We start from the raw sequence: 57671 nt of genomic DNA, 5'->3' as shown, positions 1-57671 counted from the left end.
GACATCGTAGAAACGAGCCGCGAGCCGCAGCAGCGTCGTCTTGCCCGCGCCACTGGGGCCGACGATCGCGGTGGTCGTGCCCGCGGGCACGCTGAACGTCAGGTCGGCGACCACCGGCTCGCCGGGGCGGTAACCGAAGCTCACGTTGTCGAACACCACCGCGGGCGCGCCCGGCGTAACCGCCGACTTCGCCTCCGGCAGAACGGGTTCGGTGAGCAGGCCGGTGATCCGGCCGACCGCGCCCGCGGCCGCGCGCAGTCCGTTGGCCAGCTGCGCGGCCTGGTTCAGCGGCTCGATGAACCGCGCGCTGACCGCGATCAGCGCGATCGCGGCGGCGGCCGAGACCGCGCCGTCGGTGAACCGGCTGATCACCACGTAGGCCAGCACCAGGAACACCGCCTGCACGAACAGCGCGAACACGATCAAGCCGGGCACCGCGGTGAACACCATCCGGGTGATCGCCGAACGCTGCTGGTGCAGTGCGGAATCGAGGGCACGGTTGCCCGCGCCGACGGCGCCGAACGCCCGCAGCACCGGCTGTGCCTGTGCGAATTCGACCACCCGCGCGTCCGCCTCGGCGGCTGCGGCGTGCACTCGCTCGTCGGATTTGGTGTAGGCCCGGTTCGCCAAGCTGTTCACCACGAACAGCACGGGCGCCGCCAGCAACATCGCCAGCGAAATGCGCCAGTCGATGAACAGCATGCCCACCGCGACACCGAGCGGAACGATGACACTGTTGAGCACCTTGGCGAGCAGATACGCGACAGCGCCCTGGATTTCCCGCACGTTTTCCACGGCGATCCTGGAAAGCTTTCCGGCATTGGCGGTTTCGAACCAGCCGAGCGGCAACGCGTTCAGCTGATCGCCGATGCGGGTCTGCACCTTCAGCTGCATACCGACCGCGATCCGCAGGCCCAGCACGGCCTGGAGATAACCGAATATCGCGACGCTGGCGACCGCCGCGATCATCAGCAACGCCCAGAACCAGGCCCGGCCGAGGTCGCGATCGAACAATGCCTCGAGCACCGGCACCAGCAGCAGATACGCGACCGCCTGGCTCAGCGCCTGCGCGGTGATCGCCGCGAACAATTTCGGTGTCAGCGGGGCGAACTCGTCGGGGACGAGCCCGAGCAACTTGCGGATCATCGCGCCGCCTCCTTCTCGATGAGGGTGACGGCGCCGAGCGCCGCCTCGTTGATTTCCCACAGGCGCTGGTAGGTGCCGCCGGCCTGATACAGGCTCTGATGGTCGCCCTGCTCGACGATGGATCCGTGCTCCAGCACCAGGATTCGGTCCACGCCGGTGATGGTGTGCAACCGGTGCGCGATGACCAGCACCGTCCGGCCCGCGACGAGCACGGCGAGCGCGTCCTGCACGGCGGCCTCGGATTCCGGGTCGGCGAAGGCGGTCGCCTCATCGAGCACCAGCACCGGACTGTCCGCGAGCAGCGCCCGGGCGATCGAGAGTCGTTGTGCCTCACCGCCGGACAGGCTGGCGTCGACGCCGATCTCGGAATCGTAGCCGCGCGGCAACGCCATGATCCGGTCATGGATCTGCGCCGCCCGCGCGGCGCGCTCCAGGGCCGCGTCGTCGGCGTCCTGATCGGCCAAGCGCAGGTTCTCCCGGATCGTGCCGCGAATCAGCCGCACGTCCTGGAAGACGAAGCCGACGGTGCGATACAGCTCTTCGGTCGAGTAATCGCGAATATCGCGACCCCCGATGGTGATTCGGCCCGAGTCGACGTCATAGAAGCGCGGCACCAGTTTGCCGAGCGTCGATTTGCCCGAGCCGCTCGGGCCGACCAGCGCGGTGATGGTGCCCGGCCGCAGTTCGAGATCGAGATCGCGCAGCACCTGGTGGTCGCTGCGGTAGCCGAAGCCGACCGCCTCGAACCGAACCACACCTTGCTCTTCATCGCCCACCGGTGTGGTGCCGGTCCCGGTCGTCAATTCGGGTGTCTGCTGTAGCTCGTGCAGGCGCAGCGCCGCCGCGCCCGCGGCGCGCAACGCCTGACCGCCGTAGCCGAGGCCGAGCAGGGAACTGCCGAGTCCCAGACCGACCAACAGGAACGGCAGCACGTCGAGCGGGGCGAACCAGTCGAGCCCGACACCCGCCAATCCGGCGACCACGATGAGCACCATCACGAACACCGGGGCGAGCGTGATATCGGACCCGGACTGCAACTGGATCATCGGCGTCTTCCACCGATCGAGGCTGCGGGCCTGACCGTCCGCCGCCGCCTGGAATTCGCTGTGCGCCTTGCCCGCCTGGCCGAACGCGCGCACCACCTGGATGCCGTCTACGAACTCGACGGTCGCCTCTTGGACGCGGCGCTCCCACCGGTTGTAGACGGCCAGCCGATCCCTGCTGTCCTGATCCATCATCTTGCTGAGCGAGATCGCGTACGCCACCAAGGGAATCAGCAGCACGAGGGTGAGCCGCCAGTCGACGGTCACCAGGTAGCCGAGGGTCACCAGCGGCACGATCAGCGCGCCGACGAACTCCAGCCGCGCGTGCGCGACCAGATAGTGCAGTGCTTCGACATCGTCCTGGAGATACTTCTTCACCTCGCTGGAGGTGCGTTCGCCGAACCAGCCGAGCGGCACCCTGGTCAGCTTGGCCGCGAGCGCCCGCCGGACGGTGAGCTGATAGCCGGCGTCCACCAGATGCGACCAGGTGAGCGCGACCGCCTGCAGCAGTCCGCGCGCCAGCAGCACGAGCATCGCCAGCCACACCAGGCGCCACACCCGATCGGTGTCGACCTCGGCGGCGAGCAGCTCGCGACAGGCTTCGACGATCAGCACGAACGGCACGACGGTGCACACCGAGGCCACCGCCATGATCAGGCTCGCCAGCGTGAGCGTGCGCCGGACCGGGGCAAGGATCTCCTTGCGCGCCTGCGCCTCCTGCTTCTTGCGTGCCTTCTGTACCGCTCGGGGCGGTCGGTTCCCCGTCTCCGCCGCAGGCAGCGGCGCGACCTCCACCGTCATATCTCTTCGCCTCTCGACCATCATCAGATGTCTCGCCCGGAATCGGACTCATCCAAACACAGAACGATGCGAGAAGATAGGCTAGCCTAAGTTCGCTGGTCCCTGACCATCCGGGAGGGTGCTCGACCACCGCGCCGACGATTCGTCTCCCGTCCCCGGAATCCCCCCGAGCGGACCGGCGTTGTGCCATCTATGACTACAACGGCCTCCGGCTCCACCCCGGTCCTCGACCCGGGCACCGACTTCGGCGCGCGGGTGGCCGAGCGCCTCGGCACCGAACACGTGCTCTGGCTGACCACCGTCGGCGCCACCGGCACCCCGCAACCCAATCCCGTCTGGTTCCAGTGGCGTGACGACGAATTCCTGCTGTTCAGCAAGCCCGGCCAGGCCAAGCTCCGCAATCTCGTCCGCAACCCGCGGGTCGCGCTGCACCTCAACAGCACCCCGCACGGCGGCGACGTCGTCGTGTTCACCGGCACGGCCAGGATCGACGAGAACGCGCCGACCGCAGCGGAAGTCGCCGCCTTCACCGCGAAATACCGCGACGGACTGGCCGGACTCTCGATGACCGCCGAACAGTTCTACGACGAATATTCGACCGTTGTGCGCATCCGGCCCGATCGGCTGCGCGGTTTCTGAGCCGCGCGCACGGTCCGCCACGGCCGGGAAAACCGGCGGCGACTAGGGTCGATGCCGATGAGAAGGCGGCAACAACCGCCGTTGCCCAAGCGGCACGGCCTCGACCCGGCCCGGCTCCGGCTGCCGGAGGACGGCGACTGGGCGACAATTCGCGACCACCTCGTGGAGCGACTACCGCGGGTGGATCCGGCCCGGATCGATGAGTTGCTCCGCGACGGCGGGATCGTCGACCTCGCCGGGCCGATCGCCCCGGACGCGCCCTATGTACCCGGCGGGGCGGTGTGGTTCCACCGTGACCTCCCGGCCGAGACGGACGTGCCGTTCGAGATCACCATCGTGCACCGCGACGACACGCTGCTGGTGGTGGACAAGCCGCACTTCCTCGCGACCATCCCGCGTGGTCAGCACATCCTGCAGACCGCGTTGGTGCGGCTGCGCCGGGACCTCGAGTTGCCCGAGCTGATTCCGGCGCATCGGCTGGATCGGGTCACCGCGGGATTGGTGCTGTTCATCATCGATCCGGCGCGACGCGGGGCATATCAGACGATGTTCCACAAGCGCACGGTCCGCAAAGAGTACGAAGCGATCGCGCCGTACGATCCCGCGCTCGCCTTGCCCCGGGTCGTCCGCAGCCGGATCGTGAAAGAGAAGCACGTCCTCGCCGCGCAGGAGGTCGCGGGCGAGCCGAACGCCGAAACCGCGATCGAGCTGCTCGAGCACCGCGACGGGCTCGGCCGTTACCGGCTCCGGCCGCTGACCGGGCGCACCCATCAACTCCGGCTGCATATGAACAGCCTCGGCATCCCGATCCTCGGCGACGATTTCTATCCGGTGCTCACCGACAAACCGGTCGACGACTTCACCCGCCCGCTGCAGTTGCTCGCCGCGACACTGGAATTCACTGATCCGATCAGCCGCGCGCCGCGCCGCTTCGAGACCACCCGCACGCTGCAGGCCTGGACCGATCCGGCCCGGACGTCCGGCGCGGTGGCTCGAGCCGCGCCGGGCGTGGCCCACTCAATTGAAACGAGTTCTAGTCAGAGTAGCTCGGGAATGGCGACCGCACACCGAGACCGGTGGATCGGCCGAATTCGGGTAGCCCGACCACAAATGACCGATCGATCAGCACCCCCGGCGACCATCCGTACACTAGGCGGGATGCTCGCACCGGAACTCGCGGACGAGGCCCCGCCCCGCCACAAACTGCACGCCTATCTCGATGTGGCGGTCGTGGTCCTCGCACTGGCGGGCACCAATCTCATCGCCCACTTCACCACCGCCTGGGCGAGCATAGTGACCGTGCCCGTCGCCGCCGTGGTCTTGCTGGCGTTGATGCGCAGACGGGGAATGCACTGGCACGAGCTGGGGCTTTCGCCGCGGCAATGGAAACGCGGGACGCTCTACGCACTCGGCGCCGTAGGTGTGGTGCTCGCCGCGGTCGCCATCGGCGCATTACTGCCCGTCACCCGGCCGTTCTTTCTGGCCGATCGCTACGCCACCATCTCCGGCGCGCTGATCGCCTCGATGATCGTCATTCCGCTCCAGACCGTGATCCCCGAGGAACTGGCGTTCCGCGGGGTACTGCACGGCACGCTCGACCGGGTCTACGGTGCGCGCGGCGTGTTCGCGGCCGGTTCACTGCTGTTCGGGCTGTGGCATATCGCCTCCTCGCTCGGACTCACCAGCAGCAATCGCGGCCTGGCCGGGTTCGTCGGCGGCGGCGTGGCCGGACAGATCGCCGGCATTCTGCTCGCCGTCCTCGCCACCGCGGCCGCGGGCGTCGTGTTCACCTGGCTGCGCCGTCGCAGCGGCAGCCTGCTCGCCCCGATCGCGCTGCACTGGTCGGTCAACGGCGCGGGCGCGCTCGCCGCCGCCATCGTGTGGCACACCACCCTCAGCTGAGCGTTTCCCCGCGCTGAATTCCGCCATCCCTCAGCGGAATTCCCCGCCTCGCGCGGCGTCCGGCTACCGGCGTGTTGCCCGAACCGGTGTGTCGGGAGTGAAAGGTGTGTTTACCGGGACGTTCCGCGGGAGCGCCTTTTCGGTGCGGACAATTTCGCACATGTTTTCGAGCGTCGGCGTTGACCGGGGCCGGTGGCCGGTTTAGTCTCACTCCGATCACACATACGTTCGAGCAAGTAGGTCTGCTGCACGATCTGCTCCGGGAAGGCTCGCGATGCGCGACGAACAATCGACCGGCAGTTCCGAAATCGCCGCGTTGGCGCAGCGGGTCGAAACCGCCCGCGGCAAATTGCCACTGCAACACGATGCCGCCCTGTTCGACGTGTTGTCCGAAGACGAAATCGTGGCGGAGCGCGAACTCGCGGAATGGGTTCGGGCGCAACGACGCAAACAGCGCAAACGCGCCGTCGAAGCGGAACTGGCGGCGGAGAAACGCGACCGGCGCACCGCGGCTCATATTCGCCGATCCGATGAAGACGACGCGCGGTGGCATCGGCGCGCACTGGCCGCGCGGCGGCGCGTATCCAGTCAAGACGCCCGGCTCGCGCAGTTGTACCGGCGGGCCGAATGGTCCTCGCGCGCACTGATCGCGGTGGTCGTGCTCGGCATGGTGTGGGCCGGGGTCAACGTGCAGCACAACCTGGTACCGAGCGGCGACATGTCCGACCCGCTGTACTGGCTGAGCTACGGCATCGAAGCGATGATCTCGATCCCGATCATCACCATCATGGTGGCTGCCACCACCGCCGCCCGCTGGGGCCGCGAACTCGCCCGCGGCAAAGTGGTGTTCTTCGAAACCGCGTTGCTCGGCACCACCATCGCGCTCAACGCGGGACCACATCTGGCCTCCGGCTCCTACGGGCAAGCCGCCGAATACGCGATCGCCCCCGTCATGGTCGGCGTCGTGATCTGGCTGCACGCCTGGGTTTCCGCCCGCTACGCACTACTCATCGACGGCGCGGCCGTGGTCGATCCCGAGCCCGGCATGGTGCGGCGGCAGGTCGAACGGGGATTCCCGCTGGACGCCCCCGACGACCTCGCCTGGCTGCCCACCCGGGAGGCACACAGTGGGCAGTTGAACAGCGGGCGCACCCCGGACGACCGGGCCACCTTCCCGTCCGCCGACGGCGATCAACTGCGCTATTCGCCCGCAGCCGCCGGCCAGGCTACCGACACCCGTGCGGCGGTATCCGGGCTGCGCAGTCCAGCGACCGAGCGCCATGCCGCTCCCGACCAGATGCGCGGTCGCGCCGCCGCGGCCACTGATTCCGTCGTCAACGGACGTGCGGCGCAGGGGCTCACAGGCGTCAATGGTCACGAGCTGGTGCACGCGGCCGGGTCGGCGACGCCGTTGACCAATGGACATTCGTTGCGCGCGACCAATGGTCACGTCCTGCCCGTGGTCGACGAGCAGGTGAGCCACGCGTACGGACCCGCTGGTCCGGTCACCAATGGCCGGGCAGTCCAGGGTCTTTCGTCCAGCGCGCCCACCAACGGCAATGCGGTGCAGGGACTTTCCTCCGCCGACGGGCACCTGGTGCCGCCGTCGACCGAGTCGGCCACCACGGTGGGCGACGGGCGAACGGTGCACGGGACCGACCAGCCGGTGGATCACCCGGCCACGGCCCCCGGTGAGGAGCGAGAGCATGCGAGCCTGGACGACGACGGGCAGCCGCGACGGTTCGCGTTCGAGGCGACCTCCGAGCACGAGCGGACAACGCGCGACACCTTGCCCGACGGTGCGAGTGGATCTCCCGCGATAGCTGCTCCCACTGCCCGAGTGACCAACGGACATGTGGTGCGCGGACTTTCGAGTGGCAACGGGCAGCCCCTGTCGACCTCCGCCGAGCGTGCCGGCTCAGCGACAAATGGGCACGCGTCGCCCGGAACCAACGGACACCGGTTGGATCACGTCTTCGGACCACACGGCGCGGCGGTCAATGGCTCTGCGGAGCAGGCGGTTCCCGATGATCGCCAGGCAGCGCCCGCGTTCCCGACGCAGGATCACGCGCGGACTACCTCCGCCGACCACCCTGATGCGATCCCCGCGGCTGAGCCGAATGCGTCTGGTGCGCCGGAGATAAACGGGTACGACGTGCCGCGTACGCCCGAGCCGAACCAGCACACCACTGATGGGCATGCCGTCGCGCCGATCGACGGGTACACCCGGCCCGCTGAAACACGGCCGGTACAGGCCACACGGCCGATCAACGGCGCCGGCGCACAGCCTGTCTCGGCTGAGCAGCACGGCACGGTGCAGCAGCCCCGGATCAACGGCCACGCTGTGACGAACGGTCACGCCGTCAACGGGCGGACCGGCACGGCCAACGGTCGGCCGCTGACCAACGGGGAAGAGGCGGCCCGCACCAATGGGCACAACGGGACGAACGGGCATGCCATTCCGCTGTTCCCGATGCACGAGGTCGCGCGCGAGCAGACCGGCCCCGGCACTGCGGTGCCGCCGATGAACGAGCCCAGCACCGAAGCGCCGCGCGGCGACGATCCCGAAGAGCCTCACCCTGGTGACCCCATCAGGAAGGCCGCCGCCACCATCGCCGACACGGTCGCCCAGGCGATCTCGGGTGAACCCGCCCCCAAGCCCGCCGGTCGACGGAAGTCCGCTGCGCCCAACGGCGCTCGGGCGGAGGCCGAGATCGAACAGCTGGTTTTCGAGGAACCCGCCGAACCGCCCCGGCCGCGCGCTCGCGTCGAGCCGAGCAGCATCGTCTCTCGCGACCCGATCGAGCCGGAACCCGAGATGTTCGACGACGAGGACGAAGACGAGTTCGACGAGGACAACGAGATCGCGGTGATAGCGCACGAAATCGTGCGGCGTCGTATGTCGAACCTGCCCGCCGCACAGCTCGCGGAGATCCTGCGCCTCGCCGACGAGGCATGGGCGACACCGGGTATCGCGAACGAGGTCGGCGTGTCCCGCGCAGCCGTCGATCGTGCCGTCGAGGCGGCCATGAAGGTCCGCAGGCCGTACGCGATCAGCGGTTAGCCGGCACTTCCCGCACCCCTTCCGTCCTCCCACACCCGAAACCGCATGCCAGAGCGGGTGCGCGGACACAGAAGGGGTGCGTTTGCGTTCGCACCGCGATACCTCCGTCACACCGTCTATACGGCACCGTATATCGCGCGCTAACCTCCATCTATACGCAACCGTATAGATGGGTCGAACGGATCGTCGCACGCGCCGACCAGGTCGATCCGACGCCGGAAACGGCGTTCGCAGTCGAAGGAGCCTGCCTTGCCGAATCAGTCCACCATCCACATCGGCAACCGAAAAGACGCGCCCGCAAGCGAGTTCGAGCCCGTCGTGCTCGAACTCCAGGACATTCCCGCTTCATTGCGCGCGCTCGGCACCCTCGCCGACGCCGATTACCTCGACGCCTTCACCCTGAGCACCAACGCAGGCCCGAAGTGGTCGCCGGACCAGTGGGCGCATGCGGCCTTCGAAGACGTCGCAGGCCTCGGCGGACAATTCATCTGGCGGGTGCTGCTCGGCATGCGGCTCGCGTGGCGGCGCTCGTCCGCGCATATCGCCGGATGGCGGATCGTGGGGCACGGGGACGACTGGATCCGGCTCGAAGCACACTCCTGGATGCTCGTCGGGCAGCTCGTGATCAGGCTCAAGGACCATCAGGTCACGCTGCTGACGATCATCCGATACGACCGCCCGCTCGCCGCGACCATCTGGCAGCGTTTGTCCGTCAAGCATCGCGGGCTGGCCCCCGGCCTGCTCCGCGGCACCCTCGCGAAACTGACCGCGGGCTCACACGACTGAACGACGAAGGCCGCCCTCCGGATCAACCAGAGGGCGGCCCTCGCCATTTCGACTACGGCCGTCGCTCACCGGCGTTCGGCCAGCCACCGCCCGCGGGAGCGGGATCGTGCCTCGGGTCCGGCCACTCACCACTCCCGGTGGCAGGGTCCGCACCGCCGGGCCGCTCGTCCCCGTGCCCCGGCCACCAGGCCCGATGCCCGAGCAGCGCCGTCAGCGCCGGCGTGAAGAACATCGCCATCACGAAGGCGGCGATGCCGATACCGACCGAGATGGCGAAGCCCATCTGCGAGAGCACATTGTTGCCCGCGAGCATCATCGAGGCGAACGTGCCCGCCAGGATCACGCCGGCCGCCGCGACCGTCGGGCCGGTGTGCCGCAGGCTCAGTGCCGCAGCCTGTTTCGGGTCATGGCCTTCGCGCGCTTCCTCCCGCAACCGGGCGACCATCAGGATGTTGTAGTCGGTCCCGAGCGCGACGACGAACAGATACATGATCAACGGCAGGGTGAAGATCAGTCCGGAATTCCCCTGGATGTGCTGGAACACCAGCACCGCCGCGCCGAGCGTCGCAGCGAAGCCGAGGAACACCGAGGCCATCAGATACCACGGTGCGACCAGGCTGCGCAGCAGCAGACCGAGCACGATCATGATCAGAATCGCCGCCACCGGGAACACGATCAGATAGTCCCGATTCATCGCGTCCTGGAAGTCGACGAAGACCGCGGTCAGCCCGCCGACGGCTGCCGTCGTGCCGGCCGGAGCCGCCGCGTGCGCCGCATCGCGCAGCGGACCCTCGACCGTTTCCAGCGCGGCATCCGATTCCGGTGCGGCAGTAAGGGTTACCTGGAACTCGGCGATCGCCTTGTCCTGGGACAACCGTGGCTCGCCCACCTGTCCGACGCCGGACACCTCGGTCAGCGCGGAGCGGAAGGTGGTGAGCTGCTCGACCGTCAACGCACCATCCGAACGGAGCAGGACATCGGAAGGTTGCGTGGCGCCGGCAGGCATGCCCTTGAGCAATTCCTTGTTGTAGACCACCGATTCGGAGGCGTCCGAGGTCGAGCCGGAGCTGAGGTCGAAGGTCGGGTTGAATCCGACAGCGAGAATGCCGAGCGCGACGAGCAGACCACCGGAGGCCAGCGCGAACGCGGCGGGACGCCGCCCGAGCGCCGCACCGATCGCGGCGAAGCGCGCCCCCTTCGGCTCGGCCTGCCAGGCCTTCGACGGCCAGAACACCTTGGTGCCCAACAGCGAAACGACCGCGGGAATCAGCGTCAGTCCGGCGAGCAGGGCCACCGCGACCGCGATCGCCAGCGCCGGGCCGAGCGCACGGAACATGCCCAGGGTGGACAGCGTCAGCGCCATGAAGGCGATGATCACGGCGCCCGCTGCGGACGTGATCGCCTCGCCCACCCGGGTCACCGCGCTCACCATCGCGGTCTTGGGATCCTCCCCCGCCCGCAGCCGTTCCCGGTAGCGGAACATCAGGAACAGGATGTAGTCGGTGCCGACGCCGTACAGCACGACGAGCAGGATGGCGGTGACCGAACTGTCCACCTGTAGATCGAAAGCCTTGGCCACCATGGCGATCAGGCCGTTCACCAGGCTGGAGACCGCGCCGATGGTGATGATCGGCAGCAGCGCGATGACCGGGCTGCGGAAGATGATCAGCAACAACACCAGGATCAATGCGATCGTGGCGATGCCGATGATCGCCATGCCCTTCTCGCTCGACTCCGTCTGATCGAGCATCTGCGCCGCTTGACCGGTGATGCCCGCCTTCAGGTCGCTACCGCGCACCTGGTCCTGCAACGCGGTGCGCAACGCCTTGACCGCGTCGCTCTGCGTGGTATCGCCCGCGCTGGTCACCTTGGTCATCTGCACCGCGATGATCTGGATGAGCTTGTTCTCCGAGGGCGGGACCACCTGTAACCCGGTGACATCCTTGATATTCGCCGCAGTGAGCTTTCCGCCGATCGCCGCGACCGAGGCCGCGTCGCCCTCGCTCAGCGGCGCCTCGTCGGCTCGCTCGAACACGATGATCGCCGCGGGGGCCGCGCTCTGCGGAAAGGCCTGCTGCTGCATTTCCATTGCTTGAATGGATTCGTAATGCGAAGGCAGGAACGCGGATTGGTCGGTGGTGGACTTCAGTTGCGGTGCCGCCGCGACCACGCCGACGATGATGAGCAGCCAGAGACCGATCACCTTCCACGGATGGTGAACAACCAGGCGCCCGAGTCGAGCAAACATGGGGGACAGTTCCTTTCGGTATCCGAGCCGTGGCTCAGATGTCGAGATCCTCGATAGGGGGATGTTCGTTCACCGCGTCGAGCGTGCGGAAGATCTTGGGCGGGACCAGATCTCGCAGCTCCTCGACGGTGTCCACGATGTCGAGCGCGTAATCGCTCCAGGCGCACCGTTCGAGATCCAAGCCGCGCCAATTGGTCTTCTTGAGTTCCTGCACCCAATCGCTCATCAGCGACAGGTCGGTCCAATCGGCCGCCTGCCGATGCACGACGTACTTGCCTTTCTGGGTCGCGTAGAGCCGAACGAGCTCCACACCGGTTTTGCTGAACTGCTTCGCCTCACCGAGCTTGCGCCCGTGAAAACGCTGCTTACGCGCCCCGCCTGGCCCGACTGACAGCACGACCTCAGGCAGTTCCGCCGACTCCTTCTGGAAGTCGACCACCTCCACCTGCTGCGATTCCTCAACCATGATCAACTCCATTCGTCGATGCGCATACGCGCATAGCTCCGTTCACGACGCACCAGCCACCCCGACCCCCACCTCGTCCAACCCGAGACGGTCAAGCACCCTCCCCCGCCGTCCGACTCACTATAAGTAGATGTATACGTATAACGCAAGACCCAAACCAAACCCACCAGCTCTGGACACCACAACCCCGTGATCACTACCGCCGTCCGGCTATCGTTAGTGGCATGACCGCCACGTATGCCTACGACGAACAGCCGAGCAGTGGACACCCGCTGCGCCCTGGCGCGTCGCCACAGGACATTCGCTCGGCGTTACTACCTACCGACCGCGCAGAGTTCGACATCGCGTACGAGCTAGCCCTGGTCGAAGCGCGGAAGAGTCTCGACCTGACCGAACTCTTCCGCACCCTCGAACTCTGGCGGCGCACCGCACTTCTGCAAAGCGACCGCGAAAGCTATCGCAACATCGTGCGTAAAGCGGCCGAGCTGCTGACGGGTGCCGCGATCCCCGAAGATGAACCGCTGGAAGTCACCCGCGCCAAAGCCGGCATGTAGGTGTACAGAGTTGAGAACGATCCTGACGTAGCTCAGCAAATCGCAGCCCTCCCGATACCCGCACTCGCATCGTTCGCTGAACTACGAGTCACTCTCGAAGTCAGCCCGTGGAGCGGCGATTCGGTCAACCGGGCGAATCCCGATGCGCCGGTGCGAACGCTGCCGTTCGGGATGCACCACGAAGGACTCGCGACCTACCTCGTCGTAGAACAACGCCGCGAGGTCCACCTGCTCATGGTCCAGTGGATCGGTGACCTCGACTGATTCCGCAGCAACCGTGTCGAGCAGACGGTTCAGGATGCGATTCCGCCGACCGGCGAGGGGTGGTCTTTGGGGGTGGGGTGGCGGCGGTTCATGAGGCGGACGAGGAGGGCTAGGCCGGCGCCGAGGGCAATGCCGAGGAGGGCTGCGGCGGCGAAGCCGGCGGAGAAGCCGCCGGCGTCGATGGCCACGCCGGCGAGTGAGCTGCCGATGCCGTTGCCGAGGGTGAGGGCGGCGCCGTGCCAGCCGATGGCTTCGCCGCGGCCTCCCTCGGGGACGATGCGGCTGACCTGATCGAGCGAGGCGGTGACGGTCGGTGCGCAGAACACGCCCGCGATGAGGCCGGTGATGGCGAGGGAGATCGGGCCGACGGCGAAAGCCATCGGCAGAGTGACCACACCCAGGCCGAAAAGGAGCAGATAGGTGGAGATCGCGCGGTGCAATGCGCCGTAGACCAGCCCGCCGATGATCGACCCGAAACCCCAGATGGCCAGGACGATGCCGAGCCACTGTTGCGCGTCGAACTCGCGCATCGCGGAGACGAAGGTCAGCTCGGTCGCGGCGAGTACCGAAATGGCAACGCTCGCACCGACACACAGCGCGACGAACTCGACGCGGAACCAGCTACGACGCGGTATCGCGGGCGCATCGGCGGCGGGGTCGGCCGAGCGCAGCGGCGGATTCATGATCCACAGCAGCACGCCCGCGAGCACGAGACCCATTTGCGCACAGAACAATACGACCGTCGTCGACCAGATGCTCGCGGCGGCGACGCCGATGATCGGACCGACCATGAAGGCGGCCTCCACCGATACCGCTTCCAGCGCGAGCGCGGGCTGCCGGTTCTGCTCGGTGGTCGCGGCGATCACCGCCTGCCGGACCACGGAAAAGATCGGGACACTGAACAATCCGGCGATCGCGGCCAGAATCAGCAGCGGCACGTAGTCGACGAACGGCGCGATCGACCAGCACACCGCCTCGATCACGATGGACGGCAGGATCGTGCGCCGCAACCCGAACCGGTCCAGCAGGCGGCCGCGCCACGGCCCGCTGAGCGCGATGCACACGGTGACGACCGTGCTCAGCGCACCGGCTTGCGCATACGATCCGCCCAGCGTCTGCACCACATGCAACGCGAGCAGCACGGCTCCCGCGAAGAACGGGATTCGCACCAGCGATCCGAGCAGGAGAACATTGCGCACCGCCGCGCTCGCCAAAACCACCCGATACGCCCGCACCGACCGAGCTTGGCACGCGCCGGGCACCCTCCGCTACCGATTTATCCCATGAATTTCTGCCACCCGCGCGAACGCGCTGCGGGCACCCCGGCAGCACGCCGACGACGCTGCGGCCGAACACCGAAATCGCGGACAGTGGCCATGCGGGCAGGCGCCAGATCGCCCGGCGGAGCCCGGTTCTCACGCATCGAGGTCGCGGCGCTCGCCCGCTGTGCCGAATCTTCGCCCCTCCGGACGACCGCGGCCGCCTGGTGCGGCCGATCGACGCCGCGCTCGTGCGCGTGCCCGGCCGCGGCGCCCTCGGCGCATGACTCCCGGACGCGTCAGGAAGCCAGACCCGCGCGGTCGAGCAGGTAGGTGGTCAGCGGCTCGTAGTACTCGGGGAAGACACCGTCGTCCAACGGGACGGTGACAGCGATCTTGCCTTCGGCGTGCCCGGCGAAGAGCGCGGGGTCGTTCGAGTCGGCGAAGCCGACGGTGTCGATACCGGCTTCGCCTGCCGCGCCGGCCCAGCCGTGGTCGGCCACGACGAGGTCGGGCCAGCCCGCTCCGTCGGCGAGTTCGTGCAGCATCGCCTGCATCGGCTGCGGGTCGTGCGTGTGTTTCAGGTAGCCGTTGGTGCCGAGCGCGGCCACCCGCGATGTGTAGACGATTTCGCGACGGGCCGCGCCGTTGGGCGTGGCGATTCGATACGACCATCCGGCGGCGGGCGTCAGGACCGTACATCCGTTGCCGCGCAACGCATCCTCGATCGCGCGATAGACACCCATGAGCGGCCCGGGATGTCCGGTCGCGAGCAGCACCGTTTCCTGGCGGTCGGCGGCGCGGCCGATGCGGGCCCCCATTGCGTCGAGCGCGTCGAGGGTGAGTTCCGGGTCAATGGTGTCCTGCCCGTGCCGATGCCGCGGATCCGGGTTGACGCCGCACAGTTGCGCCATCATCGCCAGCGTTTCGGTGAATGTCCAATCCTTCAGCGCCAGCCCGAATTGGTAGGCCGGGTCTTTGTCGACCATCCTGCGGTAGTGCGCCAGGTTTCCTTCGCGGGGTGTCGCGACCTCCCCGGCGATCTTCGCTTTCAACAGGTGCTTACGCAGCAACATCCGGTCGTTGGACTGTCCTGCTTCCCGCGTGGATTCCACTGGTCACACCTCCGCATCGACCGACTGCGCGAGCGGCGGTGCGCTGAGCCCCGACCTGCCGCAACACAATCCGACAGTACAAGGCACGACGGACATCCCGCAGAACGTCGGCATATCACAGGCCGAGTACGGCATGTAGATTTCGAATTCGGCGACAACTCGAGTCGGTGCGAACTCCGCGGCGAACAAACCTATTTCGGCAGATCGACAAACGGATTGCGCACTTCCAAACCCGCGAACTTCCGCCCGTGCTGGAGATCTTCCGACAGCAGGTACTTCGCGCCGGACTGCACGGCCGCCTCGACGATCAACGCGTCCCACCAGGACACGGTGTGCGTCTCCTGAAGGAATGAAGCGCTCACGACGACCAGCGGGTCCATGTCGATGGCGCACCATCCGCTGTACAAGGCGACTATGCCACGGGCCTTCGCCTGACTCATCCGCGGCGTCAGCTTACGAGTGGCAATGTTGTAGAACTCCTGAAGTACCTGAGTACTGAGGGCGCCGGTTTTGCGACTCCACAGGCTCTCCAAGATGGTCTGCGCAATCTGATGATTTCGACCGGCATCTGTATCGTGCGCATAGACGAGGACATTGGTATCAATGAAGGTGCGCCCCAAGTCCGTCACGAGTACCTGCGCTCCCCCCGGTCATACAGCTCGTCGCGGCTCCAGGTGATAGTCCCACCATGCCCTGTCGCCTCCGCCATCGCTTGCAATGCAAGCTTTTTCGCATACTCGTAGCGATCGACATCTTGGGCGAGCTCGCGCACCTGCTGCGCAAGCAGCGCGCTGATGGAAGTACCCCGATGGGCAGCGATCAGCTTTGCCTGCGCGATCACCTCTTCATCCAGCTGGATGGTCAGGTTCCTTTTGGACATGCCACAGGATATCACGTGGAGCACGTGAGAATCACGTGGATTGCGGATCATGCACCGAACGACCGCAACGACAAAGGCCCGCCTCCCGAAACGGGAAGCGGGCCTTCGACATTCGGATCGAAGCGGCCTACTTGGCCTTCTCCAGCACCTCGACCAGACGCCAGCGCTTGGTGGCCGACAGCGGTCGGGTCTCCATCAGCTGGACGCGGTCGCCGATGCCGGCGATCTCGTTCTCGTCATGCGCCTTCACCTTGGAGGTGGTGCGAATGATCTTGCCGTAGAGCGGGTGCCGGTTACGGTCTTCCAGCTCGACGACAATCGTCTTGTTCATCTTGTCCGAGACAACGTAGCCGGTACGAACCTTGCGGCTGTTGCGCTCTTCCACTTTCTGCTCGCTCATGCCGCGTCTCCCTTGTCAGCGGGTCCGGTGGCCAGACCGAGCTCGCGCTCGCGCATGACCGTGTAGATGCGCGCGATCTCGTGACGGACCACGCGCAGCCGACGGTTGTTGTCCAGCTGACCCGTCGCCATCTGGAAGCGCAGGTTGAACAGCTCTTCCTTGGAGTCGCGCAGCTTCTGCACCAACTCTTCTTCGGTGAGCTCGCGGAGCTCTGCGGCCGGTGTTTCAGTAGCCATCAGAACTGCTCCTCCCTGGTCACGATCCTGCACTTCATCGGGAGCTTGTGCATCGCGCGGCGCAGGGCCTCGCGAGCGATCTCCTCGTTGGGGTAAGACATTTCGAACATCACGCGACCGGGCTTGACGTTCGCGATCCACCACTCCGGCGAACCCTTACCGGAACCCATGCGGGTCTCGGCAGGCTTCTTGGTGAGCGGGCGATCCGGGTAGATGTTGATCCAGATCTTGCCGCCACGCTTGATGTGGCGGGTCATCGCGATACGCGCCGACTCGATCTGCCGGTTGGTCACGTACGCCGGCTCCAGCGCCTGGATGCCGAACTCGCCGAACGCCACCGAGGTGCCGCCCTTGGCCATACCGGAACGACTCGGGTGATGCTGCTTGCGGTGCTTGACCTTGCGAGGCATCAGCATTGCGTCAGCCCTCCTGTGTCTCTGCCGGTGCGTCGGCCACCACGGTGGCGGCGCGTCCGGCCTCGGTGCTGGTCGCCGTGGTACCGGCGGAACCGGAGCGACGCGGGCGAGACGGACGCTCACGGCGCGGACGATCGCGATCGCCACCGGCCGGCGCGCTCGCGGCAGCCAGCTCACGCTTGCCACCGACGATGTCGCCCTTGTAGATCCAGACCTTCACGCCGATGCGACCGAAGGTGGTCTTGGCCTCGTAGAGGCCGTAGTCGATGTCGGCGCGCAGCGTGTGCAGCGGCACCCGACCCTCGCGGTAGAACTCCGAGCGCGACATTTCGGCGCCACCGAGGCGGCCCGAGCACTGCACGCGGATGCCCTTGACGTTCGGCGAACGCATGGCCGACTGGATGGCCTTACGCATCGCGCGACGGAACGCCACACGGTTCGACAGTTGCTCGGCCACGGCCTGAGCAACCAGCTGCGCATCCGACTCGGGGTTCTTGACCTCGAGGATGTTCAGCTGCACCTGCTTCTTGGTGAGCTTCTCCAGCTCGGCGCGGATGCGATCGGCCTCGGCGCCACGGCGGCCGATGACGATGCCCGGACGAGCGGTGTGGATATCAACACGGACGCGATCCCGAGTCCGCTCGATCTCCACCTTGGAGATGCCCGCCCGCTCCATGCCGGTGGCGAGGAGCTTGCGGATGGCGACATCTTCCTTCACGTAGTCCGCGTACTGCTTGTCCGCGTACCAACGCGACTTCCAGTCGGTGGTGATACCGAGGCGGAAGCCATGGGGGTTGATTTTCTGTCCCATTTACTTTGCCCCTCCCTTCCGGCGGTTACGAGTTGCTGCTCCACCGGCGGCGGGGATGCTCTCGACCTCGATGGTGATGTGGCTGGTGCGCTTGCGAATACGGAACGCACGGCCCTGGGCACGCGGCTGGAACCGCTTCATGGTCGCGCCTTCGTCGACGTAGGCAGTCGAGATCACCAGGGTCGACGGGTTCAGGCCGAGGTTGTTCTCGGCGTTGGCCGCGGCACTGGCGACGACCTTGGCGACCGGCTCGCTCGCGGCCTGCGGCGCGAACTTCAGGATCGCCAGGGCGTCCTCGACGCGCTTGCCGCGGACCAGGTCCACGACACGGCGTGCCTTCATCGGGGTTACGCGAACATGCTTCGCCGTCGCGCGGGCGGTCGGGTTCTGAGTCTCAGTCGTCATCGCCGCTTGCTCTTCCGGTCTTCCTTGACGTGGCTCTTGAACGTCCTGGTCGGCGCGAACTCACCGAGCTTGTGCCCGACCATGTTGTCCGAGATGAACACCGGCACGTGCTTGCGACCGTCGTGGACGGCGAAGGTGTGACCGATGAAATCGGGGATGATGGTCGAACGACGCGACCAGGTCTTGATGACCTGCTTCGTGCCCTTTTCGTTCTGCACGTCCACCTTCGCGAGGAGGTGGTCGTCGACGAACGGGCCCTTCTTGAGGCTGCGTGGCATTTCTTACCTCCTCCTTCAGCGCTTGTTCTTGCCGGACTTGCGGCGGCGGACGATGAGCTTGTCGCTCGGGCGGTTGGGCTTGCGGGTGCGGCCTTCCGGCTGACCCCACGGCGAGACCGGGTGGCGGCCACCGGAGGTCTTGCCTTCACCACCACCGTGCGGGTGGTCGACCGGGTTCATGACGACACCACGGACCGTGGGGCGACGACCCTTCCAGCGCATACGGCCGGCCTTGCCCCAGTTGATGTTCGACTGCTCGGCGTTGCCGACCTCGCCGACGGTGGCGCGGCAGCGCACGTCGACGCGGCGGATTTCACCGGAGGGCATACGCAGCGTGGCGTAGGTGCCTTCCTTACCGAGCAGCTGGATGCTGGATCCGGCCGAACGGGCCATCTTCGCGCCACCGCCCGGACGCAGTTCCACGTTGTGGATCGTGGTACCGGTCGGGATGTTGCGCAGCGGCAGGTTGTTGCCCGGCTTGATGTCGGCCGTGGGGCCGGACTCGATCGGGGTGCCCTGCACCACGCCCTTGGGCGCGATGATGTAGCGCTTCTCGCCGTCCACGTAGTGGAGCAGCGCGATGTTCGCGGTGCGGTTGGGGTCGTACTCGATGTGCGCGACCTTGGCCGGGATGCCGTCCTTGTCCAGCCGACGGAAGTCGATCAAACGGTAGGCGCGCTTGTGGCCGCCACCGCGGTGCCGAGTGGTGATGCGACCGTGCGCATTACGACCACCCTTGCTGTGCAGCGGACGGATGAGCGACTTCTCGGGGGTCGACCGAGTGATCTCAGCGAAGTCCGAAACGGACGACCCGCGGCGACCCGGGGTTGTCGGCTTGTACTTACGAATTGCCATGAGTTCTTCTCTGCTTTCTGGATTCCCGTCCGCTTACGCGACCGGGCCTCCGAAGATCTCGATGGGCTTGCTGTCGGCCGAGATGGTCACGAGCGCGCGCTTGGTGTCCTTGCGCTTGCCGTAACCGAAGCGGGTCCGCTTGCGCTTGCCCTGACGGTTGGCGGTGTTGACGCTGGTGACCTTGACACCGAAGACCTTCTCGACGGCGATCTTGATCTGCGTCTTGTTGGAGTCCGGGTGCACCAGGAAGGTGTAGGTGCCTTCCTCGATCAGTCCGTAGGACTTCTCGGAGATGACCGGCGCCAGCAGGATGTCGCGGGGGTCGGCGATCGTGGTCACTTGCTCTCCTCCTGTGCTGCCTCGGCCGGGCCGTGCACAAAGGTGTTCAAGGCCTCGACGCTGAACACCACTTCGTCGCTGTAGAGCACGTCGTAGGTGTTGAGCTGGTCCGGTGCGATGGGCTGCACGTGCTCCAGGTTCGCCACGCTCTTCCACGCGGCCAGGTCCTCGCGGCCGACAACGACCAGGAACTTCTTGCGGTCCGACAGCTCGGCCAGGAAGGTCTTGGCGGTCTTGGTCGACGGGGTCTGCCCGGCGACCAGTTCGGTGACCACGTGGATACGTTCGTTGCGCGCCCGATCGGAGAGGGCACCACGCAGGGCGGCGGCCTTCATCTTCTTCGGGGTGCGCTGGCTGTAGTCGCGCGGCTGCGGGCCGTGCACGGTGCCACCGCCGGTGAACTGCGGTGCGCGGGTCGAACCCTGACGGGCGCGGCCGGTGCCCTTCTGGCGGTACGGCTTCTTGCCACCACCGGACACCTCGCCACGCGTCTTGGTCGAGTGCGTGCCCTGCCGGGCCGCGGCCAGCTGCGCGGTGACGACCTGATGCATCAGGGCGACGTTGGCGGTCACGTCGAAGATCTCCGCGGGGAGTTCGACGGTGCCATTGGTCTTGCCGCCCGGCTCTTTCACCGGCAGCGTGAGGTTGGCCTTCTTCTCGAGGCTGGTCATGCGTGCGCACCACCCTTCACGGCGCTCTTGACGACGACGACGTTGCCGCGACGACCAGGGACGGCGCCCTTGATCAGCAGCAGGCCGTTCTCGACATCCACCTTGTGAACCGAGAGGTTCTGGGTGGTGACACGGTCGTTACCCATCCGACCCGACATGCGCATGCCCTTGAACACGCGGCCGGGGGTGGCGCAACCACCGATGGAACCCGGGCGACGGTGCACGGCCTGTGCACCGTGCGAGGCGCCCTGGCCGGCGAAGCCGTGCCGCTTCATGGTGCCGGCGAAGCCCTTGCCCTTGCTGGTACCGGTGACGTCGACGTAGGTGCCCTCTTCGAACACGTCGGCGTTGATCTCCTGGCCGACCTCGAAGGTGGACGCGTCGGCGACGCGGATCTCGGCGACGTGGCGGCGCGGGGTGACACCGGCCTTGGCGAACTGGCCGGAGACCGGCTTGTTCACCTTGCGCGGGTCGATGGCGCCGAAAGCGACCTGGACGGCGCTGTAGCCGTCGCGCTCCACGGTGCGGATCTGGGTAATAACGTTCGGTCCGGCCTTGATCACGGTCACGGGAACGACGCGGTTCTTCTCGTCGAACACCTGGGTCATGCCGAGCTTGGTGCCCAGGATGCCCGCCGCAGGCCTGTTCTTGTTGTCAGTCATATCTCGAGTCCCCGTCACTGAATGTTGACGTCGACGCTGGCCGGCAGGTCGATGCGCATCAGCGCGTCGACCGTCTTCGGCGTCGGGTCGAGGATGTCGATCAGCCGCTTGTGCGTACGCATCTCGAAGTGCTCGCGCGAGTCCTTGTACTTGTGCGGCGAACGGATGACGCAGTACACGTTCTTCTCGGTCGGCAACGGCACCGGGCCGACGACGCGGGCCCCGGTACGGGTCACCGTCTCCACGATCTTGCGTGCTGACGCGTCGATCGCCTCGTGGTCGTAGGCCTTGAGCCTGATGCGGATCTTCTGTCCCGCCACGCTAAGTGTCCTTTTCTCCGCTTTTACCTTCGTGATCCGGAAGCTGGCTTCCGTACCACCCTCTATTTGCACAGCCCGAACACACGAAGACGTCTCACGTGAGACCGCGATCAAGCACGCATGCTCGATCCTCGCCGCTGTTCATCTGTCATGGTTCTCCGGTCCACGCGGTCGGGCGTGTCGCCCCTCCGCTCATTCCTCGGTCCCGGATCGAACTTCATCTCAGGCCTGGAACAACGTCCCGGACGTACCCACGCCGGTTTCCCAGCGAGGTACACGATTTAGTGCTCACTCGCCTCGCCCGGCCAATCCCGTTTCGCTCGGAAACAGGCACGGCCCGGTGCAAGGCAACCCGAACAGTATGCCCGACGCGCTCAGCGACATCAAATCCGGCCCCCCGCGCAAGCACTTGGACCAGACTACCCCCGGTCAACGGCGTAAAACGCGAAACGGCGGTGCGCAACGCACCGCCGCATCGAGCGCCGGCCGGAGTCCGGCCGGCGAAGACGTCTCCTTAGAGGAACTGCACCACGAGGAAGTTCCGATTGACCTGACTCGGGTAGATGTTGCCCTCATAGAACCGCACCGGATCGACGATGCCGATGCTCACCGTGCCGCCGCGCGCGGCCGCCTCGGCGACGACGTCGGAGAAGTTCGCGTCGATGTCCTCACCGGTGTGCGCACCGGACAGCTGCGACGCCGGGTCCGCGTCGATCAGCCCGCGATCCATCCAGAGGCCGTCGAGCATGCCGGGAATGGGGCTGTTCCGCAGTGCGGCGGTCTCCGCGCCGTTGAGGTCCAGGGCCCCGTAGATACCTGCGCCGGGATCGAACTCCGGCACGATCGCCGCCGCCTCACCCGCGGTGGTCGCACCCAGCACGGCGAGTCCGAGCGCGGTGGCGACACCGGCGACGACAGTACGAATACGCATATTCAAAAACTCCAGTTCACCTGCACACCAACAGAAATGGTGTTGGCCCCCAGTTGCGTGACAGCTCTGCGCAACGCAACAACTTAGCAAGTTGGGCGCTTGTCCGAAAAGTTCGGTATCGCGATTTTGCGCGTGAGTTGCGGCACACTGGACGAGCCGAACTTACTCCGCAGTAAGATGTCCGCATGACGAAAGAGACCGCGACCTACCGCGGCTGGAAGAAGCTGCCGGACAATCGGCTCGGGCACACGCTGTTCTCGCTGGGCATGGTGGCGCGGGTGCCGTACTTCGGCACGGTGCTGCCGAACGTGGTGCGGCTCGAGCCCGGACTGTGCGAGGTGACCTCGCCCAAATGGTTCGGCATCCACAACCATCTCGGCACCTTCCACGCCATCGCGGCGTGCAACCTGGCCGAGGTCGCGATGGGCATGCTGAGCGAGGCGACCGTGCCCGCGACGCATCGCTGGATCCCGAAGGCGATGAACGTGCAGTACCTGGCCAAGGCGGAGACCGGGCTGCGGGCCGTGGCGAAGCTGCCGGAGATCCCCGACTTCGCGACGATCACCGAGGGGCAGAACCTGACCGTCCCGGTGTCGGTCTACGACAAGCACGGCCTCGAAGTCGTGCACGCGGACATCACCACCTGGGTCACCCCGAAGTAGCCGCCGAGTCGCTGCCCGCACCGGCGGCCACCTCCGGCCGCGAACGCCGCCTCAGCAGGGCAGCGCCCGGCCGTCGTCGGCCAGCGCGCCGAGTACCGCGACCGAGGCGCGCGAGTCCGCCAGCATCCCACCGTGATCGGCCTGGTCGGTCGGGCAACCGTCTTGCAGCCAGATATTGCGGTCGGCACCGGCCGGCGCGGCCAGCAGCGCGGTCTCCTGCGGAGTGATCACGGAGTCGGCGCGGGAGGCGATGGCCGTGTACCGCACACCGGGCACGGTCTCGCCCCCCGCGTTCAACCGGTTCAACAGAGGTGACCCGACCACCTGCTGTGTTCCCGGAGCTCCGAAGACCTGGGCCGCGATCTGCGCGTTGCCCAGGCCGATCGAGGCCAGATCGGGGTAGTTCTTCCGGAGCCCGTCCCAGGTCGAGCCCCGATACGGCGTGCCGAGGGTCACCACCTGCTCGACCGCCTCCGGACCGTGCGTGCGCAGATACTGCCGGATCACGGTGCCACCGGTGGAGTGCCCGACCAGCGCGACCTGACGGGCGCCGGTATCGGCGCGCACGGCCTGCACGACATCGCCGAGCTCGTTCGCCATCCGGTCGATATCGGCGACGCCGTAGACGGTGCGGCCGAGGGCCGCGGCCCCGACCGGCCCGATACCCGTTGTGCTGGAACCGGCTTGGCCGCTCACCACATCCCGCAACGCGGGCGCGGCACCGATGTTCGCCGCGTACACGCAATACCCTTCCGACCGCAGCAGCGGCGCGAGCAGCGCGTAACTGCGCACCGCGTCGGTGCCGGAACCGTGCACCAGCACCACCGGCTGCGGCCGGGCCTGCGATGGCCGGCAGGCCGCCTCGTTGGCCCCGCCGACCGCGGGAAACAGCGGTGCGGCCGACGCGGCCGGGGCGGCGAGCAACGTCGTGCAGGCAGCCGTGAACATCAGGCCGGCGATCCGCACGGCCTGTCTGCGAAACCACATGTCAAATTCCCAACGGAGCGGCCAGAGTCGGCCAGGAGTTCTTGAACGCTTCTTCCCAATAGCCCCAGGAATGGGTGCCGTCCGGGTGGATGTCATAGGTCGCCGGAATGCCCAAGGAATTCAGGCGGGTCTGCATATTGCGCGAGCAATAGTTGGTCGCCGCCTCGATGGCGCCGCCCTTGATGAGTTGCGCCGCGAAACCGTCGACACCGGGCAACGAATACTTGCCGTTCAGCTCGTCGTATTTGCCGGGAATGCCGCCGCCGCTGGAAATGTAGATGGATTTCCCGCGCAACCCTTCGGCCTGGACGTACGGATCATTCGCCGCCCACCGCGGATCTCCGGGCGGCCCATACATATTCGCCATGGTCGCCCACCCCCACGTCTCGACCGTGAGATGGACGAACTGCTGACCGACCGGATCGCTGATCTGCGCGCAACCGCTGTAGGCGGCGACACTGGCGTACAGGTCCCCGGTGGTCGCGGCGAGCGCGAGCGTGGTGGTGCCCGCCATGGAGAATCCGGCCAGCGCGTTGCGGCCACTGCTCGCGAAGTACCGGTCCGCGATCAGCGGAAGTTCCCGGGTCAGGAACGTCTTCCACTTCTGTTTGCCGAGCCGCTTGTCGTCGGTCACCCAGTCCGCGTAGTAGCTGAACTGTCCGCCGATCGGCGAGACCACGTTGACGTTCTTGGGCGAAAGGAACTCCATCACATCGGTTTCCGTCGCCCAGGTGACGCCGTCGTCACCGCCGCCTGCACCCTGCAGCAGATAGAGAACGGGACGCGGCACGCTGGTGTCGAACGCGCGCTGCATATCGACCTGGATATCGCGATCCATTGCCGCGGAATGAATTGTCAAAGTTGCCTTGCGCGCATCGTGCTGCTGCACCGCGACAATCGAGGATTCCGTGGGCTCGGCCTGTGCCCGGCCCGGAATTACCGCTGTGGCGACCGCTCCGACCGTGACCGCGAGCACACCAAGCCAGCGGACGTAGCTGCCTCTCATGATTCCCCTTCTCCAGAGCACGACACCGCCCGTGCTCCCGAGTCAGGCTAGCTTGCGGCACAACCACTTTCACGCCTCGAGTTGCTGGGACACCAATTCTGGGGGCAGGTCCGGAATGCAATTTCGAACCGCTTTATTTCACGTCGGCGACTTACCGCGAGACCCGAATTCCGGGGCCCCGCCGGGCGGGGGCAGTTGCGTCGGTGTGGCCGCAACGGATTGAATGCCTGTATGGGTGTCAGCGCGGTCGGAGATGTCGACGTTTGCGTGGTCGGGCTCGGCCCGACCGGCCGGGCACTGGCGCACCGGGCGATGCGCGCCGGGCTGCGCGTGACCGCCGTGGATCCGCGCCCGGATCGGCTCTGGCCGCCCACCTTTTCCTGCTGGGTCGACGAACTACCGCAGTGGCTGCCGGCGAGCGCCGTCGCCAGCCGGATTCCCACGCCGACCGTCTGGACGACGACCGAACTCCGGATCGACCGCCCCTACTGCGTGCTGTCCAAGACCGGATTGCGCGACGCGCTCCCCCTCGACGACGCCACCGTGCTCGCGGACCGCGCCACCAGCGTCGACGCCCACCGCGTCGAGCTGGCCGGGGGCACGACGATCACCGCCGCAACGGTTTTCGACACCCGCGGCCTGCCCACGCTCGGGCAACGCCGGGCTGCCAGCGCCCACGGCATCTTCGTCGCCGCGGAAACGGCCGCGCCGATGGTCGCCGACCAGGAGGGACTCCTGCTGGACTGGCGGCCGGAGAACGGCGCGGGACCCGACGAGCCGCCGTCGTTCCTCTACGCGGTGCCGCTCGGCGACGGCACGGTGATCTTCGAGGAGACCAGCCTGGGCCTGCGCGGCGGCATGCCGCAGCACGAACTACGCAGGCGCACGCTCAATCGCCTTGCCGCGCACGGCATCCGGCTCACCGGCGACGAGCCGCACGAGGCCGCGCACTATCCGCTCGATCAGCCGCCGCCGAAGCGGGGCACGGCCGTGGCGGTGCCGTTCGGCTCGCGCGGCGGCATGATGCACCCGTGCACCGGCTACAGCGTCGCCGACTCGCTGGCCCTGGTCGACACCGCGGTCGCCGCCGTGCAGGCCGGACGTGACCCGGTGGCCGAATTGTGGCCGCGCCGAGCGCGATTGGTGTACTGGATGCGGATGCGCGGCCTGTACGGCCTGGGCCGGTTGACCACCGAACAGTCCATCGCGATGTTCGACGCGTTCTTCAGCGCCTCCCCGCGCGGACAGCGCGCGCTGCTGTCCGCGCACGACGACTACACCGCGCTCGGCGCGGTGCTGTTCAACACCGTCGCGCACACCTGGCCGTTCCGCTGGCGTTACGACCTGGTGGGCTGGACCCACCGCAACCGCTGGCTCGGCTACGACTTCGATCAGGCGCCGGTCTCGGCGGCCCGGCGGTAGCCGCGGATCGCGGGGTAGGTGAACACCACGATCACGCCCAGGGTCCACAGCAGCGTCTTCAGCAGCGGCTCGGCGACCGGTCCGCCATAGGACAGCCCGCGCATCGCGTCGATCGCACAGCTCATCGGCTGGTTCTGCACCGTGGCCTGCAACCACTTCGGATAGGCGAAGGCCGGCGCGAAACCGGTGTTGAAGAACATCAGCAGGGTGTTGATGATGCCGATGACGTTCACCAGCATCACCCCCTCGGTGATGGTCGCCAACGCGGTGACGAGCACCGCGAACGCGACGCCGAACAGCACCGGAATGCCGATCAGCGCGAGACCCGCGAGCGGCCCGTTGAGGAAGCGGAACCCGAGCAGCAGGCCGACCACGATCACGAACAACGTGGTGACGAGCACGCGCACCGCTTCGGCCAGCAGTCGCCCGGTCAGCCCGGCGGCCCGGTGGATCGGCATGGTCCAGAACCGGCCCAGCAGGCCGGTCATCTTCTCGCTCTTGAAACCCAGCGCACTCACGACCGCGCCGGACATGGCGGCGACCAGCGTCAGCAACGACACCTGGGCGTAGATGCTCGGCTGACCGGTGTAGCCGGTGATCGAGCGGCCGAGCACGATCTGGAACATCCACAGCGTCAGCGCCGGATACACCAGGGTCTGGATCGTGGTCGCGGGGTCGCGCGCCCACACCAGCAGCAGACGTTTGCACTGGATCAGGCTGTGCGTGGCCCAATTGGCCAGCGCACTCTCGGGTTTCGCCGTCACCTCGGGCAACGGCGTGTTCCACGCGAGATGCTCGGTGTCGGCCGGCGCCATGGTCGCCTCCGCTGAACTGGTCATGATCGCCTCACACTCGCCCAGATCGCCAAGGGGGTGAACACCAGCGCGAGCCCGCTCACCCACACCAACGGCACCCACAACACCTGCCAGGTCACCCCGTCGGCCGCCATGTCGCGCAGGGCGAAGGAGAACTGGGAGACCGGCTGATTACGCACGAACCCGCGAATCCATTCGGGGAACTGCCCTTCCGGGACGAACCCGCAGGACAGCATGCCGAAGATCAACGTGGGCAGGGTCAAGGCCTGGCTCAGCGATTCCGGGCTCTTGGTCAGACTGCCGAGCGCGTCCGCGCCGAGCGCCAGCGTGGTACCGACCGCCAGCGAGAACGCACAGAACAACACGGCCTGGCCGAAGCCCGCGACGAACCGGAAACCGATCAGGTAGCCGAACAGGATTGCCGCCGCGAGCGAGGTGACCGAGCGCACCAGCCCGGCCGCGATCCGCGCGGACAGCGGGACCAGCATGCCGATCGGCATGGTCTGCATCCGGGTGCTCAAGCCGGTGAGCGCCTCGAAGGCGGACAGCTGGGCGTTCGACATCATGGTGAACGCCATCGTCTGCAACACGATGATCGGCATGACGTACTGCGCGTAGTCGATGCCGTGGAACTTCATCACGAAGCGCAGCGGCAGATAGAAGCCGAGGGTGAATACCAGCGGCGTCACCACCGCGACGATCAGTTCGCCTTTGGTGGCCATGGTCCGGACGATGCGGCCGGTCAGCGCGCGCCATTGGGCGAACGAGGACAGCTTGGCCTCGGGTAGGTCCGCGAACAGCATGGCCGCGTCGGCGCCGGGCGCCGTAGCGGTGGCAGTGCTCACGACTTGCCGCCCGTGTGCCCGGTGATGGACAGGAAGACATCGTCGAGCGAGGGCCGGCGCAGCGCGATATCGGCCAGCGGGATGCCCGCGCTGTCCAGCCGGCGCAGCGCCTCGGTGAGGGTGGCCGCGCCGTCGCGCGCCGGGATGGAGAGCCGATCGCTGCCGTTGAGGTCGGCGAGCACCGCGGCGGGCACCAGATCGCCGAGCGCGTCCGCGGTCAGTTGCAGTTTGGTCGGATCCAGCGGAACCACCTCGCAGTAGCTGCCGCCGGTCTTCTCCTTGAGCTCGTCGGCGGTGCCCTCGGCGATCACCGTGCCCTTGTCGATGACGATGATGTTGTCGCTGAGCACATCCGCTTCCTCGAGGTACTGCGTGGTGAGCAACACCGTGATGCCCTGGGCCTTGAGCGCGTTGACCAGATCCCACACGCCTTGGCGGCTGCGCGGATCGAGACCGGTGGTCGGCTCGTCGAGGAACACCACCTCGGGTCGCACCACCAGACCGCAGGCGATATCCACCCGGCGGCGCATACCGCCGGAGTAGTGGCGCACCGCCCGCCGACCCGCGCCGACCAGATCGAATTCCTCGAGCAAGGTGTCCGCCCGCTTGCGCGCGACGGACTTGCTCAGTCCCATCAGCCTGCCGAACAGTTCCAGGTTCTCCCGGCCGGACAGGTTCTCGTCGAGGGCGGCGTACTGGCCGGTCATCATGATCGAGCGCCGCACCCCGGCCGGGTCCTTCAGCACGTCGTGCCCGGCGACCACCGCGGTGCCGGAGTCCGGGCGCAGCAGGGTGGACAGGATCTTCACCATCGTCGTCTTGCCCGCACCGTTCGGGCCGAGGATGCCGAGCACCGAGGCCCGCTCGGCGACGAAGCTGACGCCCTGCAGTGCATGCACGTCGCCGAACGACTTCCGGACATCCGCCACACGGACCGCTGGCTCATTCGCACGCAGATCTGCTTGGTTCAAGCTCGGCATCAACTCTCCACTATCGGCAATTGCGGCGATTCTCGGTCGCCGGAGCGCGCGCGTATACGTCCCGAATGGTGATCCGTAGCGCTGGGCGTGATGTTACCGGTCTGTGGGGTTCCGGCCGGGCCACCCGCGCAGTACCCAACTGGACCCCGAGCTAATTGTGTCCTTACTCACATTTACCGATCTCGATCCGGCATCGGGCGAATCGGCGCTGGTGGACGTGGTCAAGGGCAGCGCGGTGGCGACGGAGGAGCCTTTACGGTCCGTCGCGGCGACCATAGTCTGCTATTCGGGGGAACACTCACTCGTCCGCGGCGGCCGCCGGTAACCGGTCCGTTCGCCGATTTCGATACTGCGAGAGGTGATCATGGCCGAGTCCGCGCAGCCCCGGGTGGCAGCGCAGCCGGGAGGATCGGGCCGACCGAACGTGCTGACGTCCTACGACCCGCGCACCGGCGAAATCGTCGGGAACTACGCCATCATGGGCGCGGGTGAAATCAACCGAACGGTACGAGGCGCGCGCTCGGCCGAAAAATGGTGGGCCGAACTGGGATTCAGCGGACGCAAGCGCTGGCTGCTGGATTGGAAACACGATATCGCGCGCCGCGCAGGCGAATTGGTCGAGATCCTGTCCGAGGAAACCGGAAAACCGGAGGCGGACGCGGCGATCGAGGTGATGCTGGCGGTCGAGAACCTGGACTGGGCGGCGCGCAACGCCGGCCGCGCGCTCGGCAGGCACAAGCTCGGGTCCAGCTGGCTGAGCCGCAACCAGCGCGCCTCGGTGGGCTATCTGCCGCTCGGCGTGATCGGCGTGCTCGGACCCTGGCACAACCCGGTGTTCACACCCATGGGTTCGATCGCCTACGCGATGGCCGCGGGCAATACGGTGGTGTTCAAGCCGCATGAGCTGACCACCGGGGTCGGCGTCTGGCTGGCCGACAGCTGGTCCAGGCTGGCGCCGAATCAGCCGGTGCTGCAAGTGGTTACCGGCGAAACCGGGACCGGTAACGCGCTGTGCCGGGCCAAGGTGGACAAGATCGCCTATGCCGGTTCGGAATCCGGCGCGCGCGAGGTGATCGCGCTGTGCACCCAGACGATGACACCGGTGGTGGTCGAGCGCAGCGGCAAGGGCAGCATGGTCGTGCACGTCGACGCGAAGCTCGACGATGCCGCGGAGGCAGCGGTTTTCGGCGCGATGGCCAACGCGGGACAGAACGCCACCGGCATCCAGCGCGCCTACGTGGCCGAGTCGGTGTACGAACCGTTCCTGGAACTCGTTGCCGCCCAGGCGCGCAAGCTCCGCCCCGGGGCGGACAAGCGTGCGTCCTACGGCCCGATGATCCTGGAGTCACAGGTCGAGGTGGTGCGCAAGCAGATTCGCGACGCGCTCGCCCGCGGCGGCCGCGCCGTGGTCGGCGGCCTCGATTCGATTCGCGAGCCCTACATCGAGCCGGTGGTACTCGCCGAGGTCCCGGAGGACAGCACGGCGATCACCGGTGAGGGCATCGGCCCCGTGCTGATCGTGAACAAGGTGACCAGCATGGACGACGCCGCCCAGCGCATCAACGCGGTCGGCACCGATGTCGCGGTCTCGGTGTTCACCAGGGACGTGCACGAGATCGAGCAATTCGCCGAACAGCTCCGGGTGGGCGTGGTCACCATCAATTCCTCGTCGGCCTACGCCGGCATTCCCGCGCTCCCGTTCGGCGGCGTCGGCGAATACGGGCAGGGCCACAGCCACGGCGATCAGGGCCTCCGCGAGTTCAGCCACACCCTGGCCATCGCCCGCAAGCGCTACAAGGCGCCGGTCGACCTGTCCACCTTCGACCGTCATCCGCGCCATCTGCGGTTGGCCAGAGCCATCTTCCGGCTGCGGCACGGCAGACGCAGCTAGGCCGCAGGCCCTAGCAGCACCGCTTCCATGAGCGCGGTGACGCGGGCGAGCTGCGTTGGGCGCGAATCGAATCGGATCAACCGGCCGACATCGATCACCTGGCCGATCGCGGCGTGCACCCGGAACCGCGCCTCGGTCGGGTCACCGTCGAGCAGATTGGCCCACTCCAGCACGTTCTGGCGTTGGATGGCCCGGAGTTTGTGCTGTTCGGCCGGGGGCAGGTTGCTGAACTCGGCGTAGTAGACCGGCATGATCTCCGGCATCTGGAACGTGAGCTTGGCCTGCCGTTCGGCGATCCGGCGGACGGCGTCGGCCCGGCTGGTCGCCTCGGCGAGCGCCTCGGTGATCGCGAGTGCCACTCGGTCGCCGGTCCGATAGAAGGCGGCGGCAAGCAAGTCGGACTTGCTGGCGAAGTAGCGGTACACGCTCGACGCGTTGATGCCGACGGCCGCGCCGATCTCCTCGATGCTCGCCTCGTGGTAGCCCTGGCGACCGAAGATCCGAATCGCCTCGGTGAGCAGCTGTTCGCGTTTCGACGAGACCGGCAGGCCACGGGTGACCGGGCCCGGCTCCGGCTCCGGCGGCGCGGGCGGCAGGTCGGCGCGCAGGATCGCCCACGCCATATCGCGCAGCAGCGGCAGCAGCCTGGCGCCGGACAGCGCGCTGCGATGCGCGGAAATACTGGCGATCGCGCTGAGCACCGCGGCGGCCAGCATCGCGACGTCGGCGGGCGGACTTTCCGGACGCAGTTGCTCGATAGGTGCGGCGAGGGTGGCGTTCAGGTCGTCGTAGATCTCGCGGATCCGGATCCGGTCCTCGCGTTCCAGGTAGCGCCGCTCCCAGCGGTACAGCCCGGCCTCGCGGCGGATCTCGATGGTGTGCTCGCTGATCGCCCTGATCAGCGCGTCCAGCCGGGCGGCGGGTTCGAGTTGCGGATCGTCGGCGGCCCGGGCGACGGTGAGCAGGTGCCGCGCGCCTTCTTCCGCGGCCGCGACGAGCAGCGCGTATTTGTTCGTGAAGTGCCGATACAGCGCGGGACCGGAGATGCCGACCTCGGCGGCGATCTCGTCCACGCCGACCGGGTAGTACCCGCGGTCGCTGAACGCGCGCGCGGCGGCCCGGATGATCTGTACCTTGCGATCCTTGGGCCTGCGGCGCACGGGTCCGGCATCAGGGCGCGCGGAAGCGAGGCCGACCTCGCTACGTTCCGCGACCATGCACCTCTCCGTTCTGCTCGGCGGCGCTGGTTGACAGCGCCCGACGATGGAACCTAAGTTAACCACAATTCGCAAAGTTAACCAGTATTCATGGCACGATAGCCGCAGAGTTGCAGCGTAGGAGCGAACATGAGCAATACAGATTCCGCGGATGTGACCGCATCTTCCGGGCCTGCCGCGGGTTTCTCGGCGGTGCGGGACGGCAAGGTCCTCCGGGTGACCCTCACCAAGCCGAAGCGCAAGAACGCGGTGGATTACGACACCATGGTCGCGCTCGGCGACACCATCGCCGCCGCGGCCACCGACCGCTCCGTGCGGGTGATCGTGCTGACCGGCGAGGGCAGCGATTTCTGCACCGGCGCCGACCTGTCCACCTCGGTAGCCGAGGCGCAGCGCGGCATCACCCCCGAGATGACGATGGACGCGGCCAACCGGCTGGTGAAGTCGATCGTCGACGCGCCGATTCCGGTGGTGGTCCGGGTGAAGGGCGCGGCCGCGGGGGTCGGCGTCGGCATCGCGCTGGCCGCTGATCTGATCTACGCCAGCGAGGAGGCCTACCTCCTGCTGGCGTTCATCAACATCGGGCTGATGCCCGACGGCGGCGCGGCCGCGATGATCGCGGCCGCCGCGGGCCGCACCCTGGCCGCGGAGATGGCACTGCTCGGCGAGCGGCTGCCCGCGCCCGCGGCCAAAGCGGCGGGGCTGTTCACCGCGGTGGTCCCCGAGGCCGAACTCGACGCGAAGGTGGAGGCCGCGGTCGCCAAGCTCGCCGCGGGCCCACGCCGCGCCCTCGAGCTCACCAAGCAGGCGTTGAACCAGGCGACGCTTACTTCCCTCGACGCCGCCTTGGCCGCCGAAAAGTCCGGGCAGAGCGAACTTTTGACATCCCCGGACTTCGCCGAGGGCGCCACCGCCATGCTGACCAAGCGCAAGGCCGTCTTCGCGGACTGATCGGGCGCGCATCGCCGTCGGCGCACCGGGTCTGGGCTGCAGACGCGACGCGGCCGATGAGCTATGTTGATCGGCTATGGGCTACCTGGTTACCGGGGCAACTGGGTTCATCGGTCGTTTTCTCATCCCCGAGCTGCTGAAACACGAGGGCGACATCCATGTGCTGGTGCGGCCGGGCGTCGAGTCCGCCGACCGGTTCAGCTGCTGCGCCCGGGAATGGGACGGCGGCGATCGGGTGCAGGCGGTGCGCGGCGACCTCGGCGCCCCGGGGCTGGGCATCGACCCGGCCTGGCTGGCCGCCCACCGCGGCACGATCGATCATGTCTTCCATCTGGCGTCCAGTTACGACACGGCCGAGCGCGGCGACGGCACAAAGCATCTGGTCGACGTCGCGGAAAGCTTGAAAGCCGGTCTGCTGCATCACGTCTCGACGGTGGATATCGCCGGTACCGCGACCGGCCGGTTCACCGAGGACATGTTCGACGAAGGCCAGCAGCTCACCACGCCGGCCCAGCGCGCCAAATTCGAAGCCGAGCGGATCGTGCGCACGTCGGCACTGCCCTGGCGGATCTATCGTCCATCGATCGTCATCGGCCACTCCCGCACCGGCGAGATCGATCGGATCGACGGCCCGTACTACTTCTTCCGGCTGCTCCGGATGGGCGCGCAGCTGCCGCGCATCCTGCCGGTGCTGGTGCCCAAACTCGGCGAAACCAACATGGTCCCGGTCGATTTCGTGGCCCGCGCGCTGGATCACCTCGCGCACCGGGCGGGCCCGAACGAGCAGACCTATCACCTGATCGACCCCCGCAGGCAGGGCGTGGCCGAGGCGCTCAACCTGTTCGCCGACGAAGCGGGTGCGCCGCACCTGGTCGAGGTGATGCCGAAACGGGCACTGGACATGGCCTTACAGGTACCCGGCGCGAGCTGGCTGCTCCCCCGCGTCGGGGTGCCCCGAGAGGTGTTGGAGCACAGCGAGTTCAGCTGCTGGTTCGATTGCCGCAACACCACCGCGGCCTTGGCGGGCACCGATATCAAGGTCCCGCCGCTGGCCGGCTACGCCCCGCTCATCTGGCGGTACTGGATCGAGAACTGGGTGGTCTGAACGGCTTTCACGCGCCGGTGATGGTCAGGTAGATCAGCGCCACGTTGAGCGCGGAGATGATCCCGGCGATCAGCCAGGCCAGCGCGGTGGTGACGCGGTGGTTGGTGTCCGCGCCCATCAGGGTGCGATCGCTGGTCAGACGCACCAGCGGGATCAGCGCGAACGGGATGCCGAACGAGAGCACCACCTGCGAAATGATCAGCGCGCGTGTGGGATCGATGCCGATGGCCAGAATGACCAGTGCCGGGACCAGTGTGACCAGCCGCCGCATCATCAGCGGGATATGCCTGCGCAGCAGGCCCTGCATGATCATCGCGCCCGCGTAGGCGCCCACCGACGTGGAGGCCAGCCCGGAGGCGAGCAGGCCGATGGCGAGGAGCAGAGCGGCGACCGGGCCGAGCACATCGCCGACCGCGGTGTGCGCGTCCTGCAGGGTCTCGACCTCGCGACCACGCAGCGTGTTCGCGGCCATCAGCAGCATCGCCAGGTTCACCGTGCCCGCGAGCAGCATGGCCAGCAGCACGTCGACCTTGGTGACGCGCAGCAGCCTGGCCCGCATCGGTCCCGGCTCCGGGTGCCCGTGCCGATCTCGGGCCAGGCCGGAGTGCAGGTACACCGCGTGCGGCATGACCGTCGCGCCGATCATCGCCGCCGCGAGCAGCACGCTCTCGGTGCCCTGGAATCGGGGCACCAGTCCGCCGATGGTGCCGCCGGCCGAAGGCGGTGAGATGAACACGCTGGCCAGGAAGCCGATCGCGATGATGGCGAGCAACCCGGTGATCACCCGCTCGAACGGCCGCTGGCCGCGCTTGTCCTGCACGAGCAGCAGACCCATCGAGACCACGCCGGTGATCACGCCGCCGACCAGCAGCGGCAGATCGAACAGCAGGTTCAGCGCGATCGCGCCGCCGACCACCTCGGCCAGGTCGGTCGCCATCGCGACGGTCTCGGCCTGCCCCCAGTAGGCCAGGCGGGTCCATTTGCTCGACCGGTCGCGCACCGCTTCCGGCAGCGACAGTCCGGTCACCAAACCCAGCTTGGCCGAGAGGAATTGGACCAGGCCCGCCATCACGTTGGCCATCACGATGACCCACACGAGCAGATACCCGAACTGCGCGCCCGCGCTGATGTTCGACGCGACATTGCCGGGGTCGACGTAGGCGATCGCGGCCACGAACGCCGGGCCCAGCAGCAGACTGGCCGCCCGGGCGCGCTGGGTGGCGGATTTAGCGGACTCAGCCAAGGTTGTACTCACAGAACAGAATTTTACGGGTTCCCGAACTTTTCCGTTAGTGGTACCCGTAAAAGCCAACCGCCCGGTTACGCCGAGAGGCGTAACCGGGCGGCCGGTCGGTATTCGGTGCTACCTCAGATGCCGAGGCCCCGGGCGAGGACGGGCCAGGACAGCTGGAACTCGTCGCGCCAGTAGCCCCACGAGTGGGTGCCGCTGTTGCGGAAGTTGTAGGTCGCCGGGATGCCCAGCGACTCCAGCTTGTTCTTGAGGTTGTTGGTGCAGAAGTTGGTGCCCGCCTCGATCACGCCGCCGATGATGATCTGGTTGGCCAGACCGTAGGCGCCGGGAAGCGCGTACTTGCCGTCCAGCGTGTCGTACTGGCCGGGCAGGCCGTTGCCGGTCGAGATGTAGAGGTCCAGCCCGCGCAGGCCCTCGGCGTGCACGTAGGGATCGTTGGCCACCCATTCGGCCGAACCCTGTGGGCCCCACATGTTCTCGGTGTCGCCACCGCCCCAGGTCTCGACCGTGAGCTTCACGAACTCCGAGCCGACCGGGTCACTGGTCTGCGCGCAACCGCTGTACGCCGCGGCCGCCTTGTACAGGCCGGGCTTGGCGATGGGCAGCGAGAGCACGGTGGTGCCCGAGGTGGACAGACCCGCGATCGCGTTCACGCCGTTGGTGCCGAGGGCGCCGTCGACCAGCGGCGGCAGCTCCTCGGTGAAGAAGGTCTTCCACTTGTTGCGGCCGAGCGTCGGGTCGTCCTTGATCCAGTCGGTGTAGTAGCTCCACTTGCCACCGATCGGCTGGATGACGTTGACGTTCTTGTCCGACAAGAACTTCAGCGCGTCGGTCTTCGCCTGCCAGGAGGCGTCGTCCTGGCCACCGCCCGCGCCGTTGAGCAGGTACAGCGTCGGGCGCGGCACCGAGGCGTCGGCCGGACGCTGCACGTCGATGATGACCTTCTGGTCCATCGCCGCGGAGTACACGTACAGCCGGATGTTCCGGTCGTCCTTGTACTCGGCCTTGGTGATCTTCGAACCGTCGGGGGCGGTCGGGTTGGCCAGCAGACTCTTCCCGTCGATGATCGGGTCAGCAGCCGACGCGGTGGTCACGCCCAGACCGGTCATCACGCCCGCAAGGACCGCCGTTGCGGCGATCGCCGCCGCGGCACGTAGGCCGCCGCGCCGAGTCTGTCGACGTATCAATTTCGCACCTTCGCTTCGTCTCGAAATGTCATCTGCCTGCCCCACGCGCCGGCGATAGCGCCCTGGGCACACCTGCGCCAGACCATACGGCCTATGTAGTCGTGCCGACAGGGGTCACCGTTACCGCAGCGTTGCCCATCATGCCTGAGCAGTCTCGATTTCGTCACGTCAGACCCGATGTGCGCGCCGTGTTCCCGGTGCGCGGCTCGAGCAGGCGCGACAGGGCCGGGCCGATGTCCGCCAAGGCCTCCGGCGAGGTCATCTGATCATGCGGGACCCCGATCGGGTGATCTTCGACACGACCCTCGACCAGCGGATACCAATTCTGGGCCGCGGTCTCGTGACCGGCCGCACTGAAGTAGTCGAGCCTGCCGTGGAACACCGCGGGCCGGTGCTCGGCGATGAGCTCGGCCGAACGCACGGCGCTGCGGTAGATCCGGCGCACCCGCTCCGGCGTGAGCACGGCCATGTCCGGCGGAATGGTCGCGTGCAGTGCGGCGAGCGCTTCCTCACTGAGGTCGTGGATGTCGCCGTCCTCGGGCAGCAACGCGTGCGCGCCGATGCCGAGCTCGGCCAGCGCCTCCCGGATCGCCGCGCGGAAGTCCGTCACGTCGATGTCGGGGTGGCTGTCGAGCATGGCGAGCAGCGTGACCTGCTCGCCCGCGGCCTGCAGCTCCGTCGCGATGGCGTGCGCGAGCACGCCGCCGAGCGACCAGCCGAGCAGCCGGTACGGCCCCTCCGGCTGGACCGCGCGGATCTCCCGGACATACCGGGTGGCCATCTCGGCCAGCGAGGTCGGCAGGTAGCCGTCCTCGGACAGCGCCGGCGATTGCAGGCCGAAGATCGGTGTGCTGGCGGGCACGTAGCGCGCGAGACCCGCGTAGCACCAGGACAATCCGTACATCGGGTGGATGCAGAACAGCGGCTCGGCGGCCGCGGTGTCGTGCGGCACCCTGGTGCGGATCGACAGCAGCACGCCGAGCGCGGCGTTCGATTCCAGGTCGTAGTCGTGGTCGCCGGCAAGCGCGGCCAGGATGCGGGTGGCCAGCGCCGCCGGGGTCGAGTCGGTGAAGAACCACTGCACCCGGACCTCGGCCCCCGTGAGCGTGCGCAATCTGCTGACCGCACGGGTCGCCACCAGCGAATTGCCGCCGATGTCGAAGAAGTCGTCGTCCAAGCCGACCTGCTCGGCGCCGACCACCTCGGCGAAGACCTCGGTGATGGTCCGCTCCAGCGGGGTCGTCGGCGGACGGTATGGGCGCGCGGCGAATTCGGGTACGGGCAGGGCCTTGCGGTCCAGTTTGCCGCTCGGGTTGAGCGGCAGCGCGTCCAGTACGACGAATGTCGACGGCACCATGTAGGACGGCAGCGCACCGCGCGCGTGGCTCAGCACCGCGGCGTTGTCGACGATCTCCCCCGGCGCGGCGACCAGGTAGCCGACGAGCCGGTCCCCGGTGCTGCCGTGGACCAGCGCGACCGCGGCGTGCCGCACCGACGGATGCCCGAGCAGCACCGTCTCGATCTCGCCGAGCTCGACCCGCTGCCCGCGCAGTTTCACCTGGAAATCGCTGCGGCCCAAGTATTCCAGCGCAGCACCGTGCCAGCGCACGATGTCACCGGTGCGATACAACCGGGTACCGCCCGCGTGCGCGACGAACCGTTCCGCGGTGAGGGCCGGGGCGCCGAGGTAGCCACGGGCCAGCTGCACGCCCGAGATGTACAGCTCGCCCGCGGCGCCGAGCGGCACCGGGCACAGCTGCCGATCGAGCACGTGCACCCGGGTGTTCGCGACCGGCGTGCCGATCGGCACGGCGACGACGGCGGTGTCCTGCACCGGATAGTCGGTGACCACGGTGGCTTCCGCGGGCCCGTACCAATTGATCAGCTGGGCGGTGGGGATGGTGGCGGCGAAGCTCGCCGCGGTCTCGCCGGTGAGCGCCTCGCCCGCGGCGAACACCCGCCGCAAAGTCGGAAGCTGCTCGGCGAGTGCGGGATCCAGGAAGGCATCCAGCATGGACGGCACGAAATGCACCGTGCTGACGCCGTATTCGGCGATCACCCGGGCCAGATAGGCCGGATCGCGATGCCCGTCGGGCTCGGCGACGACGATCGCGGCGCCGGTCTGCAAGGGCCAGAACAACTCCCACGTGGAGATGTCGAAGGTGATCGGCGTCTTGTGCAGCACCACGTCCGAAGCGTCATGCGGGTAGATCCACTGCGCCCACCGGAATTGGTTCACCATCTGACGGTGCGTGATCATCACGCCCTTCGGACGGCCGGTGGAGCCCGAGGTGTAGATGACGTAGGCGACGTTGTCCGGCGTGATCTCCGGATCCGCGAGCGACACCGCGTCCAGCGGTAGGTACAGGGTGTCGACCGCGACGACCGGCACCGCGGCATCGGTGTCGAACGCGTCGCCGGTGGTGGTCAGCACGCACGCGGGCGCCGCGGCGGCGAGCACGAACTCGTTGCGCTCGGTCGGATGGTCCGGGTCGATCGGCAGGTATCCGGCGCCCGAACGCAGCACGCCGTAGATGGTGACGACCAGATCGATGCTTCGCCGCATGGCCACGGCCACCAGCGATTCCGCGCCGACGCCCCAGCGGGTCAATTCGGCGGCGAGCGCGCGGGAGCGCAGGTCGAGATCGGCATAGCTGAGCGTGACCTCGCCGAAGCGCACCGCGGGCGCGTCCGGCGTCCGCGCCACCTGCGCGTCGAACAGCGACAGCAGGGTGGCCTCGTCCAGCAGGTCCGGCACGTCGGTGCCGTTGCGGGCGGCCAGTTCGGCGCGTTCCCCGTCGAGCAGCACGTCGATGTCGGCGACGCGGGCCTGCGGGTTGGTCACGAAGCGGCGGATCAGGGCCGAAAGTCTTTCCGCCAGCGCCTGTGCCGTCGCCTCGTCGAACAGGTCGCGCAGGTACTTCACCGACACTCGCAGCTGGCTGTCGAGCACCACCATGACGGTCAGCGGGTAATGCGTACCGTTGACCGCGCCGACGCCGGTGATGTGCATACCGTCGATCGCGCTGGCCTTCTCCAGTCCTTCCCGATCGACCGGGAAGGACTCGAACACCACCAGGGAGTCGAAAAGCCCTTCCACACCGACGGTTTCCTGGATGTCGCTCAGGCCGAGGTAGTGGTGATCGAGCAATCCGGCCTGTTCGGCTTGCAGCTGGCGCAGCAGTCCGCCGAGTGTGTCGGTCGCGCCGAGGCGGACCCGCACCGGAATCGCGTTGAGGAACAGGCCGACCATGCTCTCCACGCCGTCGAGCTGGGGCGGCCGGCCGGACACGGTGGCCCCGAAGACCACGTCGTCGCGGTCGACACTGCGTCCGATCAGCAGACCCCAGGCCGCCTGTACCACGGTGTTCACCGTGACGCCGAGCCCGGAGGCGAGCCGGGTGAGCGCGGTGGTGTCCGCCGGGGCCAGCTCGAAGCCGACCTCGCCGACGCCCGCCGAGATCTCGCGACCGGGATCGACCGGCGCCAGCGGCGTCGGCTCGGTGACACCGGCCAGCGCCGCGCGCCAGGCGTCGCGGGCCGCGTCGGCGGGCTGCGCATCCAGCCAGGCCAGATAGTTTCGATACGACGGCACCCTGGGCAGGTGCCGGGCGTTGCCGCCGAGCGCGTACAGCGTCAGCAGGTCCTTCATCAGCAGCGGCATCGACCAGCCGTCGATCAGGATGTGATGGCTGGTGACCAGCAGGTGGTAGCTGTCGGCCGCCGAGCGGATCAGCGCGAAGCGCAGCAGCGGTGCGGTCCGCATATCGAAGTGGTCCGCGAGGTCGGCGGCCTTGATCCGGTCCAGCTCGGCCGCCGCGGCACTCGGCTCCACCTGCGCGAGATCGATGAGCCGCCACGGCACGTCGAGCGAATCCTGCACGATCTGCAGGGGATTGCCCTCCGCGTCCTCGGCGAAGGCGACGCGCAGGTTGTCGTGCCGGTCCAGCACCGCCTGCGCGCAGCGATGCATCCGGGTGGCGTCCACCGCGCCACCCAGGTCGAGCACGAACTGGGTGGTGTAGGCGTCGATCGAGGATTCGGCCAGCAGCGCGTGGAACAGCATGCCCGACTGCAGCGGCGTCACCGGCCATACGTCGGTGAGGTTCGGGTAGGCGGCGGCGAGCCGGTCGATGCCGCTCTGGTTCAGCCGGACCAGACCGAAGTCCGACGGCGTGAAACCGCCCGAGTCGGGGCGCAAGCCGTGTTCGGCCAGCCCGCCGAGCGCCCGGATCCAATGCTCGGCAAAGGTTTTCACCTCATCGGCGGTGAACGCCGCGGTGGCGTAGTCGAATCGGGCGAGCAGTCCGTCGTCGGTGGCGTCGACGGTCAGGTCGAGCAGTAGATCGTCGGCGGCGATATCGGTGTGCACCCGGGCCGGGCGCAGATCCCGGTAGCGCAACGCGAACCGGCCGCGCCCGAGCACGCCGAGCTCGTCCGCGGTGTCCGCGTTGAGGTAGCGCAGCAGGCCGTAGCCGACGCCCTGCGAGGGCACCGCACGGCGCGATTCCTTGATCTGGGCCAGGGCCGCGCCCGCGGCGGGTCCGCCGACCAGGGCCTCGGCGGTGTCGATCCTGGTGAGCCGCAACGGAAGCGGGTACTCGGTGGTGAAGCCGCCGACCATGCTCTCGTCGGCGTGGGTCGCGGACCGCTGATCGGCGGACAGCCGGATCAACGAACCGACGGCGCGCGTGACGGACTCTTGCGCCGAGGTCTGCAACGCCAGCGCGACCGCGGTGAGCAGCACGTCGTCCACGATGGTGTGATAGGCCGCCGCGACGGCGGCCACCGCGGCGGCGCCTTCGGCGGTGATGGCCAGCGAGACCCGGCTGCGGGTCCGCAGATCGAGCTGATCGGTGTCGGCGTCGGCGGGTACGGCCCCCAGCGCCCGCTCCCACCAGCCCAGCTCGCCGACGGTGCGCAGATCGTGCGCGCGCGTCGACAAGGCCCGGATCAGTACGCCGAGACCGGATTCCGGCGCGGCGGGGGCGGCATGCCTGCCCCGGCTCCACGCGGCGGTCAACTGGTCGACGATGGTGCGCCACGAGATATCGTCCACGACAAGGCCGTTGGCGACCACGATCAGGGTCGACCGGCCTTCCGGCCCGCCGGTCAGCACGAAATGGATATTGCGTCCCTGTTCGGGATCCAGTGCCGCGGCGGCGGCCTGCACCACATCGTCGATCGGCAGCGACGTTTCGCCGTGCTGCGGATCCAGCCTGCGGAACGCCTCGCCGGTGCGCTCGTCGACCGGCGGGATGCGCAGCACCGGCGCCTCGCCCGCGCGATCGAGCCGCACCCACAGCATCGGATGCTGGTCGAGCACCTTGCCCACCGCGGCGTGCACGGCCTCGACGGCGCAGCTGTCCGGCACGTCCAGCGCGATGGCACGCACCTCGACGCCGACGTCGAGCAGCCGGGCCGCGTGCGGTGTCAAGGGCAGGTCACCGGATTCGTCGCCCGGACCGTCCTCGACCACGGCGACCCGAGCCAGCGCCGCGACCGTGCGCGACTCGAAAACCGCACGGGGCGTGAAGGTCACGCCCCGTGCGCGGCAGCGCGATACGACCTGGATGGAGACGATGCTGTCGCCGCCGAGCGCGAAGAAGTCGTCGTCCAGCCCGACCCGGTCGAGGCCGAGCACCTCGCCGATCACCTCGGCGATGGCCAGTTCCGCCTGGGTCTGCGGCGCTCGATAGGCCGCGCTCGCCAGCGCGGGTTCCGGCAGCGCGCGCCGATCCAGCTTGCCGACCGGCGTCAACGGGATCTCGTCGAGTTCGACGATGGCGGTCGGCACCATGTATTCGGGCAGGATCGCGCCCAATTCCTCGGTGAGCCCGGCGATGTCGAGGGTGGCGCCCGGCGCGGGCAGCACGTAGGACACGAGCATCGTGGCGCCGGACCCGGATTCGCGGCCGACGGTGACCGCGAATTCGACGCCCGGTTGCCCGGCCAGCGCGGCGTCGATCTCGCCGAGCTCGATCCGGAAGCCGCGTATCTTCACCTGGAAGTCGTTGCGGCCCACGTACTCCACCTGCGGCACAGCGCTGCCGCGCCGCCAGCGCACCACGTCGCCGGTGCGGTAGAGCCGCTCGCCGGGCGCACCGTACGGGTCGGCCACGAAGCGTGCCGCCGTGAGTCCGGGCCGCGCGTGGTAGCCGCGGGTCAGCTGGATACCGCCCAGATACAGTTCGCCCGCAACGCCTTCGGGCACCGGGCGCAGCCTGCTGTCGAGCACCAGCGAGCGCATGCCGCGGATCGGGCCACCGATGGTGACCGGTTCGCCCGGACGCAGCGGATCGCTGATGTTGGTCATGATCGTGGTCTCGGTCGGCCCGTAGCCGTTGTGGAAATTCCGCTGCTCGTCGTCCGCCCACTTGGTCACCAGATCGGCGGGCACCGCTTCACCGCCCGCGACGATCGCCCGCATGCCGGACAGGGCGTCCGGGTCCAGCGAGGCGAGCACCGACGGGGTGAGGAAGGCGTGCGTGACCTGCTCCTGCTGGATCAGGCTCGCCAGTTCGGCACCGCCGAAGGTGAGCGGCGGCGCGACCACCAGCGCGCCCGCCGAACCCAGGGCGAGCAGCAGCTCGAGCATCGAGGCGTCGAACGACGGCGAGGCGAAAGCCAGTGCGCGCGTGGACTGGTCGAGCTGGTAGCGCTCCACCTGCTCAGCACTGAAGTTGGCCAGGCCCGCGTGCGTCACCACCACACCCTTGGGCAGGCCGGTGGAGCCGGAGGTGTAGATCACGTACGCGGCGTTGCTGCTGCGGATCGGGCCGTGCCGCTCGCTGAAACTGATCGGCCGGTCCGAGCGGGACGCGACGTCGTAGGTGAAGTCCCGGTCGTCGAGTACCAGCCACGGCCGCCCGCCCGCCATCGCGGGCAGCGTGCCGAGCTCCGCGGTCAGCGTCACGCCGAGATACGCCTGGGAGTCGGTGACCATGTGCGCGATGCGCTCGGCCGGATAGGTCGGATCGATCGGCACCAGCGCGGCGCCGGTCTTGGCCACCGCCCACAGCGCGAGCACCGATTCGACCGAACGCCGGATCGCCACCGCGACCAGCACGTCCGGCCCGGCACCGCGATCGATCAGCGAGCGCGCCAATTGCGAAGAGGCGGCGTCGAGTTCGACGTAGCTGAAGGCACGCCCGTGCACCACGATGGCGGGGCCGGTGGGGTTGCGGGTCACCGCCGAGGCCATCAGCTCGGCCAGGGTGCGCGGCGGCACAGCCTCGGCGCCCACCCGGGAGATCAGGTCGGCGCGCTCCGAATCGTCCAGGATCTCCAGATCACCGACCGCGATCCCGGGGTCCTGCGCGACCGCGGCAAGAATGCGGCGGAACCGGCGCCCGAAGTCGGCGACCGTCGCCTCGTCGAACAGGTCACGGGCGTAAGTGAATTCGGCGGCCAGCCCGGCCTCCGCGCCGGCCTCGGTGCGCTGCTCGCGCAGGGTGAGCAGCAGATCGAATTTGGCGGTGTCGGCGGCCGGATCGAGCGCGGCGAAACTCAGCCCGGGCAGCTCGAAGCTGGTGGCGGCGAGGTTCTCGAAGGACAGCGCGACCTGGAACAGCGGATGCCGCCCGGCGGAACGCTCCGGATCGAGCACCTCGACCAGCCGCTCGAACGGGGTGTCCGCGTTCGCGAAGGCCCGCAGATCGGTTTCCCGGTTCGCGGCCAGCAGTTCGGTGAAGCCGAGTTGCGGCGCGACCCGGGTGCGCAGCACCAGGGTGTTGACGAACATGCCGATCAGGTCGTCGAGTTCGGCCTCGCCACGACCCGCGATCGGGGTGCCGACCACGACGTCCTCGGTCCCGGACAGGCGCGCCAGGAACACCGCGAGCGCGGTGTGCACAACCATGAACAGGGTGGCGTTGTGCCGCTTGGCCACCTCGACCAACGCGGCGTGCACGTCGGCGTCGACGACGAAGTGGGTCTTGCCGCCCGCGAAACTCTGTGCGGGCGGGCGCGGCCGATCGGTCGGCAGGTTCAGCTCGTCCGGCAGGTCGGCGAGTTCGGTTGTCCAGTAGGCGAGTTGGGTGCCCGCCACGGAATCGGGATCGTCGTCGGCGCCGAGCGCGGTGCGCTGCCAGAGTGCGTAGTCGGCGTACTGGATCGGCAGCGGCGACCAGGCTGGCGCTTCGCCCCCGCTGCGGGCGGCGTAGGCCAGCATCAGATCTCGCGTCAACGGACCCATCGACCAGCCGTCGGCACTGATGTGATGGGCGACGAACACCAGGACGTACTCGCTGCCCGCGAGCTGGAAGAGTCTGGCGCGGAACGGCACCTCCATGGTGACGTCGAAACCGGCGGCGACGATGCGCTGTACCTCGTGTGCGACCCGCTCCTCGCCGATCTGGGCGGGCGCCAGGTCGACCAGCACCTCGTGCGGCGCGAGGATGCGCTGCTGCGGGCCGTCCAGCGCCTCCGGATAGACGGTGCGCATGATCTCGTGCCGGGCGACCAGGTCGGTGACGGCCTGCTGCAACGCGTCGACATCCAGGTCGCCGGACAGCCGGATGGCCACCGGGATGTTGTAAACAGCTGCGGCGGTGTCGAATTGGTTGAGGAACCACATCCGCTGCTGCGCGAAGGACAGCGGAACATGGTCGGGCCGTGGCTGCGCGACGAGCGGCGTACGGGTGCGCTCGCCCGCCAGATGCTCCACCTTGATCGCGAGTCCCGCGACGGTGGCGGCCTCGAACAGCGCGCGCACCGGCACTCTGGAATCCAGCGCGGCACCGATGCGGGCCGCGACCTGAGTCGCCAGCAGCGAATTACCGCCGAGGGCGAAGAAATCATCGTCCGCGCCGACCCGTTCGACACCGAGCACCTCGGCGAACACCGCAGCCACGATCTCCTCGATCGGCGTCGACGGCGCACGGAAGGCTTGTGCCTCGAACTCCGGCTCCGGCAACGCCTTGCGATCCAGCTTGCCGTTCACATTCAACGGCAACCGATCCAGCACCACGAACGCCGACGGCACCATGTACGACGGCAAACCCGCACCCAGCGCCGACTTCACCTGCGCCACATCGAGACCCGCGGGCGCGGCACCGGCCGCCTCGGCGGCCTGCGCGGCGAACGCCGCGGCCTGGACGGCGAAGGAGGTGGCGGCCGCCGGCGCGGCGGACGGCTGGGCGGCGACCAGGTAGGCCACCAGCCGGTCACCGGTTTTGGCGTCGGATTTGGCGACCACCGCGGCCTGGGCGATCTCGGGCAGCGCCAGCAGCGCGGCCTCGATCTCACCGAGTTCGATCCGGAAACCACGGACCTTCACCTGGAAGTCGGTGCGCCCCTGGTATTCCAGCTCGCCCGCGGCCTGCCACACCACCAAATCGCCGGTGCGATACATCCGCGCACCGGGCTCGAACGGGTTGGCCACGAACCGATCCGCGGTCAGATCCGCCCGGCCGAAATAGCCACGCGCCAACTGCGCGCCGGCCAAGTACAGCTCACCGGAGACGCCGACCGGTACCGGCCGGAGCCTGCTGTCCAGCACATAGGCCCGGCTGTTCCATTCCGGTGTGCCGATGGGCACGACGGCTTGGTCGTCCTCGGTGACCCGGTGCCGGGTGATCGACACCGCGGCCTCGGTCGGTCCGTACAGGTTGTACAGCGCCACCGCCGGCTGCGCGGTCAGGAAACGTTGCGCCAGCGCGGCGGGCAGGGCCTCACCGATGGCGAGCACCCGGGTCAGCGGCGAAGGCTGGGCCGAGGCCGCCGTGCTGGTGTGCACCAGGAGCGCGTCCAGCATGGACGGGACGACATGCAGCGTCGTCACCGCCTCCCGGATGATCAAGTCGTTGAGATAGGCCGGGTCGCGGTGTCCATCGGGCGCGGCGATCACCAGCTTGCCCGCGCAGACCACCGCCGACCAGAACTCCCACACCGAGAGGTCGAACGTCGCGGCCGTCTTGAGCAGCACGGCGTCGTGCCCGGACAGGCCGAATTCGGCGATCTTCCACTGCAATTGGTTGGCGATCGCGGCGTGCGACACGGCGACGCCCTTCGGCCTGCCGGTCGAACCCGAGGTGAAGATCACGTACGCGGTGTGCTCGGGCCGCAGCGGCGCGACCCGCTCGGTATCCGCGAGCGGTCCGCTGGCGAACGAGCTCAGCACCAGTTCGTCGAGGCGCACGACCGGTGCCGCGGCGGTGTCGAAATCGGCGTCGGCATTGGTCAGCACGCAGACCGGAGCGGCCGTCGCCAGAATGTAGTCCGTGCGCTCGGCGGCCTGGTCCGGGTCGACGGGTACATACGCGCCACCGGCTTTGGCGACCGCGTACATCGCGACGACCAGGTCCACCGATCGCCGGAAGGCCAGCGCTACCCGGGACTCCGGGCCGACGCCTCGCGAGATCAGGTATCGGGCAAGCCGATTCACGCGGGTGTCGAGTTCGACATAGGTCAGCTCGTGGCGCGAGCCGTCGGGCAGGTCGGCGACCACGGCGACCGCCTCCGGCGCGGCCGCCAGCACCGACCGTCGCAGGAACGACGGCAGCGTGGCCGCCGGATCGATCCGGTGCGCGGTGTCGTTCCAGGCCGACAGCACCGAATGCTGTTCCCCGGGAACGAGAATGTCGATATCACCGACCGGCGTGCCCGCGTCGGCCACCACCGCGGCGAGAACCTGCGCCAACCGTGCCGCGAAGCCCTGCACCGTGGCGGCGTCGAAAAGGTCGGTGGCATAGGTGAAGAAGCCGCCGATGCCGGTGGGCGCACCGGATTCGTCGTAGCTGTCGCCCACGATCAGGTGCAGGTCGAACTGCGACACGTCGAGGTCGGCATCGACCCCGGCCACCGTCAGGCCCGGCAATTCGAGTGCGGTGTGCGCGATGTTCTGGAACGACAAGCCCACCTGGAACAGCGGATGATGCGCCGTCGATCGCGGCGGATTCAGCACCTCGACCAAACGCTCGAACGGAATATCCGCGTGCGCGAACGCCTGCAGATCGGTGTCGCGCTGCCGCGCGAGCAGATCCGTGAACGATTCCGCGCCGTCCACGCTGCTGCGGAACACGACGGTATTGACGAACATGCCGATCAGATCGTCGAGTTCGCGCTCACCGCGACCCGCCACCGGCGTGCCGATCGCGATGTCTCCCGTACCGGACAACCTGGCGAGCAGCATCGCGAGCGCCGTGTGCACCACCATGAACAACGTCGCACCATGCGCCCGGCCCAGCTCCACCAAACCGGCGTGAGTAGCCGCATCGATCCGCACATCGACACGCGCGCCCGCCATGGACGCGATCGCCGGACGCGATCGGTCCGTGGGCAGCTCGAGCAGATCCGGCAACCCGGACAGCTGCGTTCGCCAGAACGCGATCTGTTGCGCCGCAATAGATTCCGCATCGGACTCGGCGCCGAGCACCGCACGCTGCCACAGCGCGTAGTCCGCGTACTGCACCGGCAACGGAGCCCAACCGGGAACCTCACCCACGGTCCGCGCGGCATAGGCGACCATCACGTCACGCACCAGCGGACCCATGGAGGACGCGTCCGCGGCGATGTGGTGCACCACCACCGCGAGCACATGATCGGATTCGTCTGCGCTGTCGGTGATCTCGAGCAACCGAACCCGCAGCGGCACTTCACCGGTGACGTCGAACGGGGTGGACGCCAGGGCGTACACCTCGGCGGGTACCGCCGCCGCGGGCACCGGACGCGCGGCGACATCGAGGGCCACCCGGCTCGCGGGCAGCACCACCTGCACCGGACCGGCCGGGGTCTCCGGGTACACGGTGCGCAGCACCTCGTGCCTGCCCACCACATCCTCGAGCGCGGCACCCAGCGCCGCGACATCCAGCGCACCCGTCAACCGCAACGCGAACGGCAGGTTGTAGGCGGCCGAACCGGCCGAACCGTCATCGGACTGGTCGAACCGGTTGAGGAACCACATCCGCCGCTGCGCCAGCGACAGCGGCAGTTCGGCGGGCCGGGCGATGCTGCCCAGCGGAATGCCGCGCGCGGCATGGGTCTGTGACTCGACCGCGGCGGCCAGCGACTGCACCGTCGGCGTCTCGAACAGCGTGCGCACCGGCACGCGGGCATCGACCGCGGCACCGAGCCGGGCGACCAGCTGAGTGGCGATCAGCGAATTGCCGCCGAGGGCGAAGAAATCGTCGTCGGCCCCGACCCGGCTCAGCCCGAGCACCTCGCCGAATACCTCGGCGACGATCTCTTCGACCGGCGTCGCGGGGGCCCGGAATTCCCGAGCGGTGAACATCGGCTCCGGCAGCGCCTTGCGGTCGAGCTTGCCGGACGGGTTCAGCGGGAACTCGTCCAGGACGACGACCGCGGCCGGAACCATATAGGCCGGAAGGGTTTCGGCGACGGCAGCCAGCAGCGCCGGCTGCTCGACGGACGCGCCGGGCGCGGGCACCACGTAGGCCACCAGCTGGTCCCCCAGCGTCGACTGGCTGACCAGCGCGACCGCCTGACTCACCGAAGGCTGTGCCAGCAAAGCGGTTTCGATCTCGCCCAGCTCGATCCGCTGACCCCGGAACTTGACCTGGAAGTCGGTACGGCCGATGTACTCCAGCCGATGCGACCGGCCCGCGCCGCCCGCGCGCCACACCACCAGGTCGCCGGTTCGGTACATGCGCTCGCCGAAACCGAACGGGTTGGCCAGGAAACGATCCGCGGTCAGATCCGGCCGCCGGACGTAGCCGCGCGCCAGCTGATCACCCGCGAGATACAGCTCGCCGGGGACGCCCGCCGGCACCGGGCGCAACCGGGCGTCGAGCACGTAGACCTGGGTGTTCCACTGCGGCAGGCCGATCGGCACCGAGCGGCTGTCCGCACCGTCGGCGGGCCAGTACGTCACCGACACCGCGGCCTCGGTCGGGCCGTAGAGATTGTGCAGCTGCGCCTGCGACACCGCGCCGAAGGCGGCGACGGTCTCCGGGGGCAGCGCCTCACCGATCACGAAGACCTCGCGCAGCGTCGGCCCCGTGTCGGCGGCCGCGTGCGCGGCGAAGACGGTCAGCATCGAGGGCACGAAGTCGGTGACGGTGACCCGCTGCGCGGCAATGGTTTCCGCGACGTAGGCGGGATCGCGGTGACCGTCGTGGGTGGCGACCACCAGGGTCGCGCCGGCCCGCAGCGGCAGGAAGAAACCCCACAGCGACACGTCGAACGTGGTCGCGGTCTTCTGCAGGTACACGTCGTCGGGACCGAGCGGGTACTGCGCCAGCATCCAGTCGATCTGGTTGTGGATCGCCGCGTGCGAGACGGCAACGCCCTTCGGCCGTCCCGTCGAACCGGAGGTGAAGATGACGTAGGCGGGGTGCTGCGGCAGCACCGCGCGGCGCAATTCGTCCGGGCGCACCGCAGAGCCGTCGTAGGCCGCGGTGTCGATCTCGTCCATCCGCAGCACCTCGATGCCGTCCGGCACCTGGATCGCGTCCGCCGCCGTGGTCAGCACGCAGGCGGGCTGCGCCGTCTCGAGGATGTGCGCGATCCGCTCGGCCGGATGGTCCGGATCCAGCGGGACGTACGCGCCGCCCGCCGTCACGATCGCGTACATACCGACCACGAGATCCACGGATCGCCGAATCGCGAGCCCCACCAACGATTCCGCACCGACACCCCGATCGATCAGCAGCCGCGCGAGACGGTTGACCCGATCGTCGAATTCGCGATACGTGAGCGTCGCGCCCTCGTAGACCAGTGCGGTGGCGGACGGGCGCGCCGCGACGGTCCGGCGGTAGCCGTCGAGCAGCAGCTCCGGTGCCACCGCGTGCCTGGTCTCGTTCCAGCCGTACAGGATGCGCTCGCGCTCGGCGGGATCGAGCAGGTCGATGTCGCCGACCGCCCGTTCCGGCGTTGCCACGACCGCGGCGAGCAGCCGGTCCAAACGATGCGCGAAGTGCGCGATCGTCGCCTCGTCGAACAGGTCGGTGGCGTAGGTGAACTGGGCGGAGAAGCCGGACTCGGTCTTGGGCACCACGGTCAGCTGCAGATCGAACTTGGCCACCGCACCGTCGAATTCGACCGCCTGCGCGGACAACCCGGGCAGCTCGACCTGCGCCTTGTTCATGTTCTGGAAGAACAGCGCCACCTGGAACAGCGGATGATGCGCCTGCGAGCGCACCGGATCGAGCACCTCGACCAACCGCTCGAACGGCAACTCGGCGTGCGAGAACGCCGCGAGGTCGGTCTCTTTCGTCGCCGCGAGCAAGTCCGTGAACGAGGCGCCGGGATCGATCGGCGTGCGCAGCACGAGGGTGTTGACGAACATGCCGATGAGCCCGTCGAGTTCGCGCTCGCCACGTCCGGCGACCGGTGTGCCGATGGTGATGAAGGCGGTCCCGGTGAGGCGGGCCAGCAAGGCGGCGAACGCGGTGTGCACCACCATGAATTCCGAAGCGCCCGCGCGCTGGGCGAGTTCGGTGAGTCCGCGGTGCACCTCGGCGCTCACCTCGAAGGTGTACTCCGCGCCCGCGCCGGACGCGACGACCGGGCGCGGGCGGTCCGCGGGCAGGTCGATGCGGTCCGGGATGCCCGCCAACGCGTTGCGCCAGTAGGCGATCTGCGCGGCCGCCACCGAATCCGGATCGTGCTCGTCGCCGAGCACCTCGCGCTGCCACAGCGTGTAATCGGCGTACTGCACCGGCAACGGCGGCAGCGCGGGCGGCGCGCCGTTGCGCCGGGACAGGAACGCGCCCAGCAGATCACGCAGGAACGGCGCGACCGATGCGCCGTCCGCGGCGATGTGGTGCACCACCACCACGACCACGTGTTCGCTCGCGGACAGTTCGGCGAGCGCTAGGCGCAACGGCACCTCGGTGGCGACGTCGAAACCGCGCAGAGCGAATTCGCGCAGCCAGTCGGCCAGTTCGTGTTCGGCGAGCGGCTTCGGCGCCAGATCCGGAACCGCCTCCGTGACAGGCAGAATCACCTGGTGGCCGGTGCCGTCGATGGCCGGGTACACGGTGCGCAACGTCTCGTGCCGCTCGATCACGTCGGTGATCGCGGCCTGTAGCGCGCCGATATCCAGGGCGCCGGTGAGCCGGATCGCGAACGGAATATTGTTCGCCGCCGAGGCCGGATCGAACTGGTTGAGGAACCACATCCGCTGCTGCGCCAGCGACAGCGGGATGTGTTCGGGTCGTTCCATCGGGGCCAGCGCGCGCCGGTCCGCGGCGCCCTTCAACGGCTCCAACCGCTCGGCCAGGCCTGCCACCGTGGGGGTTTCGAAGATCAGCCGGGCGGGCACCCGGGCCGACAGCGCCGTGCCGAGCCGAGCCGCCACCTGCGTCGCGATCAGCGAATTGCCGCCGAGTTCGAAGAAGTCGTCATCGGCGCCGACCGGTGCACCGGGGCCGAGCACCTCCGCGAACACATCCGAGACCAGCTCTTCCAACGGGCCGACTGGGGCGCGGAAAACCTTGGTTTGCAAGCGCGGTGCGGGCAGCGCGGCCCGATCCAGCTTGCCGACCGGGGTCAGCGGGATGGTGTCGAGCACCATGACGACCGTCGGCACCATGTGCGCGGGCAGGCTCTGCTCGGCGAACGCGGCCAGATCGGCGGCGTCCGCGGCTTTTCCGGGCGCGGAGTGCACGTACGAGACGAGAATCGTGGCGCCGCTGTCCAGGTCGTGTCCGACGGTGACCGCGAAGTCGACCGTCTCGTGCGCGGCGAGCACCGCGTCGATCTCGCCCAGCTCGATCCGGAAGCCGCGGATCTTCACCTGGAAGTCGTTGCGGCCCCGGTATTCCAGCTCGTTCCGGTCGTTCCAGACCACCAGATCACCGGTGCGGTACAGCCGGGAGCCGCTGGCGTCGAACGGATTCGCGACGAACCGAGCGGCCGTCAACCCCGGACGATCGTGATATCCCCGCGCCAGTTGCGCGCCGGTGATGTACAGCTCGCCGACCGTGCCGGCGGGCACCGGCACGAGCCGCTCGTCCAGCACATACTCGGTGACGGCCCGGATCGGCCCGCCGATGGTGATCGGCGCGTCCGGCACCAGCGGCGCGCTGATATTGGTCATGATGGTGGTCTCGGTGGGGCCGTACCCGTTGAAGAACTCCCGGGTCCGGCTGCCCGCCACCGCAATCACCCAGCGCCGCACCAGCTCCGGCGGGCAAGCCTCCCCGCCCGCGACCACGACCCGCAATTCGTCCAACCCGGCAGGCTCGACCGACGCCAGCGCGGCAGGCGTGATGAACGCGTGCGTCACACCGGTCCGGCGCAGCAGGATGGCCAGTTCCTCGCCGCCGAACACGGTCGGCGCCGCGATCACCATCGTGGCCGCGCCACCCACCGCGAGCAGTAGCTCCAGCACCGAGGCGTCGAACGAGGGCGACGCGAAATGCAGGGTCCGCGAGGCACTCGTCACCTGGTATCGCTCGCGCTGCTCGTCGCAGAAACTCGACAGACCGGCCTGCGTGACGACCACGCCCTTCGGCTTGCCGGTGGAGCCGGAGGTATAGATGACGTAGGCCGGATGTTCGGCGCGCAGCGGACGCACCCGGTCGACGTAGGTCACCGGATCGGCCGGGAACTCCTCCAGCAGCCGGGCGCAGTCGGCGGTATCGATGGGCAGCCAATCGACCCGATCGGGCAACTCGGCGCGCGCGCCCGCGACCGTGAGCCCGAAGACGGCGCCGGAGTCGGCGACCATGTGCTCCACGCGGTCGGCCGGATAGTTCGGATCGACCGGGAGAAAGCCGGCGCCGGTCTTGGCCACCGCCCAGACCGCGACCACGGAGTCGATCGAGCGGGGAATGCCGACGGCGACCAGGTCCTCGGGACCGATGCCGCGATCGATCAGCAGCCGGGCCAGCCGCGTCGACCGCTCATCGAGCTCGGCGTAGCTCAGTTCGGCCAGGACGCCGGTGGCGTCGGCGTAGGTGACGCCGAGGCCGCTCGGGTTTGCTTCGACGGCCGTCGCCAGCAGCTGCGGCAGGGTGGTGACGCGCGGGCGCCTGGTCCGGGTCGGTCGAACGCGTGCCGGGCGGGTCATGCGCACACCGCTGCACGGGTCTCGTCACTTCGCTGCCCGACCGACCGAACCATGAAGATGCCTCACCCTGCCTGTTGTCGCCGCATTTCCGCCTAGCTGGCCCCCGCCCCCATGATCATCGAACGCGTGCCCGCCCATCGTTACCGAAGGAACCGGCCCACGCCGAACACAGCCCGGTGCGACCCCGGGAAAAGGGTAGCGACGAACCACGGGAAACGAGCGCCCGGAACGATTATTCCCTGCCGACGCGAGAATGGTGTCGCGCGCGTCGGCAGGGCCTCGTCAGGCCCGGCGACCGAGCAGAACAGCCAGCTGAGGACCTATCTCGGCCAGCGCTTCCGGCGAGGTCATGAGCGCGTGGGTCACGCCGATCGGCCGATCGACCACCTCTCCCGAGACAAATGCGGTCCAGTCACCCGCAGTGGCGCGAAGCACATCCGTGGGATCGGTGACCGCGGCACTGAAGTACTCGAGTGTGCCGTGGAACACGCCGGGCCGATGCTCGGCGATGAGTTCGGCCGAACGGACCGCGCTGCGGTAGATACTGCGCAACCGTTCCGGGGTGATGGCGACCAGCTCCGGCGGGATCATCGCGTGCAGCGCGGCCAGCGCCTGATCGCTCAGGTCGTAGACATCGCCCTGGGCCGCGACGAGGTCCGCGCCGAACCCGACTTCGGTGAGCGCGCCCCGCAGTGCCGTCCGGAAGCCGACGACGTCGGGATTCGGGTGGCTGTCCATCATGGCCAGCAGTTCGACCCGCTGGCCCGCGGCCTGCAGTTCGGTCGCGATGGCGTGCGCCAGCACGCCGCCGAGCGACCAGCCGAGCAGCCGGTACGGGCCCTCCGGCTGCACCGCCCTGATCTCGGCCACGTAGCGACGGGCCAGCGCCGTGATCGACTCCGGCAGCACGCCGTCCTCGGACAACGCCGGGGACTGCACGCCGTAGATCGGCTGCGCGGCGGGCAGGTATCGGGTGAACCCGACGTAGGTCCAGGCCAGCCCGTACATCGGGTGCAGACAGAACAGCGGCGTCTCGGTGCCGCCGGTGCGGATCGGCAGCAGCACGTTCAGCGCGGCGTTGGCGTCGATCTCCCCCGCCGCTCCCGCCTCGATCCGCGCGGCCAGCCCCGCCACCGTGGCGTCGGTGAAGAACCACTGCACGCTCACCGAGCCGCCAGTGGCTTCGCGCAGTCGGCCGACCGCCTGCGCGGCGAGCAACGAGTTGCCGCCGAGGGCGAAGAAATCGTCGTCGAGACCGACGGCCGGTGCGCCGAGCAGTTCGGCGAACACCTGCGCCACCGCCTGCTCCAGTGCCGACTCGGGCGCCCGGTACTCGGCGGCGCCGGTGAATTCCGGTGCGGGCAGCGCCTTTCGGTCCAGCTTGCCGTTCGGCGTCAGCGGCAGCGCGTCGAGCACGACGATCGCGTCCGGCACCATGTACCCGGTCAGGAACCGGGCCACCTCGGAACGCACGGTCACCGGATCAATTGCCCCTGGCTCGGCGCCGACCACATAGCCGATCAGTCGCTCCCCGTACGCGTCCGAGCGGACGAGCGTGACGGCTTGGCGCACGCCGTCGCAGCGCAGCAGCGCCGCCTCGATCTCGCCGAGTTCGATCCGGAAGCCGCGCAGCTGCACCTGCTGGTCGCTGCGCCCGGCGTACTCGAGCTGGGCCTTGTCGCCGCAGTCGCGCCACCGGCCGACGTCACCGGTCCGATACATCCGGGATCCCGGTGCGCCGAACGGATTCGCGACGAACCGGGTCGCGGTCAGGCCGGGCCTGCCGAGGTAACCGCGCGAGAGCTGCGCGCCGACGACATGGATCTCGCCGGGCACGTCCAACGGCGCCGGATGCAGCCGCGGATCGAGCACGTAGGCGTCCAGTCCGGGGATGGCCCGGCCGATCACGCTGGCCGCGTCGCGCACATCGCTCTGGCCGAGCGGCAGGAACGACACGTGCACCGTGGTCTCGGTGATGCCGTACATGTTCACCAAACGGGTTGTCGCACCGTGACGTTCGTACCAGCGCTGCAACTTGCGCAGATCCAGCGCCTCACCGCCGAAGACCACATAACGCAGCGCGAGTTCGGCGGGCTCGGCGGCCCGATCCGCCTCGGCCAATTGGTAGAAGGCCGACGGGGTCTGGTTCAGCACGGTCACCCGCTCGCGAATCAGCAACTCGCGGAACTGCTCCGGCGACCGGGAGGTCAGGTAGTCGACCACCACGACCGACCCGCCGTGCGCCAGCGCGCACCACAGCTCCCAGACCGAGAAGTCGAACGCGAACGAGTGGAACAGCGTCCACACGTCGTTCTCGTCGAACCGGAACAGCGGCTGCGTGTTCGCGAACAGTTCGACGACATTGCGGTGCGCGACACCGACGCCCTTCGGCACACCGGTCGAACCCGAGGTGTAGATCACGTATGCCAGGTTGTCCGGGTGCAGCGGCGCGAGCCGCTCCGCCTCGAGAATCGGTGCGTCGGCGAAAGCGGTTGTCTCGTCGAGCAATACCACCGGCAGTTCCCCGGTGGGCACCGCGTCCCGTTCGGCCCGCGTGGTCAGCACACAGACCGGCGCGGCATCGGCGAGCATGAACTCCAATCGCTGCGCCGGATAGGCGGCATCGATCGGCAGGTAGGCGGCACCGGTCGCGAGCACACCGAGCAGCGCCACCGGCAGTTCCTCGGTGCGCGACATGGCCACGGCCACCAGCGTTTCCGGGCCGGCGCCTTGCGCGATCAGCGCCCTGGCCACCTGGTTGGCCCGGGACTGCAACTCCCCGAACGTGAGCGCTCGAGCGCCGCAGCGGATCGCGACGGCGTCAGGGCGCCGCCACGCCTGCTCGGCGATGAGGTCTGGCAGCGTAGCGCCCGGAACCCAGGCACCGAGCGAATTCCACTCCGACAGTACGAGTTCGCGCTCGCCCGCCGCCAGCACGTCGATATCGCCGACCACCGCCGTCGCATCGGCGGCGACCGCGGCCAGGACACGCTGGAAACGATCCGCGAAATTCTGCACGGTCGACGCGTCGAACAGGTCGGTCGCATAGGTCAGGACCGCCGAGATACCTTGCCGCTCCGGCCGTTCCGCAACAGTGAGTTGGAGATCGAATTTGGCGGGGGTCACCTGCGGATCGATGCCCGCCACGGTGAGTCCGGGTAGCTCCAGCGTGGACTCGGCGAGGTTCTGGAACACCAGCATGACCTGGAACAGCGGATGCCGGGCCGCCGAGCGGACCGGATCGAGCAATTCGACCAACCGCTCGAAGGGCAGGTCGGCGTGGCCGAAGGCCGCGACATCGGTGTCGCGCACCGCGGCGAGCAACGCCGCGAAGGTCGTGCCCGGCGCGATCTCGCTGCGCAGCACCAGCGTGTTGACGAACATGCCGATCAGGTCGTCGAGTTCGGCTTCGCCGCGGCCCGCGACCGGCGTGCCGATCGCGATGTCCGTGCTGCCGGACAGTCGGGCCAGCAGCACCGCGAGTGCCGCGTGCACCACCATGAACAACGTCGAATTGTGCTGCTGGGCCACCTGGTCCAGCGCGGCGTGCAACTCGGCGTCGATCTCGAAATCGAGAGTTGCCCCGCGATAGGACGCGACGGCGGGCCGCGGCCGGTCGGTGGGCAGTGCCAGTTCGTCCGGCAACGCCGCCAGCACCCCGCGCCAGTACTCGGCCTGCTGCGTGATCACGCTCTTCGGATCGTCCTCGGCGCCGAGGACCTCGCGCTGCCAGATGCTGTAGTCCGCGTACTGGACCGGCAGCGGCGCCCAGGTGGGGGCCGCGCCGCCGGTGCGGGCGACGTAGGCCAGCATCAGGTCCCGGGTGAGCGGGCCCATCGACCAGCCGTCGGCGCTGATGTGGTGGGCCACGAAGACCAGCAC

39 protein-coding genes and 2 pseudogenes (2 of these 41 running past the window's edge) are annotated in these 57671 nt (G+C 68.3%); 11 read left to right on the top strand and 30 right to left on the bottom strand.

The features are described 5' to 3' along the window. On the bottom strand, positions 1-1146 hold the 5' portion of the coding sequence (locus tag O3I_RS04350; protein ID WP_014981677.1) for an ABC transporter ATP-binding protein. The gene continues 591 nt to the left of window position 1, outside the view; 1146 of the gene's 1737 nt are visible here — the first part of the coding sequence; it begins with the start codon at positions 1144-1146; its stop codon lies off the left edge, out of view. Next, entirely contained in the window at positions 1143-2990 is a 1848-nt protein-coding gene (locus O3I_RS04345; protein ID WP_014981676.1) for an ABC transporter ATP-binding protein, read from the bottom strand. The genes O3I_RS04350 and O3I_RS04345 overlap by 4 nt, the downstream gene beginning before the upstream one ends. Positions 2991-3182: 192 nt before the next feature. Between O3I_RS04345 and O3I_RS04340 the strand changes: the two genes are divergently transcribed. The 5 genes and pseudogenes from O3I_RS04340 to O3I_RS04325 all read left to right on the top strand — a co-directional run bounded on the left by O3I_RS04340 (position 3183) and on the right by O3I_RS04325 (position 9381). Further along, positions 3183-3629 (top strand): TIGR03667 family PPOX class F420-dependent oxidoreductase, encoded by a 447-nt coding sequence (locus O3I_RS04340; RefSeq protein WP_014981675.1) that lies wholly within the window; start codon positions 3183-3185, stop codon positions 3627-3629. 57 nt (positions 3630-3686) lie between these two features. Beyond that, positions 3687-4595: pseudogene (locus tag O3I_RS04335) on the top strand (RluA family pseudouridine synthase); the annotation flags it as partial. A gap of 192 nt (positions 4596-4787) precedes the next feature. After that, entirely contained in the window at positions 4788-5531 is a 744-nt protein-coding gene (locus O3I_RS43545; RefSeq protein ID WP_065652198.1) for a CPBP family intramembrane glutamic endopeptidase, read from the top strand. Between the two features lie 274 nt (positions 5532-5805). Further along, positions 5806-8595: a hypothetical protein gene (locus O3I_RS42375; protein ID WP_014981673.1), complete on the top strand. Its 2790-nt coding sequence runs from the start codon at positions 5806-5808 to the stop codon at positions 8593-8595. A 249-nt stretch (positions 8596-8844) separates the two neighbouring features. After that, on the top strand, positions 8845-9381 hold the full coding sequence (locus O3I_RS04325) for a hypothetical protein (protein ID WP_014981672.1): 537 nt from the start codon (positions 8845-8847) through the stop codon (positions 9379-9381). A gap of 52 nt (positions 9382-9433) precedes the next feature. Here the strand turns inward: O3I_RS04325 and O3I_RS04320 are convergent, their stop codons facing one another. Further along, on the bottom strand, positions 9434-11629 hold the full coding sequence (locus tag O3I_RS04320) for an MMPL family transporter (protein ID WP_014981671.1): 2196 nt from the start codon (positions 11627-11629) through the stop codon (positions 9434-9436). 34 nt (positions 11630-11663) lie between these two features. Beyond that, complete coding sequence (locus O3I_RS04315; RefSeq protein ID WP_167829100.1) at positions 11664-12095, bottom strand: EXLDI protein; 432 nt, start codon at positions 12093-12095, stop codon at positions 11664-11666. A gap of 224 nt (positions 12096-12319) precedes the next feature. Between O3I_RS04315 and O3I_RS04310 the strand changes: the two genes are divergently transcribed. Beyond that, positions 12320-12649, top strand: coding sequence for a DUF6247 family protein (locus O3I_RS04310; protein WP_014981669.1), 330 nt, complete (start codon positions 12320-12322; stop codon positions 12647-12649). Between the two features lie 293 nt (positions 12650-12942). On the opposite strand, the gene O3I_RS04305 is transcribed toward O3I_RS04310, so the two are convergent. The 16 genes from O3I_RS04305 to O3I_RS04225 all read right to left on the bottom strand — a co-directional run bounded on the left by O3I_RS04305 (position 12943) and on the right by O3I_RS04225 (position 22491). Further along, positions 12943-14148, bottom strand: coding sequence for an MFS transporter (locus O3I_RS04305; RefSeq protein ID WP_141691823.1), 1206 nt, complete (start codon positions 14146-14148; stop codon positions 12943-12945). A gap of 323 nt (positions 14149-14471) precedes the next feature. Then, positions 14472-15287 (bottom strand): phosphatase, encoded by an 816-nt coding sequence (locus tag O3I_RS04300; protein WP_014981667.1) that lies wholly within the window; start codon positions 15285-15287, stop codon positions 14472-14474. Positions 15288-15478: 191 nt separating this feature from the next. Beyond that, positions 15479-15916 (bottom strand): PIN domain-containing protein, encoded by a 438-nt coding sequence (locus tag O3I_RS04290; RefSeq protein ID WP_014981666.1) that lies wholly within the window; start codon positions 15914-15916, stop codon positions 15479-15481. Beyond that, positions 15913-16167, bottom strand: a complete 255-nt coding sequence (locus O3I_RS04285) for a DUF6364 family protein (protein WP_014981665.1) — start codon at positions 16165-16167, stop codon at positions 15913-15915. The genes O3I_RS04290 and O3I_RS04285 overlap by 4 nt, the downstream gene beginning before the upstream one ends. 127 nt (positions 16168-16294) lie before the next feature. Beyond that, a complete protein-coding gene (gene rpsQ, locus O3I_RS04280; RefSeq protein ID WP_029892583.1) occupies positions 16295-16567 on the bottom strand; it encodes a 30S ribosomal protein S17 in 273 nt (90 codons plus the stop codon). Continuing rightward, entirely contained in the window at positions 16564-16803 is a 240-nt protein-coding gene (rpmC, locus tag O3I_RS04275; RefSeq protein WP_014981663.1) for a 50S ribosomal protein L29, read from the bottom strand. Before rpmC ends, rpsQ begins: the two co-directional genes overlap by 4 nt. Continuing rightward, positions 16803-17219, bottom strand: coding sequence for a 50S ribosomal protein L16 (gene rplP / locus O3I_RS04270; RefSeq protein ID WP_014981662.1), 417 nt, complete (start codon positions 17217-17219; stop codon positions 16803-16805). The genes rpmC and rplP overlap by 1 nt, the downstream gene beginning before the upstream one ends. 4 nt (positions 17220-17223) lie before the next feature. Next, a complete protein-coding gene (gene rpsC, locus O3I_RS04265) occupies positions 17224-18030 on the bottom strand; it encodes a 30S ribosomal protein S3 (protein WP_014981661.1) in 807 nt (268 codons plus the stop codon). Continuing rightward, the gene (gene rplV, locus O3I_RS04260; protein WP_029892585.1) at positions 18031-18435 is read right to left on the bottom strand and encodes a 50S ribosomal protein L22; all 405 of its coding nucleotides are present in this window, start codon (positions 18433-18435) and stop codon (positions 18031-18033) included. Then, on the bottom strand, positions 18432-18713 hold the full coding sequence (gene rpsS, locus O3I_RS04255; RefSeq protein ID WP_014981659.1) for a 30S ribosomal protein S19: 282 nt from the start codon (positions 18711-18713) through the stop codon (positions 18432-18434). The genes rplV and rpsS overlap by 4 nt, the downstream gene beginning before the upstream one ends. A 15-nt stretch (positions 18714-18728) precedes the next feature. Next, positions 18729-19568: a 50S ribosomal protein L2 gene (gene rplB / locus O3I_RS04250; RefSeq protein WP_014981658.1), complete on the bottom strand. Its 840-nt coding sequence runs from the start codon at positions 19566-19568 to the stop codon at positions 18729-18731. 33 nt (positions 19569-19601) lie between these two features. Beyond that, positions 19602-19907: a 50S ribosomal protein L23 gene (gene rplW / locus O3I_RS04245; protein ID WP_014981657.1), complete on the bottom strand. Its 306-nt coding sequence runs from the start codon at positions 19905-19907 to the stop codon at positions 19602-19604. Further along, positions 19904-20578 (bottom strand): 50S ribosomal protein L4, encoded by a 675-nt coding sequence (gene rplD / locus O3I_RS04240; RefSeq protein WP_014981656.1) that lies wholly within the window; start codon positions 20576-20578, stop codon positions 19904-19906. Before rplD ends, rplW begins: the two co-directional genes overlap by 4 nt. Continuing rightward, on the bottom strand, positions 20575-21240 hold the full coding sequence (gene rplC, locus O3I_RS04235; protein WP_014981655.1) for a 50S ribosomal protein L3: 666 nt from the start codon (positions 21238-21240) through the stop codon (positions 20575-20577). Before rplC ends, rplD begins: the two co-directional genes overlap by 4 nt. Positions 21241-21254: 14 nt before the next feature. Further along, on the bottom strand, positions 21255-21560 hold the full coding sequence (gene rpsJ / locus O3I_RS04230; protein ID WP_003938093.1) for a 30S ribosomal protein S10: 306 nt from the start codon (positions 21558-21560) through the stop codon (positions 21255-21257). Positions 21561-22074: 514 nt separating this feature from the next. Beyond that, on the bottom strand, positions 22075-22491 hold the full coding sequence (locus tag O3I_RS04225) for a hypothetical protein (protein ID WP_014981654.1): 417 nt from the start codon (positions 22489-22491) through the stop codon (positions 22075-22077). A gap of 185 nt (positions 22492-22676) precedes the next feature. Between O3I_RS04225 and O3I_RS04220 the strand changes: the two genes are divergently transcribed. After that, positions 22677-23153, top strand: coding sequence for a hotdog fold domain-containing protein (locus O3I_RS04220; RefSeq protein ID WP_014981653.1), 477 nt, complete (start codon positions 22677-22679; stop codon positions 23151-23153). A gap of 51 nt (positions 23154-23204) precedes the next feature. Here the strand turns inward: O3I_RS04220 and O3I_RS04215 are convergent, their stop codons facing one another. Further along, the gene (locus tag O3I_RS04215) at positions 23205-24140 is read right to left on the bottom strand and encodes an esterase/lipase family protein (protein WP_014981652.1); all 936 of its coding nucleotides are present in this window, start codon (positions 24138-24140) and stop codon (positions 23205-23207) included. Position 24141: 1 nt separating this feature from the next. Continuing rightward, the gene (locus O3I_RS04210) at positions 24142-25146 is read right to left on the bottom strand and encodes an alpha/beta hydrolase (RefSeq protein ID WP_014981651.1); all 1005 of its coding nucleotides are present in this window, start codon (positions 25144-25146) and stop codon (positions 24142-24144) included. 231 nt (positions 25147-25377) lie between these two features. On the opposite strand from O3I_RS04210, the gene O3I_RS04205 reads away from it, so the two are divergent. Then, positions 25378-26568 (top strand): lycopene cyclase family protein, encoded by a 1191-nt coding sequence (locus O3I_RS04205; RefSeq protein WP_014981650.1) that lies wholly within the window; start codon positions 25378-25380, stop codon positions 26566-26568. Here O3I_RS04205 and O3I_RS04200 read toward each other — a convergent pair. Genes O3I_RS04200 through O3I_RS04190 form a run of 3 tightly spaced genes read right to left on the bottom strand, consistent with a single transcriptional unit; the run spans position 26538 to position 29208 of the window. Continuing rightward, a complete protein-coding gene (locus O3I_RS04200; protein ID WP_041562411.1) occupies positions 26538-27407 on the bottom strand; it encodes an ABC transporter permease in 870 nt (289 codons plus the stop codon). The genes O3I_RS04205 and O3I_RS04200 overlap by 31 nt on opposite strands. Next, positions 27404-28186, bottom strand: coding sequence for an ABC transporter permease (locus tag O3I_RS04195; protein ID WP_086006261.1), 783 nt, complete (start codon positions 28184-28186; stop codon positions 27404-27406). Before O3I_RS04195 ends, O3I_RS04200 begins: the two co-directional genes overlap by 4 nt. A 38-nt stretch (positions 28187-28224) precedes the next feature. Beyond that, the gene (locus O3I_RS04190) at positions 28225-29208 is read right to left on the bottom strand and encodes a daunorubicin/doxorubicin resistance ABC transporter ATP-binding protein DrrA (protein ID WP_051066479.1); all 984 of its coding nucleotides are present in this window, start codon (positions 29206-29208) and stop codon (positions 28225-28227) included. A gap of 364 nt (positions 29209-29572) precedes the next feature. Between O3I_RS04190 and O3I_RS04180 the strand changes: the two genes are divergently transcribed. Next, positions 29573-31099 carry an aldehyde dehydrogenase family protein gene (locus O3I_RS04180; RefSeq protein WP_014981646.1) on the top strand — a complete coding sequence of 509 codons (1527 nt, stop codon included), beginning with the start codon at positions 29573-29575 and terminating at the stop codon, positions 31097-31099. Here the strand turns inward: O3I_RS04180 and O3I_RS04175 are convergent. Further along, positions 31096-32316: a TetR/AcrR family transcriptional regulator gene (locus O3I_RS04175; protein WP_014981645.1), complete on the bottom strand. Its 1221-nt coding sequence runs from the start codon at positions 32314-32316 to the stop codon at positions 31096-31098. The two genes, O3I_RS04180 and O3I_RS04175, sit on opposite strands and share 4 nt — an antisense overlap. Positions 32317-32445: 129 nt before the next feature. Between O3I_RS04175 and O3I_RS04170 the strand changes: the two genes are divergently transcribed. Together O3I_RS04170 and O3I_RS04165 are read left to right on the top strand one after the other, a co-directional pair. Further along, positions 32446-33267: an enoyl-CoA hydratase gene (locus tag O3I_RS04170; protein WP_014981644.1), complete on the top strand. Its 822-nt coding sequence runs from the start codon at positions 32446-32448 to the stop codon at positions 33265-33267. 76 nt (positions 33268-33343) lie between these two features. Then, complete coding sequence (locus O3I_RS04165; protein ID WP_014981643.1) at positions 33344-34372, top strand: SDR family oxidoreductase; 1029 nt, start codon at positions 33344-33346, stop codon at positions 34370-34372. A gap of 7 nt (positions 34373-34379) precedes the next feature. Here O3I_RS04165 and O3I_RS04160 read toward each other — a convergent pair whose 3' ends face one another. From O3I_RS04160 to O3I_RS04145, 4 genes and pseudogenes are all read right to left on the bottom strand, one after another. Then, positions 34380-35615, bottom strand: a complete 1236-nt coding sequence (locus O3I_RS04160; protein WP_014981642.1) for an Nramp family divalent metal transporter — start codon at positions 35613-35615, stop codon at positions 34380-34382. A 125-nt stretch (positions 35616-35740) separates the two neighbouring features. After that, positions 35741-36733 carry an alpha/beta hydrolase gene (locus O3I_RS04155; RefSeq protein WP_014981641.1) on the bottom strand — a complete coding sequence of 331 codons (993 nt, stop codon included), beginning with the start codon at positions 36731-36733 and terminating at the stop codon, positions 35741-35743. A 241-nt stretch (positions 36734-36974) separates the two neighbouring features. Beyond that, complete coding sequence (locus tag O3I_RS04150) at positions 36975-53795, bottom strand: amino acid adenylation domain-containing protein (protein ID WP_424769563.1); 16821 nt, start codon at positions 53793-53795, stop codon at positions 36975-36977. Positions 53796-54071: 276 nt separating this feature from the next. After that, a pseudogene (locus O3I_RS04145) lies at positions 54072-57671 on the bottom strand (amino acid adenylation domain-containing protein) (its annotated part continues 8592 nt past the right edge of the window); the annotation flags it as partial.

The organism is Nocardia brasiliensis ATCC 700358 (assembly GCF_000250675.2).
In the GTDB taxonomy this organism is placed as follows: domain Bacteria; phylum Actinomycetota; class Actinomycetes; order Mycobacteriales; family Mycobacteriaceae; genus Nocardia; species Nocardia brasiliensis_B.
This window is presented reverse-complemented; position numbering and strand designations above follow the sequence as displayed.

Coding starts and splice junctions, on each gene's coding strand:
- rplP (WP_014981662.1), bottom strand. CDS start 17,219: ATGCTGATGCCTCGCAAGGTCAAGCACCGCAAGCAGCATCACCCGAGT.
- O3I_RS04205 (WP_014981650.1), top strand. CDS start 25,378: ATGGGTGTCAGCGCGGTCGGAGATGTCGACGTTTGCGTGGTCGGGCTC.
- rpsC (WP_014981661.1), bottom strand. CDS start 18,030: ATGGGACAGAAAATCAACCCCCATGGCTTCCGCCTCGGTATCACCACC.
- O3I_RS04190 (WP_051066479.1), bottom strand. CDS start 29,208: ATGCCGAGCTTGAACCAAGCAGATCTGCGTGCGAATGAGCCAGCGGTC.
- O3I_RS04165 (WP_014981643.1), top strand. CDS start 33,344: ATGGGCTACCTGGTTACCGGGGCAACTGGGTTCATCGGTCGTTTTCTC.
- O3I_RS04220 (WP_014981653.1), top strand. CDS start 22,677: ATGACGAAAGAGACCGCGACCTACCGCGGCTGGAAGAAGCTGCCGGAC.
- O3I_RS04345 (WP_014981676.1), bottom strand. CDS start 2,990: ATGACGGTGGAGGTCGCGCCGCTGCCTGCGGCGGAGACGGGGAACCGA.
- O3I_RS04320 (WP_014981671.1), bottom strand. CDS start 11,629: ATGTTTGCTCGACTCGGGCGCCTGGTTGTTCACCATCCGTGGAAGGTG.
- O3I_RS04200 (WP_041562411.1), bottom strand. CDS start 27,407: ATGACCAGTTCAGCGGAGGCGACCATGGCGCCGGCCGACACCGAGCAT.
- rplD (WP_014981656.1), bottom strand. CDS start 20,578: ATGACCAGCCTCGAGAAGAAGGCCAACCTCACGCTGCCGGTGAAAGAG.
- O3I_RS04215 (WP_014981652.1), bottom strand. CDS start 24,140: ATGTGGTTTCGCAGACAGGCCGTGCGGATCGCCGGCCTGATGTTCACG.
- O3I_RS04285 (WP_014981665.1), bottom strand. CDS start 16,167: ATGTCCAAAAGGAACCTGACCATCCAGCTGGATGAAGAGGTGATCGCG.
- rpsQ (WP_029892583.1), bottom strand. CDS start 16,567: ATGAGCGAGCAGAAAGTGGAAGAGCGCAACAGCCGCAAGGTTCGTACC.
- rplV (WP_029892585.1), bottom strand. CDS start 18,435: ATGACGACTGAGACTCAGAACCCGACCGCCCGCGCGACGGCGAAGCAT.
- O3I_RS04210 (WP_014981651.1), bottom strand. CDS start 25,146: ATGAGAGGCAGCTACGTCCGCTGGCTTGGTGTGCTCGCGGTCACGGTC.
- O3I_RS04340 (WP_014981675.1), top strand. CDS start 3,183: ATGACTACAACGGCCTCCGGCTCCACCCCGGTCCTCGACCCGGGCACC.
- O3I_RS04170 (WP_014981644.1), top strand. CDS start 32,446: ATGAGCAATACAGATTCCGCGGATGTGACCGCATCTTCCGGGCCTGCC.
- O3I_RS04310 (WP_014981669.1), top strand. CDS start 12,320: ATGACCGCCACGTATGCCTACGACGAACAGCCGAGCAGTGGACACCCG.
- O3I_RS43545 (WP_065652198.1), top strand. CDS start 4,788: ATGCTCGCACCGGAACTCGCGGACGAGGCCCCGCCCCGCCACAAACTG.
- O3I_RS04155 (WP_014981641.1), bottom strand. CDS start 36,733: ATGACCGGTCTGGGCGTGACCACCGCGTCGGCTGCTGACCCGATCATC.
- O3I_RS42375 (WP_014981673.1), top strand. CDS start 5,806: ATGCGCGACGAACAATCGACCGGCAGTTCCGAAATCGCCGCGTTGGCG.
- rpmC (WP_014981663.1), bottom strand. CDS start 16,803: ATGGCTACTGAAACACCGGCCGCAGAGCTCCGCGAGCTCACCGAAGAA.
- O3I_RS04195 (WP_086006261.1), bottom strand. CDS start 28,186: ATGCTGTTCGCGGACCTACCCGAGGCCAAGCTGTCCTCGTTCGCCCAA.
- rplC (WP_014981655.1), bottom strand. CDS start 21,240: ATGACTGACAACAAGAACAGGCCTGCGGCGGGCATCCTGGGCACCAAG.
- O3I_RS04175 (WP_014981645.1), bottom strand. CDS start 32,316: ATGGTCGCGGAACGTAGCGAGGTCGGCCTCGCTTCCGCGCGCCCTGAT.
- O3I_RS04225 (WP_014981654.1), bottom strand. CDS start 22,491: ATGCGTATTCGTACTGTCGTCGCCGGTGTCGCCACCGCGCTCGGACTC.
- rplB (WP_014981658.1), bottom strand. CDS start 19,568: ATGGCAATTCGTAAGTACAAGCCGACAACCCCGGGTCGCCGCGGGTCG.
- rpsS (WP_014981659.1), bottom strand. CDS start 18,713: ATGCCACGCAGCCTCAAGAAGGGCCCGTTCGTCGACGACCACCTCCTC.
- O3I_RS04315 (WP_167829100.1), bottom strand. CDS start 12,095: ATGGTTGAGGAATCGCAGCAGGTGGAGGTGGTCGACTTCCAGAAGGAG.
- O3I_RS04180 (WP_014981646.1), top strand. CDS start 29,573: ATGGCCGAGTCCGCGCAGCCCCGGGTGGCAGCGCAGCCGGGAGGATCG.